Genomic DNA, 55,335 nt, shown 5'->3' with positions numbered 1-55,335 from the left:
GTCAGCAGCGGGAACAGGCTGAAGATCAGTGCCGCCTGGCCGGCACCGATGTGCTGCAGGCCGAAATTGAGCAGCGCGATCAACACCGCGAACTGGCCGGTGCCGAGCGCGGCCATGGCCAGCCAGTCAGCGGTTGCTATATTTTTAAGAGCTGCTCGCGCTTGTCCCTCAAGGGCTGGAGCCATGAAAGACTTCAAGAAGAAGGGCAGCAGGCAGGCAAAACCAATCGCGTAGCGCAGCAGGGCCAGGGTCAGCGGCGGCACCTCGGCCACGACAAACCGCGAGGCCACGATGGCGGCACCGACCTGCACGCCGGTGGCGGCCGCGGCCAGCAGGGCCAGGTTGAGCTTCACCGGGGCGGCGGGCGGTTCACAGCCGCAGTTCCCAGGTCTCGCCGACCAGGTTTTTGCCGAAGCCGGTGTAGGGCTCGCTGTTGACCAGCTGGAAGCCGCGCCTGGCGTACAGGGCGCGCGCGCTGTCCAGGCAGCTGTTGGTCCAGAGCACCATTTTTTTGTAACCCTTGCTGCGCGCAAAGGCCAGGCATTCATCGGTCAGGCGTGCGCCCAGCCCCAGCCCGCGGGCCTGCGGCGCCAGGATCAGCAGGCGCAGTTGCGCCACGGTTTTGGACTTGCGCACGACAAAGGCCGAACCGACACGTTCGCCATCAACCTCGGCGATCCAGCAGCGCTCCCAGTCAGGCTGGTGCTGGCGCACATAGCCGGCGACGATCTCCGCCACCAGCGCCTCGAAAGTGTTGTCCCAGCCGTACTCGCGCGCATAGACCTCGCCATGCTGCTGCACCACCCAGCCCATGTCGCCGGCTTGCGGGTCGCGCAGCACCACGTTCTGCGCGGCGGGGCGCGCGTCCGGCGCCAGCAGACGCTCCACGGTGGCGAGCGCCTGGGTCAGTTGCTGCTGCGCCGGCCTGCCCAGCGGCGCCAGCAGCGCGGCAGCCTCGTCGCGCGAACGTTGTTGCAGCGGGGCAAACACCTGGTGGCCGGCCTCGGTGAGCTGCAGCAGGCTTTGGCGGGCATCGGCGGGCGAGGGCGTGCGGGCCATCCAGCCCTCGCGTTCAAAGCGGCGCAGGATGCGGCTGAGGTAACCGGCATCAAGGGACAGCTCACGGCCCAGTTCGGTGGCCGTGGGCTGGTCGCGATGCGCCAGTTCGTACAACACGCGCACCTCGGTCAGTGAAAACTCGCTGCCCAGGTAGGGGGCGAGCACGCCGATGCGCTGGGTGTAGAAACGATTGAAGCGGCGAACCGCCTTGACGTGGGCGGCGGAAACGGAAGTGGAGGTGGAAGCGGTGCGCGGTGGCATGGTCGCCATGATTCCTGATTTACTTGACTGAGTCAAGTAAAAATGGCGGGCGGATCGCCGGGGACGGCCGCTCAGCCCGCGTCGCTGCGGCTGATCAGGGTGCGCAGGATTTTCTTCAGGGTCGTGACGTCTCGTTCGCTGAAGTCCTGCAGCAGCGAGGTTTCATGCGCCTTGGCCTGGGCCAGCAGCGCGGCCACGGTGGCGCGGCCCTGTTCGGTCTCGAACACCAGCGTGCGGCGTGCGTCGGCCGGGTCTTCGCCGCGCCGCACCCAGCCGGCTTTCTCCATGCGCTGCACGAGTTTGGTCAGCGTCGGTTGCTGGGTCAGGATCTCGCGCGCGAGCTCGCCGATCGTCAGGCCGTCACCGTCCGACAAGGTGGCCAGCAGCCGCCATTCCAGCTGGCTCAAGCCGGCAGCCTGGACCTGGGCGTGGAATTCGCTGTACACGGTGTGGCTGGCCCGCGCGAGCAGGTAGGACAGGTAACCGTCAATGAAACGGCCCTCAGCCGCTGGCGCACCGGCCGGTTGGCGGGAGCGGCTCATGGGGGGCCTCGCGAATCAGGAGGCCGGGTGGGTGCGCTTGCGTATTGCATGAATATTCATATATTATGCGCAGATGAATGTCGCCTTGCAAGCTTCCCTGAATCCCGAAGGCCTTGTTCCCGCCGCGGCGCCGGACAGCCGGGTCCTGCGCAGTGCGCTGGGCCAGTTCGCCACCGGCGTCACGGTGGTCACGACGCGCGCCCCGGGCGGGGCGTTTGTCGGGCTCACGGTCAATTCGTTTTCGGCGCTGTCGCTGGAGCCGCCGCTGATCCTCTGGTCGCTGCGCTGCAGTTCGCCCAGCCTGCCGGTCTTCGAGGCGGTTGATCGTTTTGTGGTCAACGTGCTGGCCGAAGCCCAGGTGGAGGTGTCGCGCCGTTTTGCCTCGCCCCAGGCCGACAAGTTCGAGGGGGTGGCGCATGCGGAAAACGCCTGGGGCCTGCCGCTGCTGCATGGCGCCAGTGCCTGGTTTGAATGCCGCACGGTCTCGCGGCAAATCGCCGGCGACCATTGTCTGTTCATTGCCGAGGTCGAGCGCTTCACGCTGTCCGAGGCCGCGCCGTTGCTGTTTCATGCCGGCGGTTATTTCGCGCTCGGTTCACGCCTTTAGCCTTTAAGAAAGAGTTTTTCATGCTGCAGGAACGAATTGAAGCCAAATGGATTGACTGCTTCGCCGAGACCTTTGCGCTGTGTGGCGTGAAGGCCGGCGACACGGCGGCCATCCTGTCCGAGACGCAGTCGCGGCCGGTCAATGTGCAGCTCGCCGAACTTGCGCTGGCGCGCCTCGGTGCGCGGGCCTTTCACCTGGTGCTGGCCACGCCCCGGCTGGCCGCACCGGTGCCGGTGCGCTCCACCGGCGCCTCGGACGCCATCGGCCAGCTCGCACCGGTGGTGCAGGCCCTGGCCGCCTGTACCTTCGTAGCCGACCTGACGGTGGAAGGCCTGCTGCATGCGGCCGAGCTGCCCGATATTCTGAAGGGCGGCGCGCGTGTGCTGATGGTGTCCAACGAACACCCCGAAATCCTCGAGCGCTGCCTTCCCGATCCCGCGCTGGAGCCCAGGGTCAAGGCCGGCATCAAGCGGCTGCGCAGTGCCAGGGCCATGCATGTGACTTCGCAGGCGGGCACCGACCTGGCCATTTCGCTGGTCGGCGCGCAGGCCGGTGGCGGCTGGGGTTACACGGCCCGGCCCGGCACCATCTCGCACTGGCCGGGCGGCTTGTGCCTGGCCTTTCCGGCCCGGGGCAGCGTTAACGGGCGGCTGGTGCTGGCCCCCGGTGATGTCAACCTGACCTTCAAGCGGTATCTCGAACAAGCCGTGGTGCTGACGATTGAAAACGACTTCGTGACCGACATCGCCGGCCAGCATGTCGACGCCGACCTGATGCGCAGCTACTGGGCGGCCTGGGGCGACCGCGAAGCCTACGCCGTCTCGCATGTGGGCTGGGGCATGAACCCGAAGGCGCGCTGGGATGCGATGGCCCTGTACGACAAGAAGGACTTCAACGGCACCGAGCTGCGGGCCTTCGCCGGCAACTTCCTGTATTCGACAGGCGCCAACGAGGTCGCGGGGCGCCACACGCTGGGGCACTTCGATCTGCCGCTGCGGGGCTGCACCGTGGCGCTGGACGGTCAGGTGATCGTCGACGCCGGGCAACTGACCGGCGAGCTGGCCTGAGCCATGGTGATGCCGGCCTATCTTGAGCAGGGTGAGGGCGACACCGCCGTGTTCCTGCTGCACGGCGTGGGTGGCGGCAAGGAGGCCTGGGCCCGCAACCAGCCGGTATTGGCCGGCCAGGGCTTCCGGACGGTGGCCTGGGACATGCCGGGTTATGGCGCATCAGCGCCCCTGTCGCCATGCACCAACGCGCGGCTGGCTGATGCCTTGAAAACCCTGATAGCCCATGTGGGCGCCAGGCGCAACGTGCTGCTGGGCCACAGCATGGGCGGCATGGTTGCGCAGGAACTGGTGGCCCTGCATCCCGCGCTGGTGCATGGCTTGGTTCTCTACAGCACCTCGCCGGCTTTCGGCAAGGCCGATGGTGCCTGGCAGCAGCAGTTTTTACAGAGCCGCTTTGCGCCGCTGGACCGGGGGCTGGGCATGGCAGGCCTCGCCCACCAACTGGTGCCGACCATGTTCGCGCCCGACGCCGAGCCGGCGCGTATCGCCGAAGCCGCCGTGCTGATGGCCGGCGTTCCCGCGGAAAGTTACCGCGCCGCGCTGTCGGCCATCGTGTCTTTCAACCGGCTGGCCGCATTGGGCAACATTGCCGTGCCCACCCTGTGCCTGGCCGGTGAGCTGGACCTCAATGCGCCGCCCGCCGTGGTGGAAAAAATGGCCGGCCGCATCCCCGGCGCCGCCTATGTCTGCCTGCCGCAGGTGGGCCACATCGCCAACCTCGAGCAGCCCGCGCTGTTCAACCACGCTGTCCTGACATTCCTGAAACAACATTTTCTGCCCTGACCTGACCCGAGGAACCGCCCATGTCTGCACTGCCTGTCTCCCCACCGCCTGCCGCCCGCTACCTGCCGCCGTCGATTGCCGGCGACTACACCGAACTCACGCCCAAGCAGACCGAGCTGCTGGCGATTGCTGCCCGCCTCGGGCGCGAAAAATTCGCGCCGCGTGCGCAGCAGATTGACCGCGATGCGGTGTTCCCCTTCGAGAACTACGCCGACCTGCGCGAAGCCGGCCTGCTCGGCATCTGCGTGCCTGAAGAATACGGTGGCTGGGGCGCCGACTTCGCCACCTATGTGATGACCGCGGCAGAAATCGGCCGGCATTGCGGCGCCACCGCGCTGACACTGAACATGCATGTGAGCTCCACCATGTGGACCGGCTTCATTGCCGATGACCTCGACATGACGCCCGAGCAGCGCGCCAACCACGAAGCCCACCGCAAGATCCATTACGAACGTGTGGTGAAGCAGGGCAAGGTCTACTCACAGCCGTTTTCCGAAGGCGGTGCCGCCGCCGCCGGCAAGGCGCCTTTCGGCACGCTGGCCCGAAAGGTCGAGGGCGGCTACATCGTCAATGGCAAGAAAATTTTTGCCTCGCTGGCCGGCGCGGCCGACTACTACGGCATTTTGTGCACGCTGGACAAGCCCGGTGCCACCCAGCGTGATTCGCTGTACCTGGCGGTTGACAAAAATTCGGACGGCGTCAGCGTCACCGGCGACTGGGACCCGCTGGGCATGCGCGGCACAGTGTCGCGCACGCTGGTGTTCCAGGACGTGTTTGTGCCCGAGGTTGAGCGCCTGATTCCCGAAGGCCTGTATGCCCAGGCCGCGCTGCGCTGGCCGCACATGTTTGCGACCCTGTCGCCGACCTACATGGGCATTTGCCAGGCGGCCTACGACTTCACGGTGCAGTATTTGCGCGGTGAGGTGCCCGGCACACCACCGGTCAAGCGCCGCATGTACCCGACCAAACAGATCGCGGTCGCGGAAATGAAAGTCCGGCTGGAGCAGACGCGCGCCATCTTTCTGCAGAATGCGCGCGCGGCCCGCGTCGATCCGTCCAAGGAAATCCGGCTCGGGCTGTACGCGGCGCACTACACCATCATGGAAAACGCCAACGAGATCTGTCGCCTGGCGGTGCGTACCTGCGGCGGCCAGTCCATGCTCAAGAGCCTGCCGCTCGAGCGCATGTACCGCGACTCGCGTTGCGGCTCGCTGATGCTGCCGTGGACCGCTGAACTCTGTATCGACCGGCTTGGGCGCGAGTGCCTGTACGAGGCCGGTGAACAGGACGAACAGGCTGTGCTGTAAGCCGGGATCGGAATGAATCTCGCGCAGATCATCGAGCGCCACGCGCAGTTCTCGCCGCAGCAGGTGGCCATCCACGCGGCCGGGGAAGACATCAGTTATCCCGCCTTGTGGCAGCGCATCGAGTCTGCAACGCGCGTGCTGCTGGCGGCCGGCGTGCAGCCGGGCGACCGGGTGGCCTGGCTGGGCTTCAATGATCCGGCCGTGCTGGTGCTGCTGTTTGCGCTGGCGCGCGTGGGTGCGATTCTGCTGCCGCTCAACCACCGGCTGGCCGCGCCCGAACACGCGGCGATTCTTGGTCACGCTGGGGTCAGCCTGCTGGTCTGCGACAGCGCCCACGCCGGCGCGGCTGCCGCGTTGGCGGCGGCCCAGGGCTGCCGCTTGCTGCCTGCCGCCAGCCTGGCCGCGGATGCTGTCGGCGGTGCCGGCACCGGCGTCCTCGCAGGGGCGTACGCCTCGCCGGTGCTGCTGGTCTACACCTCGGGCACCACCGGCCGGCCCAAGGGCGCCTTGCACACGCAGTCCGGCCTGATCTGGAACTGCGTGATTTCCGCCCATGCCCACGAACTCAGCCAGGCTGACCATGTGCTGAGTGTGCTGCCCCTATTTCACGTCGGTGGCCTGTGCATCCAGACCCTGCCGGCCCTGCATGCCGGTGCAACGGTGACCCTGCATGCGCGTTTTGACGCGGCAGCCTGGCTGGCCGACGTCGCCAGGCGGCGGCCCACGCTGTCGCTGATGGTGCCGGCCACCTTGCGCGCGGTGCTGGACCACGCCGATTTTTCCGCTGCCGATTTGTCGTCCCTGCGTTTTCTGGCCGCGGGTTCTTCCACGATTCCCGCGTCGATGATCACGGCCATCCATGCACGCGGTGTGCCGCTTGGCCAGGTGTATGGCGCGACCGAAACCGGCCCGGTCTCCATCTACCTGCGCCGTGCCGATGCGATGCAGCACGTCGGGGCAGCGGGCAAGGCCGGTCTGCACGTGGAGGTGAAACTCGTCAACACATTGGGTGAAACCGTGGCCCCGGGCGAGGTCGGTGAAATCTGGGTGCGCGCGCCCAATGTGATGGCTGCCTACTGGGCCGACGCCGACAACCCGGCCTTTGCCGAGGGCTGGTTTCATACCGGTGACCTGGCGCGCTGTGATGAAGCCGGATTTTACGAAGTGGTCGGACGCTCGAAAGACATGATCATCTCGGGCGGCGAAAACGTCTACCCGGCCGAGATTGAAAACCTGCTGGCCGACTGCCCGGACATCCTGGAAGCAGCGGTGGTCGGCCAGCCCGATGCGCGCTGGGGCGAGGTGGTGGTTGCCGTGGTTGTACGCAAGTCCGGTAGCGGGCTTGATGCGGCCGGGGTCCAGCAATTGTTCGAGGGCCGGCTCGCACGGTTCAAACACCCCAAGCGCATCGTGTTCTGCGAGGCCTTGCCCAAAACTGCGCTGGGCAAGGTGCAGAAAGCCGGCCTGCTGGCCGGCTTCCCGGCGCCATAAACCTTCAATAAACCGGCTGGTGCTTTTTGATCGTGGCTTTGACCTCATCGCTCAGCGCAAAGCCCGCACCGTACTGGGCCGCCAGTTCGCCGGCGCGCTGCACAAAGGCGTCCACGCCCATGCTGTAGATGAACTGCATCGCGCCGCCTGTCCAGGCGGGAAAGCCGATGCCGAAGATGGAGCCGATGTTGGCGTCATGCACGCTGGTCAGCACGTTTTCACTGAGGCAGCGCGCGGTCTCCACGGCCTGGCGGTACAGCAGCCGGTCCTTGAGGTCGGTGATGGCCCAGGCCACGCCGGGCTTTTCGAACAGGGGCTTGAGTTCGGGCCACAGGGTTTTCTTCGCGCCTTTTTCCTCGGGGTAGTCGTAAAAGCCGGCGCCCGCGGCGCGGCCGTTGCGGTCGAACTCCTTGACCATGCGCTCGACGATCAACTCGCCCGGCGTGGCGATGTAGGTCTTGCCCTCGGCCACATAGTCGGCGCGCGTCTGGTCCAGCACGTGCACGCTCAGTGACAGTGCGGTTTCGTCGAGCACGGCGAGCGGGCCCACCGGCATGCCGCACTGGATGCCGGCGTTTTCAATCGCCGCCGCAGGAATGCCTTCGCCGAGCATGGCTGCGCCTTCCATCACAAAGGTGCCGAAGGTCCGGCTGGTGTAAAAGCCGCGCGAGTCGTTGACCACAATCGGGATCTTGCCGAGGGCCTGGACGTAGTCAAAGGCACGCGCCACGGTGTCATCGTTGGTCTGCTTGCCGCGGATGATCTCGACCAGCTTCATCTTGTCGACCGGGCTGAAAAAGTGGATGCCAATGAACTTGTCCGGATGTGCGCTGGCCGTGGCCAGCCCGCTGATCGGCAGGGTCGAGGTGTTGGACGCAAAAAAGCCGCCGGGCGCCAGCAAAGGCTCGGCTTCCTGCGTGACCTGGGCTTTGAGGTCGCGGCGTTCGAACACCGCTTCAATGATCAGGTCGCAGCCGGCGAGGTCGGCCACCTTGTCGGTGGCCTCAATGCGTGCAAGCAGGGCGGCCTGCTCGGCCGCACTCATGCGGCCCTTGTCCACGCGTGACTGCGTGAGTTTGGCGCTGTAGGCCTTGCCCGCATCGGCCTTGTCCTGGCTCACATCCCTGAGCACGGTGCTGATGCCGCGGCTGGCCTGGACGTAGGCAATGCCCGCGCCCATCATGCCTGCGCCGAGCAGGCCGACTTTCTGCGGCTTGTAACGCGGGGCATCTTTCGGACGCGAGCGACCCGACTTGATCGCGTTCATGTTGAAGAAGAAGGTGTTGATCATGTTCTTGGCCACCGGGCTGACGATCAGCCTGGCCAAGTAACGCGATTCGATGCGCAGCGCGGTGTCGAAATCGACCTGTGCGCCCTCGACCATGGCGGCCAGCGCGTATTCGGGGGCCGGGTACAGGCCGCGTGTTTTCTGCTTGAGCACGGCCGGCGCCACGGCCAGCATGCCGGCGATCTTGGGGTTGGCCGGTGTGCCGCCAGGCATCTTGTAGTTCTTGTCGTCCCAGGGGTGGTGCGCCGGGGCGGCGGCGCCATCATGCGTCGCGATCCAGGCCAGGGCCGCAGGGCGCAGCGCGGCGGCATCCGGCACCAGCTCGTGCACCAGGCCGAGTTCCAGCGCTTCATGCGGGTTGAACAGCTTGCTTTCCAGAATATAGGGCTGCGCGCCCATCAGGCCCAGCAGCCGCGTCATCTTGGTGATGCCGCTGGCGCCGGGGATCAGTCCCAGCGTGATTTCGGGCAGGCCGAACTGGATCTTCTTGTCGTCCACCGCGATGCGGTAATGGCCGACCAGAGCGACTTCCCAGCCACCGCCGAGTGCCGTGCCATTGAGGCAGCTGACCACCGGTTTGCCCAGGGTTTCCAGCGTGCGGAAGTTCTTCTTGGTCTGCTCGATCTCCTTGAAGACCTGGGGCGCGTCCGCGGCCTGCAGCCGCATCGTGGCCTTGAGGTCGGCGCCGGCAAAAAAAGTGCTTTTGTTCGATGCCAGCACGATGCCGCGAATCACTTCCTTGTCTTTCACGACCTGTGCGGTGGCTTCGGTCAGGTCTTTTTGCCACTGGGCGCACATGGTGTTGACCGGTGAGCCTTCCTCGTCGAAGGTGAGGGTGGCAATGCCGTCGGCCAGTTCGTATTGGATGGTTTTCATCAGATTCTTTCCACAATCGTTGCAATGCCCATGCCGCCGCCGACACACAGGGTGGCCAGGCCGTAACGCAGCTTGCGCCGGTGCAGCTCGTCGATCAGGGTGCCGAGGATCATGGCGCCGGTGGCGCCCAGCGGGTGGCCCATGGCAATCGCGCCGCCATTGACGTTGACCTTGTCGTGCGGCACCTTCATCTCTTTCATGAAACGCATCACCACCGCGGCAAAGGCTTCGTTGACCTCGAACAGGTCGATCTGGTCTACGCCCAAGCCGGCCTTGGCCAGCGCCTTGCGCGCCGCCGGCATGGGGCCGGTCAGCATGATGGTCGGGTCGGCGCCGCTGAGCGCTGCCGCAACAATGCGGGCGCGCGGCGTGAGGCCATGGATTTTTCCGGCAGCTTCCGAGCCGACCAGCACCGCCGCCGCACCATCCACGATGCCCGACGAATTGCCGGCGTGGTGCACATGGTGGATGCGCTCGACCTGCGGGTAACGGGTCAGCGCCACCTGGTCGAAACCCATGCTGCCCATCTGTTCAAACGCCGGCCGCAGCGAGGCCAGGCCTTCCAGCGTGGTGTGCGGCTTGATGAACTCGTCCTGCGCCAGGATGGTTTGGTCAAGGAAGTCTTTCACCGGCACGACCGAGCGGTCGAAGTAACCGGCCGCGCGGGCCTGGGTGGCGCGCTTCTGGCTTTCCAGCGCAAAGGCGTCGACATCGGCGCGGCTGAAACCTTCAATCGTGGCAATCAGGTCGGCGCCTATGCCTTGCGGCACGAAGGCGGTGGCGCTGTTGGTTTCCGGGTCCTGGGCCCAGGCACCACCGTCCGAACCGATGGGTACGCGGCTCATGCTTTCGACGCCGCCGGCCACCACCAGGTCTTCCCAGCCCGAACGCACCTTCTGCGCGGCCAGGTTCACGGCTTCCAGGCCGGAGGCGCAAAAACGGTTGATCTGCACACCCGAGGCGCGGAAGTCCCAGCCGGCTTTCAGTGCGGCGACCTTGGCGATGACGGAGCCCTGCTCGCCGATGGGCGAGACCACGCCCATCACCACATCATCGACATGCGCCGTGTCGAAGCCATTGCGGCGCTGCAGCTCGGTCAGCACGCCGGCCAGCAGGTTGACCGGCTTGACCTCGTACAGGCTGCCGTCCTTTTTGCCTTTGCCGCGCGGTGTGCGGATGGCGTCGTAAATGAATGCTTCGGTCATGGGGTGCTCCTGCTGGATGGGGGGAGGGCAGTGCCGGCAATAGGAGGTGCCGGTTTCTGCGCCGAAAAGCCGCAGGAACGAGTATATTCATTTCACCAAGCAAACGCTTTGCATAAATCAGCATCCCGCTGCCTTTTCTTTTATTTCCTCCAACAGGTGACCCGATGATCGAACGCACACTTTTCAGCAGTGACCACGAGGCCTTTCGCGACAGCTTTCGCCGCTTCATGGACAAGGAAATTGCCCCTTTCCACGCGCAGTGGGAGGACCAGGGTTATGTGGATCGCGCGGTCTGGAACAAGGCCGGGGAAAACGGCTTCCTGTGCATGACCATGCCCGAGGAATACGGCGGTGCCGGCGCCGACAAGCTGTATTCCGTGGTGCAGATGGAAGAGCTCAGCACCGCGGGCTTCTCCGGCATCGGTTACGGACTGCATAGCGAGATCGTGGCGCCTTACCTGCTGCATTACGGCACCGAGGCGCAGAAGAAAAAATACCTGCCCAAACTCGCCAGCGGCGAGATGGTGGGCGCGATTGCCATGAGCGAGCCGGCGGCCGGCTCCGATTTGCAGGGCGTCAAGTCCACGGCGATTCAGCAGGCCGACGGCAGCTACCTGCTCAATGGCAGCAAGACCTTCATCACCAACGGCTGGCATGCCGACCTGGTGATTGTGGTGGCCAAGACCAACCCGGCAGCCGGCGCCAAGGGCACCAGCTTGCTGCTGGTCGAACGCGGCATGCCCGGCTTTGCGGTCGGCAAACGCCTGAAGAAGCTGGGCCTGAAGGCGCAGGACACCTCGGAGTTGTTTTTTGACAATGTGCGTGTTCCCGCGGAGAACCTGCTGGGTGGTGCGGTCCAGGAAAACCGCGGCTTTGTCTGCCTGATGGAACAACTGCCCTGGGAACGGCTGCAGATCGCGATCGGGGCGGTCGCTGCGGCCCAGGCGGCGATCGGCTGGACGGTCGACTACGTGAAGGAACGCAAGGTTTTCGGCCAGCCGGTGGCCAGCTACCAGAACACACGTTACACCCTGGCCGAACTGCAGACCGAAGTGCAGGTGGCACGCGTGTTTGTCGACAAATGCACCGAATTGCTTGCCGATGACAAGCTCGACACCGCGACGGCCAGCATGGCCAAGTACTGGTGCTCGGACCTGCAGTGCAAGGTGATGGACGAGTGTGTGCAGCTTTTCGGCGGCTACGGCTACATGTGGGAGTACCCGATCACCCGGGCCTATGCCGACGCACGTGTGCAGCGCATCTACGGCGGCACCAACGAGATCATGAAGGAAGTGATCACCCGGGCCATGGGCCTGGGTGCCAAGCCGTCCTGACGACACCGCCCGGACAAAAAAAAGGTTCCGGGACAATCCCGGAACCTTTTTTTTGGAGTCAAGCCCGCTTGGTTGACGCGGCGCTCGATGACGATTTCCTCGACTTCGATGCAGTCACCCTGGGCGCCCGTGAGGGCGGTGTGGCGAAAGGATTGCCAGCATGCCAGCGCGGTCCACCACATGCTTTTTCCTTTATGAGGGATCCTTGCTGCGGGTACGGCCCACGGCACTGAAGATGCCTATACCCAGAATCACGAGCGCGCCAATGCCGATGTAGACATGGGGAATGCCGGCTTCGAACGCACCCCAGACCAGGCCACCCAGAAAAATTGCGAAACCGACCATATAAAGTGCAAAAGACATGGCTTCCTCCAGAAGTTGATGGGCAAGTATCTGCAACGAAGTTCGCCGCACCTATCGGGCGCAGGCTTCTTGACGTGTCGGATAAGACCGACGGATGTAACAAATCCGTCCGCCATCGACAATTTCTGTGCAGGGGGCGGTTTGGATGCCTTTTGACCTGTTTTCTGACATTTGTCACAACCGTCTGCGATCAGATTGCCATGTATCAGAAGATGACATACTGTAACTAAAAGCATACGATGGCTAAGTTGTCGAAGGCGGGCTTCCCCGGAACACCGTCTTTCTCAACACCATAACAAGAAGGAAGTTGGCCGCAGGGTAGGCACACGTCATCTAATAGTCAGCACGTCATGTCCTTTTTCCACAACTTATTCTCTTCCTCGCAAGGCCAGAAGGACAGCGGTTCGGGCCCGGAGACCGGCCCCGTCAAAATGAATCTCGACGAACGCATGGCGTTTCGCCGCGAGATGCTTTTTGATTCGGTCAAGGCCACCATGGAAAGCCGGGGCATCCTGAGTGCAAGCTACCGGTTCAAGGTCGTACGCGCTGACAAGCGCAGTCACAGCTTCGTCGTGATGGTGGACTTGTCCACCGATTTCATGGAGAGCGAGCAGGGGCAGCAAAAGTCCCTGGCCGCGCTGGGCGCCCTCATCAGGAAAAATGCGCTGGCCCGTTATGGGTTGGGCGTGCCGGCGGTGTACTGGCGGGTCAACGAGGAACTCAAGGGCCTCGATCCCCAGCGCGCCGAAGCCACCGCCACGTCGGACAACATCAGCGCCGAGGCGATGCGGGCCTCGAATCTGCGTCGCTACGAACGGGCAACGGCACAGGAGCTCGCGGCATTTGAGTCTGCCTGGCAAAACAGCAGCGAGATGACCATCGGCGACCGGACCTACTCGTCCGACCTCGCGCCGCTGACCGCCGGCGACGGCAAGGACCGCCGCTAGGGACGTGGTTGTTGCACGGCGCGGATAATGGCGCTCTGTTCACCGACCGGGTTTGTCCGATGCCTTTTTTCTTTCTGCATTTGCCCGCCCAGGCAATTGCCCTGACCTTCGTCCCTGCATTGAAAGCCCTGGCATGAGCGAGCCGGCCCGCATCCATTGGGTCGAGGAGGGGCAAGCCCGTTCTGCCCGCTGGCGTTCCGAAAGCGGGGCGCCGCCGCCCAAACGGGTGCAGGTGGCCGACGACACCCTGACGGCCGACGCGGCATTTCGGCTGGCCAGCGAAGGCACGGCCATGCTGTGGCGCGGGGACTTCCAGAATGCGCGGCAGTTGCTGCAGGCCCTGGCCAGGCGCATCGACAAGCCCAAGAAGATCAAGAAAGCCAAGGCCAGGGCGGACGCGGCCGCGGTGTCGCCGCTTGATGCCTTCAACCAGCACCGCCAGGCCCAGTCGCAGCGTGCACGCACGCTGGCCATGCTGGTGCTCGAGTTCGATGGGGCGCATCACATCAGCCTGCGGCGCGCGCCGGATGTCGCACAGGCCTGCAGCGAAGCGTATGGCCCGGGCGACGCGGCGCAGGGCAGCTACGTCAGCTCGCTGCGCGAGCTGCTGGGCCTGATCGGCGCGCACGAATGGCGCAAGAAAGGGGTGGAGATCGCCGCGCTGGGCGGCGCGCGCATTCACCCGCACTACGGCGTGTTTGCGCCGGTACGCGGCGAGTACCTGGGTTTGGTGGCCGAGACGCCCTTGCCGGCGGCCGCACTTGCCAACAGCCTGGCCTTTGACGTCGGGACCGGCACCGGCGTGCTGGCGGCGATCCTGGCGCGCCGCGGTGTGCAGCAGGTGATCGCGACCGATCAGGACCCGCGCGCGCTGATATGCGCCCGGGAAAACCTGGCACGGCTCGACCTGGCCGGGCATATCACGCTGCAGGAAGCCAACCTGTTTCCCGACGGCCGCGCGCCGCTGATCGTCTGCAACCCGCCCTGGGTGCCGGCGCGTCCCAGCTCGCCGGTCGAACACGCGGTATACGACCCCGAGAGCCGCATGCTGCGCGGTTTCCTGCAAGGGCTGGCCGCGCACCTGGCGCCGGGCGGGGAAGGCTGGCTGATCCTGTCGGATCTGGCCGAACACCTGGGTCTGCGCTCGCGCAGCGAGCTGCTGGACTGGATCGCCGCGGCGGGGCTGCAGCTCCTGTCCCGGGTGGACGTGAAGCCGCAGCATCCGAAGGCCGTCGATGCCAGCGATGCCCTGCATGCCGCCAGGGCAGCGGAGGTCACCTCGCTCTGGCGGCTGGCTGCCAGGGCGGAGGAAACGTCAGTTGCTATGAATTGAATAGCTGCCTGCTACCGTGAATAAAGGGCTACAGCCATTTTTCATGATGTTCGGGTTGCGCAAGGAGAGATCCATGCCTTATGAGTTGCACTACTGGCCCACCATCCAGGGCCGCGGCGAGTTTGTCCGGCTGGCGCTGGAGGCGGCCGGCGCTGACTATGTGGACGTGGCACGCGGTCCCGCCAGCCGGGGGCAGGGCGTCGCTGCCATGATGCATTACCTCGACAGCCCGAAGGTGCTGCACCCGCCGTTTGCACCGCCCTTCCTGGTGGACGGCAAGGCCGTCATCGGCCAGACCGCGGCGATCCTGCTTTACCTTGGCCCGCGCCTGGGTCTGGTGGCCAAAAACGAATTGCAGCGCCTGTGGACGCACCAGCTGCAGCTGACCATTGCCGACGTGGTGATGGAAGCCCACGACACCCATCACCCGATTGCCACCGGCCTGTATTACGAAGACCAGAAAAAAGAGGCCGTGCGGCGGGCCATGGCCTTTCGTGAAGAGCGCATTCCGAAATTTCTGGACTGGTTCGACAGCGTGCTGGCGCGCAACCCCAGGGGCAGTGCCTGCCTGGTGGGCGCACGCCTGAGTTATGCCGATCTGTCGCTGTTCCAGCTCGTGGCAGGGCTGCTGTACGCTTTTCCGCGAGCCACCGGGCGCGCATTGCAGCAGGCCCCGCGGGTGGCCGGCCTGCACGACCGGGTGGCGCAGCACCGGCGCGTGGCCGCCTACCTCGCCAGCGAGCGACGCATCCCCTTCAACGAAGAAGGCATTTTCCGGCGCTACCCCGAGCTCGACGGCTGAGCCTGGTGCCTGAGCCTGGCGCCGGCGCATGCGGCCCGGCCTGTTGTGCAGGGCCGCCCTGCACGGCGTCCTCTCCTACAGGCCGGGTTGTCCTCGCCTGACCGCGAACCCCCGGAGCGCGTACCACGATGGCCTCCTGAACTGAAAAGCTGCAATCGCAAGACACCCGGCATCACCGGCGCAGTTGTCCAGTCCTCAACCTGACCATCCCATTACCCCCTGGAAGGAGCTTCACCATGTCACTTGACGAACACGACAAGAACCTGAATCTGGACCCCATCACGGACGCCCCGGGCGCTCACCCGGTCGGTACCGGCGTTGGTGCGGCTCTGGGCGGCGCTGCGGCCGGAGCGGCCGCCGGCGCATTGGGTGGACCGCTGGGCGCCGCGGCCGGCGCGGTGGTTGGCGCGGTTGCCGGCGGCTTGGGCGGCAAGGCGGTGGCCGAAGCCATCAATCCCACCGCGGAAGAAGCCTACTGGCGCGAACAGTACACCCGAGAGCCTTACTACGATGCGAACCGCAGCTACGACGACTATGCACCGGCCTACCGGCTCGGCCTGTACGGACGCAGCACCTACACCGGCACGTTTGACGATGCGCAAAGCGACCTCGCCGTCCATTGGGACAGCCGCAAGGAACGCTCGACCCTGAGCTGGCCCGAAGCCGAAGCGGCCAGCCGCGCGGCTTGGGCGCGCGTGGACGAGCAGCTCTCGCCGCGCACCCTGTCCCGCGAAATTGCCGACAACGACGACGTGATCGACACGCTCAACGAGTTGCTGGAGTCCTGCCGCGACGGTGAGTACGGCTTCACCGAATGCGCCGAACACGTCAAGGCGCAGGACCTCAAGACCCTGCTGCTGCGCCATGCCGACGAATGCCGCGGTGCGGCTGCCGAGCTGTCCGCGCAGATCCGCCAGCTGGGTGGCAAGCCCGAAGAAGGCGGCACGGCCAGCGGTGCCATGCATCGTGGCTGGGTGTCGGTGCGCGGCACGCTCAGCGGCTATACCGACCTGGCCATGCTGGACGAGTGCGAGCGTGGCGAGGATGCCGCGAAAGCCCGCTATCGCAACGCCCTCAAGGAAAATCTGCCGCCGGCGATCAGGACCTTGGTGGAGCGCCAGGCCCAGGGGGTGCAGCGCAACCACGACCAGGTCAAGGCCCTGCGCGATGCGCTGAAGACGGCCCCCTGAACGGGCGTTTCGTTTCACCCATGAAAAAAGCTGGCACTTGTGCCAGCTTTTTTCATGCCTGTGACAGCCGGGTCAGAGCTCAGTCACGATCGCCGTGGCCTTTGCCATGCCCGTTGCCGTGCCGTTTGTCGTTGTGCTTGTCGTGTTTCTCGTACTTGTCTTTTTTATCTTTTTTATCCTTGACGTACACATAGTTGGCATCACGCACCCAGGCGCCCGGCTGGCGGTAATAAGCGTTGCCCCGTTGCTCCCAGCGGTCCGGCGCCCAGCGGTAGCCTTCGCGCTTCTGGATGGCGTGGCCGCGCACCCAGACATGGCGCTCGCCGGTCCAGGCCCAGTAGCCCGGCGCCCAGACTTGGGCGGGTGCGAGCACGGGGACGGCCTCGTACTGCGGCTGGGGTGGTGCCAGGTTGATGTTGATGCTGACCTGTGCGACGGCAGGTGCTGCAGCAGCGCCGGCCAGCAACAGGGCCAGCATGATTTTTTTGAGCGGAGGGGTGATGATCATGAAGATCTCCTTGGTGTTGTTGATGCGAGTGTGGCGGGGAGCTTGCAAGGTCATACGGCACGACGCGTAAAGTTGCGTCTGCTGCGGATGCGAAGGTGTAAAACTATGTGTGCGGCCTGGGTTGCTATTGATTCAATAGCTGTTTACGTAGGCGGCATCAGGGCCGGAGCGTGATTTGTCTAGTTCTTCAGCCTGCTGGCGCAGTCCACCTGGGCGTTGAATGCGGCGCCCTGGGCACCGTAGCTGCTGTCGGTCACCTTGCAGTTCGATGCCTTTTCAATGGCCCGGACCAAGCTGGCCGTTTTCTGTGGACCGTCCGGCAGGTGGCGCGGCGCCTGCGCTGACCAGGTGCCGGCCGTGATCTGCTCGACCCGGTAGGCGTCGCCGTCGAGCAGCACGGTTTGCGGCGGCGACTCCAGCTGGGACGCCGGCGTCACACATGCGGACAACAAGGCGGCCAGGCAGGCCAGGGCCAGACCGGCTGCAGGCCGGCGCCAGGGATCAAAGGAAGATTCAGATTTCAAAGGAGTAGCTCTGGTGGTTGTTCAGGATGTTGAGGGCCGCTTTCGGCTCGGGTACCAACAAAGGTTTGTCGGGCACCTTCGACTGCGGGCAACCGGTGAGCAGGGTCAGTGCAAAAAATACCGGCAGTGCCGTCAAAAAATGCTTCATGGCGTGTTCCCGAAAGAATCATCAAGTGTCCCAACTCCCGGCCGTGCAGGGCGCACGGCTGCAAGCCGCTGGTACCTGGCATGAAGATACGCCGGTACTGGCCTCGCGCGAAGCCGGCGGCCACCCGAGCGTCTGTCAGGAAGGCGCGCGTGAATCTGTCAAGGCGGTCCTACACCGCGGCCTTGATCTTGCCGGCCTTGGCCGTTGACCGGGGCCGGGACGGCTTCGCTGCTGCGACAGGTTGTTCCGCCTTGAAGCCGAGCGCTTTCATGGCGGCGGGGAGGGTGCAGCGGGCCTGCTCGTAGCCATCCCAGGGCGAGTTGCCGATGGCGATGCGATCGGCGATGTTGGCCACCGTCCAGTGCGCCGGACCGCTCAGGCCGTTCAGCTCGTCCCAACTGACCGGCACCGACACGCCCAGCCCGGGCCGGGCCCGCAGGGACCAGGCACAGACCGTCGTGGCACCAAAACCGTTGCGCAGGTAGTCGGGGAAAATTTTTCCAACCCGGTTGCGCGGCCCGCTTTTGGCCACGAAGCGGTCGGGGATCACGGCGGACAAATGCTGCACGATGGCCTGCGAGAAATCCTTCACCGTGTCCCAGCCGAAGGCCGGTTTCAGTGGCACCACCACATGCAGGCCCTTGCCGCCACTGGTCTTGAGAAACGCCGGCAGGCCAAGTTCCTTCAGCAGCGCCTGGACCAGTTGGGCGGCTTCCAGGATCTGCGCCCACGACACGCCTTCACCCGGGTCCAGGTCAAAGGTCATGCGGTCGGGTTTGGCGATGGACCGGGTCGTGGCGTTCCAGGTGTGGAACTCCATGACATTGAGCTGGGTGGCGGCCAGTAGCACCTCCGCCGTGGTGATTTCCAGCAAGGGCGCATGGCCGGGGTCCAGCGCCGGGTCCAGCAGCTTGAGGCCGGGGATGGCCGTCGCCTCGGCGTGTTTCTGGAAAAACAGCTCACCCTGGACACCGTCCGGCGCCCGTACCAGCGCCACCGGCCTGGCGCGCAGATGCGGCAGCATCAGCGGTGCCACCAGCGCGTAGTAATGCACCAGGTCGAGTTTGGTCAGGCCGGTGTCCGGGTCCACCACGCGTTCGGGATGCGTGACGCGCAGCGTGCCGCTGTCCGGGGCAGGGCGGCGGGTGCCGCGTTTGTCGGCGGCCGGGGTGCGCGGCGAGGCTGCGGATTTTTTGGTCGCTGGCATGAGGTCCTCGATGGGCTGCGCCGATTCGCGGGTGACCTTGCGCGCGTCCTTGTCAGTGCGCAGGCCCCGGAACACGGCGTGGCGGATACGCCCGGTGTGGGTCCATTGTGCAAAACTGACCTCGGCCAGCAGCACCGGTTTAACCCAGTGGCCCTTGACCGAGGCGGGCAGGCCGGCAAAAGCAGGGCGGGGTGTTGCCAGCGCGGCCAGCTTGCCCTGCAGCTGTTGCAAGGTGTTGTCGTCAAACCCGGTGCCCACGTTGCCTGCATAACGCAGGGCGCCCCGGTCGTCATACACCCCCAGCAGCAAGGCGCCCAGGCCGGCACGGGAGCCCTTGGGCTCGGTGTAGCCGCCAATCACAAACTCCTGGCGCAGCTGCGTCTTGAGCTTGATCCAGCTCGGCGAGCGGCGCGACACATAGGGTGACGACACACGTTTGCCGATCACGCCCTCCAGCCCCAGGCGGCGTGCGGCAGCCAGCAGGTCCTGCGTGCCGGCCTCCAGGGTTTCGCTGAAACGGACCGGGCCCGGCGGCGCCGCCTGCACCAGCGCCCGCAGCAGGTTGCGCCGCTCCACCAGCGGCAGCGGGCGCAGGTCGTAGCCGTCATAAAACGGCAGGTCGAACACGTAATAGACGATCTGCGCGGTGCTGCCACTGTCGAAAGCGTTTTGCAGCGCGCCGAAGTCAGGCAGGCCCTTGCTGTCATGCACCACGATTTCACCGTCCAGCCAGCCGGAGCGCAGGCCCAGCCGCGACAAGGCTTGCACCAGCACCGGCAGCCTGTCGCTCCAGTCGTGGCCGTTGCGCGTGAGGCAGCGGATCGACGTGCCCTCCACGCGTGTCAGCAGGCGGTAACCGTCGAACTTGATCTCGTACTCCCAGTCCTGGCTGTCGGCCGGCATGTGCGTGACCAGCGTCGCCAGTTCAGGGGCGAGCGTTTGCGGCAGGTCGTCCTTGAGGGCACCCGGTGGCTGGCGGCGTGTGGCGGCGGGTTTTTTGCCCGCGGCGGCGTTGCTGGTGGACGCGGCTTTGGCTGGCGCCTTTTTGGCCGCGGTGGTTTTGCGGGGTGTCAAGGGCACGCCGGTGATCACGCTGTCGGGCAGGGCCTGCAGCACGTCGTAGTCGGCGGCGGGCCGGGCCGCGTCATCCCTGTCCTTGATCAGCAGCCAGGGCGGCTGGCGCTCCCCGCCTTTGCCATGCATGCGCACCAGCGACCAGTGGCCTTTGAGTTTTTCGCCCTGCAACTCGAACTTCAGTTTGCCATTCTGCAGTCCCGCCACCGGGTCGCCAACTGGCAGCCAGGTGCCGCGGTCCCAGACGATGACATTGCCAGCGCCGTACTGGTTGGCGGGAATGGTGCCTTCGAAGCTGGCGTAGGAGATCGGATGGTCTTCCACCTGCACCGCCATGCGTTTGACGCCGGGGTCCAGGCTGGGCCCTTTGGGGACGGCCCAGCTTTTCAGCGTGCCTTCGAGCTCAAGCCGGAAGTCGTAATGCAGGTGGCTGGCGTCATGTTTCTGGATAACGAAGCTGCGCGCCTGGGAGCGCTTGCCCCCGGCGGCCGGCTCCGGCGTGTGTTGGAAGTCGCGCTTGGCGCGGTAGGCCTGGAGCGGGTCGTCGGCTGCCATGGGTGGGTGTGGCCGGCTTTGTTCAGGCGGCGCGGCGCCGGCTCGCGGCGCCGGTTTTGGCGGCCGGCTTGCGGGCCGGCGTGGTGCTTGCGGCTTTGGCCGGCGTTTTGGGCGCGGTCTTGCCGGCCGTGCCACCCTGGTGGCGCAGGCTGCGCTGCAGCAGCTCGGTCAGGTCGATGATTTTTGCGCCCGCACCGCCGGAGGATTCATCAGGCACTTCCGGCTGCTCGACGGTTTCGACCTTGCCTTGCTTCACCTTCTGCTGAACCAGGGCCATGATGGCATCCGTGAACGAATCCTTGAACTGCTCCGGCTTCCAGGTGTCGGTCATGTCGTTGACCAGTTGTCGGGCCATGGACAACTCCTTCTCGGACAGGCCGGCCGCCTTGGCGCCTTCGGGCGGCAGGTCCAGGTCGTCCCAGTTGCGGATCTCGGTGCCCCAGCGCAGCAGGTCCAAAATCAGCCCGGGGCCGGACGGCACCAGCACGGCCAGGTGCTGCTTGGTCTGTATCACCACGCGGGCAATGCCGACCCGTCCGGTCTTGAGCAGGGTGTCGCGCAGCAGCGCGTAGACCTTTTTGCCCTGGTTGATGGGCGCAATGTAGTAAGGGCGTTCGAGGTAGACAAAAGGAATGTCGGTGTTGGCGACAAAACTCTCGATCTCTATCGTCTGGGTGGTCCGGGGAAAGGCCGCCGCGATTTCTTCGTCGCTCAGCACCACGTACTGGCCGTCCTCGTACTGCACGCCCCGGACGATGTTTTCCTTCGTGATTTCCTTGCCGGTCTTCTTGTTGATGCGTTTGTACCCCACCGGGTCCATGCTGCGTTTGTCCAGCCAGTCGAAGTCGACCCCGCTGTCGGTGGTCGCTGAATGCAACGACACCGGGATGTGCACCAGCCCAAAACTGATGGCTCCTTTCCACAAGGCGCGCGAGGCCATGCCTATCGCCTCCGGTGGCTGCGGGCTGTTGTCTGCAAATTGCCAGCCCTGCCTCCGCCTGGCTGGCCCAGAAGGTGTTGATGCCTGTTTGCCATGTTTGAACGCTCCAGTACGTAGGTAACCCCGTGTGTGACCTTAATCCGGGGCGGCGGCAGGGTGCTGTCGGCAGCCGTCCGTTGCTGCCGTAGGACGACGGCGCAGGCCCCCTGCGGTCGGTCGGCGTGCCTGATTTGCTATGAAATAAATAGCTAGCTGCGCGCGTACCTGTTGAGCGGGTGGTCTTTTTTGTTCATCGTTACGGAAAACGAATGAACAAGGACGACATCCGGCCTGCCGGTGGGGGTCAAGCCGGCGTCCTACAGCGCCCTCTGCCGCGCAGTCCTAAGATTGGAATTTCGTCCTTCCACTGGAGACAAGCATGATGATTTCCCGCCGCCACGCGTTTCGTTCGACCCTCGCCGCCGCCGCGGTGATTCTGGTTTCCGGTTGCAGCATGCTGCCGTCGCAGTCCAACCTGCTGGCATTCACGACGCAACTGCGCGGCGCCAACGAGGTGCCGGCAGTGGCCTCCAGCGGCAGCGGCAAGGTGGATGCCGTGTTGAACAAGGACACCAACCTGTTGCGCTGGCAACTGAGCTACGAAGGCTTGAGCGGCCCGGCGACCGCAGGCCACTTTCACGGCCCGGCCCCGGTGGGCGCCAACGCGGGTGTGGCCCTGCCTTTCACCGGCCCCATCACCAGTCCGATGAGCGGCCAGGCCACGCTGACACCGGCTCAGGCGGCCGACCTGATGGCTGGCAAGTGGTATGCCAACATTCACACCGCCAAATTTCCGGGTGGTGAAATTCGCGGGCAAATGACCGCCCGCCCCTGATTTCTGGGCGGCACCTCACCTTGACCCCGGCGGGCAAGGTGGCCAGTATTTTCTTCATGCCGTCCAGCCCGGCAGAGGGTTCCATCTGTCCTACAGGCAGGGGACCATCGCGCTGACGGGCGCGCGTGTCGCCCGGCGGTAGGCTGGTCAGGAAACGTCAACGCCGCTGCCAGCCAGCGGGCAACCCAGGAGAGCAGCCATGACCCATCATCCCGTCCTGTCCGGTCACAAACCGGCGCAAAACACGCCCAAGGGGCCCCAGCCCGCCAGTGGCAGTCAGCAGGCCCTGGCCGAAAAAGCGGCCAACAGCCCCGCCAGCGTGAAAGCCCGCATTGACTCGACCAACATGCCCGACAAGCCGCCGCTGGATCACCAGCACACGCCCAACAGTTCGGGCCGGAAATAAAACGCCAGCCCTGCCATTCCCCATGACCCCTGTCACCACTTGATTCAAGGACGCACCATGACCAGAAAACTCTCCACTTTTGTTGTTTCAGCCCTGCTGCTTGCCAGCGGCTCCGCCGTCCTGGCCCAGCCTGCGGCGATGGAGGAAAAACTGCTCGAACGCGGCGCCGTCGCCGACAGCACGCCGCAGCAGAAATACCGCACCGCCATCAATGAAGCTGGCGGTGGCTACAAGCTGTACCTCGAGGAATGCGCGAAGATGGCTGCCGCCGAACGCACCGCCTGCCGGCGCGAGGCCAAGGCGGTTTACGACCGCGACATGGCTGCTGCGCGCCAGCTGCTGCGCAAGTAAGAAGCAAGGGAAGGGTGGGGCGCCGTAACGGTGTGCCGACTCACGGGCTGGCGCATCCGCATCGACCAGCCACCTGCGCTGCAGCGGCCTGGCCCGAAGCCTGCGCCTCGAAAGGCGGCCGGCGGGACCGGACTTATTCGGCCGCCTGCTGGCGCCGGTGTTCGCTGCGTTTCATGGTGAGGTAAGCCGTACGCTCGATTTCATGCAGCTGGCGCGGATACCGTTCGGTCGCGTCAAACCATTGCTGCAGGCGTTTTTCCAGCTGCTCGGCAGGCGGCGCCGCCAGCGAGGCCATGTAGGCATCGATCGCCAGGTAATAGCGCATGGTGTTGCGCTCGACCGCACCGCGCATGCCGTCCACGTAGGTTTTTTCGCCACCGGCCGGGGTGTCCACCAGCGTGAACCCGGTTTTGCCGCTGCCGACCGTCGACAGATAGCCCTGCATGGCCACGCGTCCGGCCATGCCATAGCCGTAGGAGTACTGCAGGTGCATGAAGGTCTTGCCGCCGGCAAGCGGCACCACCCGCAGGTTGATGCGGTAGTTGTTGGTCCCCAGCGGGCCTTTGTCCGCATTGAGCTGCACCGCCATGTGGTCCGGCGTGGCACTGGCCAGCTTGAAGTCAAAGGCCAGGGTGTAGGCGTCCTTGACTTCCTGCGGCCCCTTTTTGCCAATGCTGACTTCCAGTCCCGTGGGGCTGCCGGTGCCGCCGGTGGTGCGGCAGAACTTGGTATTGAGGTGCAACATCAGCACATCGCACCAGTTGTCAGGGGTCTTGAAAGCCGTGGTCACGGCTGAAAACGGGTAATTGATGACCGCGTAGGCGTTGCCGCTCACGGCATTGGCGGCTTCGGAGGACTCAATGACCAGCGGCCTTTGAAACTCGTTGCGCGCCAGCTGGGGGGCGAGGGCGGTGTATTTGGCCTGCAGCGCCGTTGCGCCCGCGTCATTCGGCGCAGCCAGGGCGCTTCCGACACAGAACGTGGCGGCCATCAGGCCGGCGGCGGCTTGTCGGGAAATGGATTTTCTGCTTGCTTGGGTCATCGTGACAGTTTGCCTTCCCGAAAGCCGGTGTTTGGCGGCTTGCTCTTCTGTCCTACATGGTTTGGGCGCCAAGGAGAAAGTTAAAGAGGCAAGTCAGGGGAAAAACATGTCAAGGCCTCGAAAAATGCAACCGGGGGTAATTTTCAGGACCTGTCAGGGACGTCAGGCGCATCAGCCGCCTGGCGCAGCGCTGCGCAGGCACTCCATCAATTGCTGGCTGACGGGTGTCAGCAACCTGCCGCGCAGGGTCATGATGCCGATGGGCGGCAAGTCGATGGGTACCGTCATCTTCAGGACCTTCACCAGTCCTTCGCGCTCGTACTGTGCGGCGACAGAGCGTGCCATGAAGCCGGCAGCGCCCCGCTCGCGCAGAAAAGTGGACAGTGCGAGAAAGGACGAGGTTTCGATGATGTCCCCGGGCGGCTGCAGGCCATGGCGAAAAAACATCTGCTCCAGCTTCACCCGCAGCGATGCCCAGGGTGGCGGCATCACGCAGGGGACGCTGGCCAGGTCGCTCCAGGCGGGCTTTCTCTTGCTGGTCAGCGTGTGGCCGGGCTTGACCACCACGACCATCGGCTCGTTGTAGAGCGCTTCGGCAATCAGGTCCGGAGAGGCATAACCGGGCTCGAGCCGGCCGACAAACAGGTCCAGCTCCCCCAGCCGCAGCTTGGGCAAGAGGTGGGTCAGATCGCCTTCCTCCACCAGCACGGTGGCCTGGCGGGACCGGTCTTTCAGGGCCTTGACGGCTTGGGCCAGCAGCAGGGGCATGGCCACCACCATGGCACCGACGCGGGTGCGTCCGGCGGCGCCGCTGGCCTGGGCCGTGATCTCGTCGCGGGTGCGTTCGTACTCGGCCAGGACCGAGCGGGCAAAGCGGATGACCAACTGGCCTCCGGGGGTGGGGTCGGTGCCGCGCGAAGAGCGGTCGAACAGCGTCACGCCAAGCAGGTTTTCCACTTCGGCGAGCATTTTGGACACCGCAGGTTGACTGACGGCCAGGAATTCGGCCGTACGCCCGATGTGGCGGAACTGGTCGAGCGCCACAATCAGCTGCAGATGCCGGAGTTTGATGTTGGAGCGAAGAACGCGATCGATCTGGGCCATGGTTCATGTTAACCCAGAGGCTATGAAGAGATTACGAAAAATGATTGGATTGTTATGTTCTTCACCTGAACAATCTGGGCTTCCCCCACATGCCTACAACGACCGAGACAAACCCATGAATTCATCGCTCCCCCCGTCCCTTCGTCGCCGTACCCTGCTGGCAGGCGCTGCCGCCAGCGGTGTTGCCGGCCTTCTGTCGCCCCTGCGCGCGCTGGCGTCCTCCTCCTACCCCGAACGTCCCATCACCTTCATCTGCCCCTGGCCGGCGGGCGGGACCGCCGACCAATCGATGCGCGCCCTGTGCCAGGTGGCGTCGCGTGTGTTGGGCCAGGCCATCGCCGTGGAAAACCGGGCAGGCGCCTCCGGCATGATCGGCACCAAGGCCATGGCCGGTGCCAAGCCCGACGGCTACACCATTGGACAGATTCCCATTTCCGTCGCACGTTTTTCCCAACTCGGCACGGTGCAACTGGACCCCCTGAAGGACTTCACCTACCTCGCGCGCACTTCGGGCCAGACCTTTGGTGTCGCGGCACCCGCCGCCTCCCGCTTCAAGTCGCTGCAGGAGGTGGTGGCTTTTGCCAAAGCCAATCCGGGCGTGGTCACCTATGCCCACGCCGGGGTCGGTGGTGCCACGCATGTGGGAATGGAACAGTTCGCGCTGGCTGCCGGAATCCGCTTCAACCATGTCCCGTACAAGGGCGGGGCAGACGCATTGCAGGCCGTGCTTGGCGGCCATGTTGACCTGTTGGCCGACTCCAGCTCATGGGCGCCGCACGTCGAAGCCGGCAAGCTCAAGCTGTTTGCCACCTGGGGTGAGCGCCGCACGCCGCGTTTCAAGGACACGCCGACACTCAAGGAGCTGGGCTACAACGTGGTGGTCGATGCCCCCAATGGCATTGGCGCCCCGAAAGGTCTGGACCCGGTTGTCACGCAGAAGCTGCGCGATGCCTTCCGCCAGGCTGTCAACAGCCCGGAGTTCAAGCAGGTCGCCGACAAGATCGACGCACCCGTGCTCTACCTCGACGGCCCGGACTACGAAAAATATGTGGGCACGGTCTACCAGCAGGAGACCTTGTTGATCGACAAACTCAAGCTCAGGGAACTGATGAAGAGCTGATGCGATCACGCGCCGCCTGAACCACGATGACCAAGCACCCCAGCCCCCTGATTCGCCTGCATGCCAACGACAACGTGTTGGTCGCCAAGACGGCCCTGTCGCTGGGCCAGGACCTGCCCGAGATCGGAACGCGGGCACGTGCGCAAGTGCCTCCCGGCCACAAGATCGCGTCGCGCCGCATCGTCGCGGGCGAGCGCATCCTGAAGTACGACACGGTCATCGGGGTGGCGGCGCGCGACATCGAGGCTGGCGACTATGTGCATTCGCACAACCTCGAGCTCGTGGACTTCGAACGGGACCCGGGTTTTGGCCTGGATGTGCGGCCGGTGGATTACCTGCCGGAAGCGCAGCGGGCGACTTTCATGGGTTTTGTGCGGCCGGACGGCCGTGTGGGGACGCGCAACTTCATTGGCATCCTGTCCTCGGTCAACTGTTCGGCCACCGTCATCAGAAACATCGCGGCCTGGTTCACGCCCGAGCGCATGGCCGCGTTTCCGAACGTGGACGGTGTGGTCGCGTTTGCCCAGACCAGCGGCTGCGGCATGTCTTCGCCCAGCGAACACTTCGACGTGCTCAGGCGCACACTGGCCGGTTATGCGCGCCATCCCAACCTGGCTGGCGTGTTGATCGTCGGTCTGGGTTGTGAGCGCAACCAGGTGTCGTCGCTGGTGGAGTCGCAGGGGCTGCAGGAAAGCAAGCTGATGCGCACCCTGGTCATGCAGGATGTCGGCGGCACCCGCGTGACCATCGCTGCCGGTGTTGCCGCCATCGAGGAGATGCTTCCCGAGGCCAATGCGGCCAGGCGGCAGCCGGTGTCTGCCAGCCACCTGAAGATTGGCCTGGAGTGTGGCGGCTCCGACGGTTTTTCGGGCATCACGGCCAACCCGGCGCTGGGCGCTGCGATGGACATCCTGGTGCGCCATGGCGGCACGGCCATCCTGTCGGAAACGCCCGAGATCCATGGCGTGGAATACATGCTGACACGGCGCGCGGTCACGCCCGAAGTCGGCCAGAAGCTGCTGGACCGGCTGGCCTGGTGGGAGCGCTACACGCAGGGGCACAACGCCCAGTTCAACGGCGTGGTCGGCCACGGCAACCAGGCCGGCGGCCTGGCCAATATCTTCGAGAAGTCGCTGGGTTCGGCCATGAAGGGCGGCACCACCCCGTTGCAGGCTGTTTACGAATACGCCGAAGAGATCGACAAGGCGGGTTTTGTGTTCATGGACTCGCCCGGCTACGACCCGGTGGCCTCGACCGGCCAGATTGCCAGCGGCGCCAACCTGATCTGCTTCACCACTGGCCGCGGCTCCATGTTCGGCTCCAAACCGGCGCCAACCATCAAGCTCGCCAGCAACACGCCGATGTTCAAACGCCTCGAAGAAGACATGGACATCAACTGCGGCTTGATCATCGACGGCGAACTGACGGTGGCGCAGATGGGCGAAAAGATCTTCGAGCACATCCTGCGGGCTGCCTCGGGGCACCCGACCAAGAGCGAAGCGCTGGGCCTGGGCGACAACGAGTTTGTGCCCTGGCACATGGGTATCGTGAGCTGAGTTTCTTCTTCCCATTCCTTCCTCTTCTTTTTTCCTTCCTCCTTCTTTCACCGGCGTTTTCATGCAATTGGCACTCATGCGCGGCGATCTGCTGCGCACCCGGAATTTCATCAGCCAGCAATGGTGCGGCAGCCAGGAGGGTGAGTGCTTTGATGTCCTCAACCCGGCCACGGGTGCCCTGCTTGCGCGCGTACCTGACAGCCGCCCTGCCGATGCGAGGGCAGCGGTCGACGCGGCACATGCGGCATTTCCCGACTGGTCCAGCCGTCCTGCCGCCGAGAGGGCGCAGGCGCTCAAGCGCTGGCACGCCCTGTTGCTGGTTCACCAGGAGGACCTGGCCCGCCTGATCTCGCTGGAGCAGGGCAAGCCGCTGAGCGAGAGCCGTGGCGAGGTCGCTTATGGCGCCGCCTATGTCGAATGGTTTGCCGAGGAGGCGCGAAGAAGTTATGGCGACGTGATCCCCGCAGCTCATGCGGGGCGCAAGATGACGGTCATCAAGGAAGCCGTTGGGGTGGTCGCCGCCATCACGCCGTGGAACTTTCCGCTGGCCATGATTGCGCGGAAAATCGCGCCCGCACTTGCGGCAGGGTGCACGGTGGTGGCCAAGCCCGCCGAGGACACGCCGCTCACGGCTCTGGCGCTGGCCCGCCTCGCCGAAGAGGCCGGGTTTCCGGCAGGCGTCATCAACATCGTGACAGCCTCGCGCGAACACACGCCTGCTGTCGTGGACGAGTGGCTGGCAGACAGCCGCGTACGCAAGGTCACCTTCACGGGCTCCACGCCGGTCGGCAAGAGCCTGGCGCGCGGGTCTGCCGCCACCCTGAAGAAACTCTCTCTGGAACTGGGCGGCAACGCACCCTTCATCGTCTTTGACGATGCGGACATCGCAGCGGCCATCGAAGGGCTGATGGTGTCCAAGTTTCGCAATGGCGGGCAGACCTGTGTCTGCCCCAACCGGGTGTATGTGCAGGACAGCGTTCATGATGTGTTTGTGGCCGCGCTGGCCGGACGTGTTGGCGCCTTGCGGGTGGCACCGGCGACGGAAGAGGGTGCCGAGGTGGGCCCCATGATCAATGCGCGTGCCGTCGAAAAAATTGCGCGCCACGTCGATGACGCCGTGGCCCAGGGCGCCCGGGCGGTGTGCGGCGGGCACCGCGTGCGCACGGGTGACTCCGGCGCCCACTACTACGCACCCACCGTGCTGAGCGGGGCCACGCCCGCCATGGCGCTGGCGCATGAGGAAACCTTCGGGCCGGTGGCTGCCGTCTTCCGCTTCACCACCGAAGAGGAGGTGGTTGCCCACGCCAATGACACACCGTTCGGCCTGGCCGCCTACTTTTACACCCGCGATGTGCGGCGCATTCACCGCCTCTCCAGTGCGCTGGAGTGCGGGATGATCGGCATCAACGAAGGCGCACTGGCCGCCGAGGCCGCGCCTTTTGGTGGCGTCAAGGAGTCGGGTTATGGACGCGAAGGTTCGCGTTATGGCCTGGACGACTACATGCACACCAAATATCTGTGCCAGGGCAACCTGGGCTGACCTTTCCTGTTTTTTTTATGGAGACCCGAATGACCACTGGTAACCCTTTCAAGGTCGCGCTCGCCGCGCGCCGGCCGCAGATCGGCCTGTGGCTGTCCATGGCCGATGCCTACCTCGCCGAAGTCAGTGCGACGACGGGTTTTGACTGGCTGCTGATCGACGGCGAGCACGCGCCCAACGATGTGCGCAGCACGCTGGCGCAATTGCAGGCGGTGGCGGCCCATCCTGCGCACCCGGTTGTCAGGGCCGTGCAGGGCGATGTGGCCCTGATCAAGCAGCTGCTGGACATCGGCGCGAAGACGCTGCTGGTGCCCATGGTGGATACGGCGGAACAGGCCCGCGCCATGGTCTCTGCCGTCCGCTATCCGCCGCATGGCATCCGTGGCGTTGGCAGTGCGGTGGGCCGGGCTTCCCTGTGGAGTTCGCGCAGCGATTACCTGGATGTGGCCGATGCCGAAGTCTGCCTGCTGGTCCAGGCGGAAACCGTCACGGCGCTGGCCAATCTGGCGGAGATCTGCGCGGTGGACGGCATCGATGGCGTTTTCATCGGTCCGGCCGATCTGGCTGCCTCCATGGGCCATCGCGGACGGCCCGGGCACCCTGACGTCCAGGCCGCGATCGAGCATGCCATGCGCACCATCGTGGCGTCCGGAAAAGCGGCGGGCACCCTGACCTCGGACCCGAAACTGGCGCGCCGCTATCTGGAGCTCGGGTGCACATTCGTCGCGGTGGGGGTCGACATCCTGATGTTTGCCAACGCCGCGCATCGCCTGTCGGCGGAATTCAGGGGGCCAGCCACGCCGCCGGATGCCGCTGCCGGGCCCGCCAGTGCGGCCTATTGAAAACGGCAGCGCTCAGTCCAGGTATTTGCCGCCATTGATCGACAGCGTGATGCCGGTGATGAAGCCGGCGTCATCCGCAGCGAGGAAAACGACGGCGCGGGCGATCTCCGCCGGTGTGGCCAGTCGGCCGACCGGCACGGTTTTCAGGATCTGCTCCATCACCTCGGGCCGCACCGCGCTGACCATGGCGGTGTCGGTGTAACCCGGTGCGATGACATTGGCCGTGATGTTGCGGGAAGCGCCTTCGAGCGCCAGCGACTTCGTGAAGCCGATCAGGCCGGCCTTGCTCGCCGCATAGTTGGTCTGGCCTGCCTGGCCTGAGAGTCCGTTGACCGAACTCATGTTGATCACCCGGCCAAAACGGCGTTCGCGCATGCCTTCGATCACGGCGCGGCACATGTTGAAGCTGCCGCCCAGGTTGACGTCGATCACCTCGCGCCATTGCTGGGCGCTCATCTTGTGCAGCATCACGTCGCGCGTGATGCCGGCGTTGTTGACGAGAACCTCGATCGGCCCGAGGGCGGCCTCGACCTCCGCGACACCCGCCGTGCAGGCCGCCGCGTCGGCCACGTTCCAGGCAAAAGCCGCGATGCCGGTGCGTGCCGTGAAGGCTTCGGCGGCGGTCCGGTTACCTCCGTAATTGACGGCCACGCGGTAACCCGCCGCAAGCAGGGCTTCCGCCGTGGCAGCCCCGATGCCGGCGGTGCCGCCAGTAACCAGTGCGGCCCGCATGTCAGGTCTTCCCGGCGAGGTGTTTCAGGACTGCCATGTTGACCGCGGCGGTGACATTGTTCGGGGTGGTTTTGCTGCTTGTCATGGTTTTCTCTGTGTCGTTTGCAGGGAAGGGCTCGCGCCCCTTCATCTCACTGTAGGAAAGGCCGGGTTGGCCAGCGTTGAGATGGATCAAGTCAGGAGGCCGGCGCGGCCGATTTTTGCGCCGTGCAGGTACGGCGGTCAGGGCCAATCCGGCAGCCCGCAGGCATCGCTTGCGCTGCATCAAGGCGAGTGCGGTTGCGTGGTGCCATGCTCTTTCTCCTCAACCAATTCGGGAGTGACCGTCATGACCTTCAAACGCATCCTGATCCTCATCACGCTGGCCGCGGCAAGTGCAGCAGGTTTAGCCGCGAGTGACGGCCCGCTGGAGCGCGCCAATGCCGTGGCCAGAAAAGCTGCCCAGGAGGCTGCCGAGGCGGGCCGCAAGGCTGCCTCCAGCGCCAAGACCGCACTGGAAAAGGCCGAGACAGCGGTGAGCAATGCAACCCAGCGCGCCGTAGAGGCGACGCGGCACGCGGCCCAACAAGCCGAAGTCGCCGCCCGAAAGGCGGAACAGCTGGCCACGGTGGCCGTGGAAAAGGCCAGCGCTGAGGGCAAGGAACTGGCCCGCAACGCCGAAAGCAAGGCCAAGTCGGCTTCAGAGGTTACCCGGGACGCCGTGCAAAAAGCGGAAGAAGCCGCCCGGCAGGTGGGCCGCGCCAGCAAGGAAGATGCGCTCAAGGCCGCCCAAGCCGCCCGGGACGCCCTGCACAAAGCCGAAGAAGCCAGCCGCGACGCAGCACGCGCGACCAAAGAGGCCGCTGACAAAGCCGTGGAAGCCGCCCGCAAGAAAGCAGAGAAGGACGCTGCGCCGTCCAAATAATCAGAATCAGCGACCAGGCGGCATGGCGTCTTCGGCTGCGGCCCCCAAGGAGCGCGGAGGTGGAGGTCCGGGGCAGGCCTTGCCCGCAAGGCAATGCCGCTACAGGTCGAACAGCCTTTGCACCAGCCACCAGGCGGCCAGCATGGCCACCAGCACCGAGCCAGCCTTGAGCACACCCACGCGGTAGAACAGCGTGCCGCGCAGCGCGAACGCCAGCGGCAGGAACACGGCGACGATGGCCAGCTGCCCGAGTTCCACCCCGGCATTGAAGCCCACCAGCGCCAGCACCAGCGCGCCCTGCGGCAAACCCAGGTCGGCCAGCACGGAGGCGAAGCCGAAGCCGTGGATCAGCCCGAAGACAAAAGCCATGACCCAGCGTTTCGACTCGATGGTGCCGCGCAGGTTGTTCAGGGCGGCAAACACGACCGATGCGGCAATGGCGGACTCGACCAGGCGCGAGGGCAGGCTGATGATTTCCAGCGCGGCCAGGCTCAAGGTGATCGAATGGGCCAGCGTGAAGGCGGTGACCACCTTGAGGACCTCCCTGCTTGCGCCACCGAAGCGGGGCGCGCCGACCCACCGGCCCTCCTGGCGCACCAGCACCGCCGGCAGCAGCAGCGACAGCAGGAACAGGATGTGGTCGTAGCCGATCCAGATGTGCCAGACGCCGTCGACCAGGTACTGGCGCAGCGTGTCCCAGGCGCCCGCGGGCTGCAGGGCCAGCGGCTGTTCGGCCGACTCGGTGCCGAAGATCAGCGCCTGTGCGGCGGTGCCGCCCGGCGCAATCCACTGCACCAGGCCGCGGTGCGAGGGATCAACGTCAAAGAACAGGGAATAGCGGGCCCTCAGCCCGGCGTCCAGGCTCGGGCAATGTGCAGCGAGGCTCAACACCGCATAGGTGCCGTCGCTGTGCTGGTCCAGTTGCAGCGGCGCCGTGGTGTCCCAGGCGCAGCCCTGGCCCGCGACCGAGAGGGCCAGGTGGCTGGTGGCCAGGCGCGTGATCTCGGCCTCCCGCTGGCGCACCTCGCCCCAGGTCAGCTCGCCGTTGTTGTCGCGGTCCAGCTGCAGCACGTAGTCCAGGTCGCGCAGGGCCACATCCCAGCGCACCGCGATGTCGCTGCTGCCGCCCGTGCCGCGCAGCGTCAGGTAACTGTCGCTGGGTTTGTGGGCGAGGGCGCCGGTGGCGGCCAGCAGCAGGGCCAGTCCGGCCAGGCCGGTGCGCAGCACGCGCATCATCGGGTCGCGCCCTGTGCAGCGAGCTGGCTGGCCAGCGCGGACAGGCGGGCGTCTTCGTAGCGGCTGGTCCGCAGCCAGTCGAGCGCGGGCTGGGCGGCCTTTGCGTCTTTGGCAGCCAGTGCCGCGCGCATCAGGATTTCGGCGTCGCGCGGCTCTTTTTGCACTTGGTAGTTCAGGCTGGCAAAGGCCAGCGCCTTGCGCGGCTGGCCTTCGATGTCCAGCTCGAAGCGCGCGGCTTCCTGTTCATGCAGGCGGTCGCCGCGCTGCGCGGCGGCGTCAAAGCGGTCGCGCAATTGCGCGGCCCAGCCACCGGCGCGCGTGTCTTTCAGCGCCTGACCGGCCAGTGCCAGCCGCAGCAGCAACACATCGGAGCGTTCCCAGCCTGCCAGCAGCGTCAGCACCTCGGCTGGTCGCCCGCGTTCGAGCAGAAAGTCGCCCCAGGCCGCCAGCAGGAACTGGTCGGTGATGCCCAGCGCCAGCGCCCGTTTGAAATAGTCCTCGGCCTTGTCAAACCGCTGCAGCCGCACGGCCATCTCGGCGAGCCGGGTATAGGTCCACAACAGCAGCTCCGGTGGGGCACCGGTGCTAGCGGCTGCGGCCGACGCCAATTCCTCATAGGCTGTGGGCAATTGCCCGGTGGCGGCCCGCACGTAGGCGGTGCAGCCCGCGCCGAAGAGCGGCAGGCTCAGGGGCGTCAGCCTGGCGCATTCGGCCAGCGCCTCGGCATAACGCGCCTGCACCATGAAAATTGCGGCACGCCAGGCCAGCGGTTCCACCGCCGTGGCGTCCGCCCTGGCCGCGTACTCCAGGCTGGCCAGGGCCGGCCCGAAGCTGTGGCTGTACTGCTCGAGCTGGCCGCGCACCAGCCAGTAGCCGGCGCTGTTCTTGCCGCTGGCAGTAAGCGGCGCGATGGTGGCCGACGCGTAGCCGATGTAGCGCGGGTCGCCCTGCGCCATGGCCATTTCAAAGTAGCGGCGGGCGATTTCCACCCTGAGCCGGGCGTCATCGGGACGAGCGGCCAGTTGCCTGCGCAGGGACTCGACGCGGCGCAGTTCGGGGTCGCTGGCGCGCGCCGGCAGGCGCTCGACAACGGCGCTGTCCTGCGTCGGCGTGAATGGCGCAGCGGCTGCGCCAACAGCCATGCCGGCCCACAAGGCCGCGAACACGCCGCAGGCTAAAAAGTGGCGGGCCAAATGGTTACTTGGTGCCGAAGATGCGGTCACCCGCATCACCCAGGCCGGGCAGGATGTAGCCGTGTTCATCAAGCTGGCGGTCAATGGGCGCGGTGTAGATATCCACGTCGGGGTGGGCCTGCTGCATCGCCGCAATACCTTGGCGGCAGGTCAGCAGGCAGCCGGCCCCAAAACTTCTGGCCAGGCTGACCAGCAGCTTGGTTTAGTCGGGCACCGTGCCCTCCTGGAGCACGGCCTGGTGCCGCGCCATGAAGGCCCACACGATGTTGGGCCGCCGCACCATGGTCATGATGCTGCTCGGCGTGAAACCGCGGGTTTTCCTGCAATGCTCTAAGCGCTCGCGGATGTCGCCTTCCTTGATGTCGGCGAGGGCAATGGGGGGAGAGGTGAGGCATGGGAATCCGGTGTGGCTTGAAGTTGATAGCGCTGCCGCCGAGTTTATCGGCTCCGCAGTGTGATCGACCCAAGTCAGCACATGTGTTTCTTCAGCCAGCTGGCCATGGTGTCGAGCCGTTCCTTGCGCACCTGAGCACCGTTGCATAAACGGCGGCTTGTCGAGACTTCCATAAATCATGACAGGCTTCGACAGGCTCAGCCCGAACGGTGTGGTGTCAGGAATGACAAAACACCAGGAGCGAGGGCAAAGGGTTGAGCCTCGTGGGGCGATCGCCCAATACAACAGCGCCCCGGCGCTCAACCGGCGCGCTGTTTTGACGCTGGCTGCTTCAGTTCGGGCGGCAGGCGTTTGAGCAGGGCGCGGATTGCCAGGGGCACCAGCACCAGGTCGTCCATCACGCCAATAAAAGGCAGCACATCGGGAATGAGATCGATCGGTGAAACCAGGTAGAGCGCAATGGCGGCCGTGCCCCATTTCAGCCAAGCCGGCGCCTGGGGGTGGCGCAACGCAAACCACAGTTGCCGCGCGTCGCCGCGCAGCAGAACCCACAGCAGGGTCAGGCGTTTGAACATGGAAGCTCCTTGGGTGAGGTGGTGAGGCGCAAGCCCAGCGGACCGCTCTCACGCAGATGGCGCTGCCAGCCCTTGGTGCAAGGGGCTTTCACAAGGCTTTACATTCGCCCGCCAAGGCCCGCCAAGGCCCGCCAAGGCCCGCCAAGGCCCGCCAAGGCCCGCCAAGTGGGGAGCCTCTCAGGCGCGCTCAAAGTCGATGAAGCTTTTTTCAGCATCCACCGCCAGCAGCCGCACGCGGGCCGAGTCGCCCACGTCCAGCCCTTCAAACCCGCGCACCACCCGGCCTTCCAGCAAAGGGCTGCAGATGCGCACAAACGTGCCCTTGGCCGCCGCGCCCGTCACGAGGGCGTCGAACACATCGCCGATACGGTCGTGCAGCAAATACGCGCCTGCAGCCTTGAGCACCTGGCGCTCGACCTTGCTGGCGTTGTCTTCCTGCAGCGTACAGTGCCGGGCAATTTCCGCCAACTGATCGGCGGAATAAGGCGGCGCCTCGCCGGTCAGCGCCGCTTTCAGCAGCCGCTGCGTGACCAGGTCGGGAAAGCGGCGGTTGGGTGCGGTCGAGTGGGCATAGTCGTTGATGGCGAGCCCGAAGTGTCCCTGTCCATTGCCTCCTGCTGTCGCTTCGCCGCCAGCAACCGCCTCTGCCGCCACGTATTCACCCGAGCCCAGCATCTTCACGACCGCCAGCGACAGGTCGGCAAAACCGGCCGGGTCTGCCGCGCGCTGCGCGCTCAAGAAACGGTCCAGCGCCAGCGCATCGGGCTGTTCGGGCAACTGAACGTCATGGCTTGCCGCTAGAGCGACGATGCGGTCCCAGCGGCGCGGTGCCTGCAAAAACCGGCGTATCGACGGGAAGCCCTTGTCCATCAGAAAACGCGCCGTCGCGCCGTTGGTGGCGATCATCAGATCGGCAATCAGGTCCTTGGCCCGGTTTTTCTCGTCAGGCTGCAGGTCCACCAACTGGCCGTCCTTGAACACCGGGCGCGCAGAGATGGTGTTGACATTGAGCGCACCGCGCGACTGGCGCCACTGCCGCAGTTTGCCGGCCAATGTGTCATGCAGGCGTACCTGCGCTTCCAGACCTGGCACGCTGGCCATCTGCAGCGGCGCCGGTGCCGCGCCGTCCAGCCAGGCCGAAACAGCGTCGTAAGTCAGCTTCGCGTGGTTAAACACCAAAGCGCGGTAGATGACTGAGCCGGACACCGTGCCGTCCGCGGCCACCTGCATGTCTACCACCACGGCCAGCCGCTCCTGGCGCTCGTGCAGCGAGGTGAGGTCGGTGGACAGCATCTCAGGCAGCATGGGGAAAATGCCTGCCGCCGTGTACACCGAGGTCGTGTTGGCACCCGCATGGCCATCGACCGCGCCGCCGGGCCGCACCAGGCAATCGACATCGGCCACCGCCACCAGCAGGCGCGCCGCGCCATCGGCCAGCGGCTCGGCCACGCTCAGCTGGTCCAGGTCGCGCGTGTCGTCGTTGTCGATCGAGAACCAGGTCAGGTGCCGCAGGTCGCGGATGTCGCCGTTGCGTTCCGGACCGGCATGGCGCGCGGCTTCGGCTTCCTGCAGAGCTTGGGAAGAAAAGACAGGCAAGAGACCGCGGGAGCGCATGGCTTCGACGGCGATTTGGTGGAGGTGGGTGGGGTCCATGGGGGTTGGTATGTGAGGTTTCCTCACTGTACCCGCTGGTGGTGTCCTGTTTCGCGCAAGGTCGCGATCCCACATTCCCGCTTCTCATCTCCTCTAATTGGATGAGGGAGTTTTACAACAAGCAACTTACCATGAACGTTGTCGTGCTCTTATTAGATTTTTGGGAACAAGAAATCGCACACCAAAAGTTGAAAACAAAAAAGGGGATATCAAATGAATCTACTTGCGGAAATATTGAAATGGAGTGAAGAGTCTTTGACACTATGGCAGAGAGACGCTGCTCGCCGCTTATTCCAGCAGCAATGCCTTGAAGAGCTGGACTATGACCAGTTGATGGCAATGATGAAGGCGGCAAACGATGTGCCTAATTCGCCAGCTATTCCGCCAGTACCGCTCGCGGCCTTGCATTTGCCTGCAAAAACAGAAGGCGAAACCGTTCTGATAACTGCCTTGCGAGACATGAAAAATGTCAATCGTCTCGCTCCCGGTCAAACTCTTTCATTCTCTCGGAAAGGAATCTCGGTTGTATACGGAGGAAATGGATCCGGTAAATCAGGTTATTCAAGAGTGTTAAAGAAGGCTTGTCGCGCTAGGGATTTGTCCGATCAAGTATTAGTTGACGCAACCGACGTGACAGTTCAGAAGGCAATACCTGAAGCAACGTTTGATATCGAATCCGACGGCGTCAAATCGACGATCAATTGGAAGAGAGGCTCTCCGCCGTCCGACAAGCTTTCTAACATTGCCGTCTTTGATGCAAAGTGTGCACGGGTGTATTTAACGGCTGAGCAGGCCGTCGCGTATCTGCCATACGGGCTTGATGTTGTTGAAAGCCTTGCAAACAAGTGTTTACCGAAGATGGCTGAACGACTTGCCGCGGAAATTGGTGCTGTTAACACCGACGTAAAACCATTTGCTCATCTACTCGGCGACACCGCTGTTGGGAGAGCAATAGCAGCGCTAGGTCCAAAAACGCTTCCCATCGAAATTGAAAAACTAGCGAGTTTGACCGAGCACGAGCTGACTAACCTTACAAAGGCGGTAGCTGCTCTAAACGAAACAGATCCAAAGACAAAGGCTAAAGAACAAAGACTTCAAGTGCAGCGATTGGACGGCCTCGTGAAGAGGATTGACGCGGCGGCAATGTGGGTTGCAACACCTTCAATTGAAAAATTGAAAACTCTTGACGAAAGCGCTGTAGTTGCTTTGAACGCAGAGAAGATGGCTGCAGAGGTTTTTAGGGCTGGCGAAACCTTGCTTCCAGGAACTGGGGACCCTATTTGGTCCGCGCTTCTTGACTCCGCTAGGCGTTATTCAACAGAGGTCGCATATCCCGACCACGCATTTCCCCATACAGATGGGGGAGTGTGCGTGCTTTGTCAGCAGGAACTGAAGGATGGTGCTGCAAGACTTGAAAGATTCGAAAATTTTGTCAAACAAGATGCAGCACGTACGGCTACAGAAAAGCGTCATGCTGTTTCCGAAGCGATCCGAAAGGTAACCGCTGCCGATGTATCTTTTCATATTGACGATGCACTGAATGCCGAGCTTTCGGGATTCGATCCTGCACTCGCTTTACGAATGGCAAACTTTGAAGCTTGTTTGGAATCTCGGCGGAAAGCGATGTTAGCAGCGGTTGCGGTTCACGACTGGACGTCAATTCCCGACCATAGCGAGGATCCTCGCGAGCAGTTAAAGAAAATTTCGGCGGAAAAACTAGCGGGTGCCGAAGCATTGGATAAGGCTGGCGATGCTGAAAATCGCAAGTCGCTTGAAGCGGAAAGAAACGAACTTCTTGCTCGGCAAGCTCTGGCGCTATCGGTCCCTTCGATTCTTGAATTGATTGAACGTTTTAAGCTCAAAGACGCCTTAGAGAATTGCAAGAAAGATTTGAAGACTAAGGCCATTTCCGACAAGTCGAAGGAGCTGGCAAGCAATGCCGTGACCAAAGCCTTAAAAGTTGCACTTGACGAGGAGTTCTTGGCACTAGGGATAGGGCACATCAAAACAAAGCTATTAGAGAGAAACGACAAGGGAGTGATGAAATATCGCTTGCTTCTTGATCTGCCGATCGCAAACAATATTGAAGAGATTCTGAGTGAGGGTGAGCAACGGGCAATCGCCATAGGCTCTTTCCTTGCTGAACTTCGGATTGCTGGTCACAAGGGCGGGGCTATATTTGATGATCCAGTTTCGTCGCTTGATCATTGGCGCCGGATATATGTCGCCGAGCGCTTAGTTAAAGAAGCTGCCAACCGGCAAGTCGTGGTTCTTACGCACGACACATCATTCCTAGGTGAATTGCGAGATGCAATCGAACAAGCAAGCGCAGCTCACTCGATCCAGTTTCTTCAATGGCAGGGCGGTAGGTCAGGTCATGTGTCCAATGGTCTCCCTTGGGAGCATCAAGGGTATAAGGAGCGTATTGATTTTCTCGAGAAGGGGCATAAGAAGTTAGAAAAACTTCCATGGCCTCCTTATCCGAGTCAAGACGAAATCGGACAAATGCGAACTCAATATTCGCTGATGCGTTCCACCATAGAACGAGTGGTCCAGGATTTGGTTTTCGGCGGTGTGATCCAAAGATACCGTGACTGGATTCGAATGGACGGAATTGAAAAAGCTGTAGGATTTACAAATGTCGAACAGGCAGAAATATCCCGCCTTCACAAACGTTGCTGCAATGTCACGGAGGCACACGATCCTGCATCCGCGAAAGCTGCGGCGGTGCCATCCGCCGTTGATCTTGAGGCAGACATTCTTGCTCTTAAGCAAGTTATCAAAACCATCGTTGACCGTCAGAAAAAATAGCTCTTCTACATCTAAGAGGTATGTCTTAAATGGCTTGAAATTTCGATCTTTCCGATGACCAACTGCGGAGATGGACTGCTTGGTAGGAGGCTCGATGCGAAACTAAATTTCGTTAGCTCTATTGATTGAGATTCTCCGTCAGTAATCATTTTGGTGGAGCCCTGTGAAAGCTACTGAGTTGGGCCTGTTCGGAATTTTTAGCATTGCCACGACGTCCGCCGTCGTCGCCACCTGCTTGCCCTTCTTCCAAACCCTCAGACGATTAGCCCGCAACCGGATCGCCTCCACCACATCCCGCGCCTGCAGCAACACAAAACTCGCATCACACCCCGGCGCGATGCCATAGCCTTGCAGGTGCATCACCGTCGCCGCATTGACCGTCACCGCATCAAAACAGGCGCGAATGCCTTTCTGGCTGGTCATCTGCGCCACGTGCAGGCCCATGTGCGCGACTTCGAGCATGTCGCCGCTGCCCAGGCCGTACCAGGGGTCCATCACGCAGTCGTGACCGAAGGCGACATTCACGCCGGCGGCCATCAGTTCGGGCACGCGGGTCATGCCGCGGCGTTTGGGGTAGCTGTCGTGGCGGCCCTGCAGCGTGATGTTGATCAGCGGGTTGGCGATGATGCTGACGCCTGACTCGGCAATCAGCGGCAGCAGCTTGCTCACGTAGTAGTTGTCCATGCTGTGCATGGAGGTGCAGTGGCTGCCGTTGACGCGGCCCTGCAGGCCCAGGCGCTGGGTTTCAAACGTCAGGGTCTCGATGTGGCGGCTCAGCGGGTCGTCGGATTCGTCGCAGTGCATGTCAACTGGCAGCCCGCGTTCGGCGGCGATCTCGCAAAGCAGCTTCACGCTGGCCGCGCCCTCGGCCATGGTGCGTTCAAAGTGCGGAATGCCGCCAACCACGGCCACACCCCTGTCGAGTGCGCGTTTGAGATTCTCGACGCCGCCTTTGCTGCGCAGCACGCCGTCTTGCGGGAAGGCGACGAGTTGAAGGTCGATGTACGGGGCGACCTGTTTCTTCACTTGCAGCAGCGCGTCCACCGCCAACAGGCTGGCATCGCTGGTGTCCACATGGCTGCGGATGGCGAGCAGGCCCTTGGCCACGGCCCAGTCGCAGTAGGTGAGGGCGCGTTCGATGATGGCCTCTAGCTTGAGCAGGGGTTTCAGTTCGCCCCACAGCGCGATGCCTTCGAGCAGTGTGCCGCTTTCATTGACACGCGGCAGGCCGTAACTCAGCGTCGCGTCCATGTGGAAATGCGGGTCCACAAAAGGCGGGCTCAGCAGGTAGCCGCCGGCGTCCACGGTTTCATGGGCCGGCACGTCCAGGCCGGGTTCTACCGCCGTGATACGACCGTTCTGCACGGCGACCGACATCTGCGTCCGGCCGTCGGGCAGGCTGGCGTTCTTGATCAGCAGGTCGAGCATGGGCGATTTATGCTACTAAAGTGATAGCTGCTTGCGCCCGTGTTTATTGGGCTAGCGGCCTATTTTGTTCCGAAGATGCGGTCACCCGCATCACCCAGGCCGGGCAGGATGTAGCCATGCTCGTCGAGCTGGCGGTCTATGGCCGCGGTGTAGATGTCCACGTCGGGGTGGGCCTTCTGCATGGCGGCAATACCTTCGGGGCAGGTCAGCAGGCAGACGAACTTGATGGACTTGGGCTTGAGTTTCTTGAGCCGGGTCACGGCGGCAATGGCCGAGTTGCCAGTGGCCAGCATGGGGTCGACGATCACGATGTCGCGCTCTTCCATTTCCTGCGGCATCTTGAAGTAGTACTCCACCGGCTCCAGGGTTTTCGGGTCGCGGTACAGCCCGACGTGGCCGACGCGGGCGCCCGGCACCACGTTGAGCATGCCCTCCAGGATGCCGTTGCCGGCACGCAGGATGGAGACAAACACCAGCTTCTTGCCGTCGATCATGGTGCCGGTGGTGGTTTCCAGCGGCGTCTCGATTTCGACCTCCTGCACCGGCATGTCGCGGGTGACTTCATAGGCCATCAGGCTGCTGAGCTCGTTGAGCAGGGTGCGAAAGGTGTTGGTGGAAGCGTCCTTGCGGCGCATCAGGGTCAGCTTGTGCTGCACCAGCGGGTGGTCGATCAGGTGGACTTGGCTCATGAATGAATTTCCGGTTTTTTTGTGTTTTTCAGCGTTTGCGGCCGCCAAACAGGCCGCCCAGCACACCGCGGATGATCTCACGGCCGACCGTGGAGCCCATGGTGCGCACTGCCGACTTGGCCATGCTTTCGGCCAGCCCCTCGCGCCGGCCGCCGCGCGGGCCGGTGCTGCCGAACAGCACGTCGTTGATGCCGCCCAGGATGCCGCCGGAAGCCGCTTGACCGGCCGCGCCGCCGCCGGCGGCTTTGGCGGCCTCGGCCGTGGCGACTTCGGCACGTTCCTTGAGTTTCTCGTAGGCCGATTCGCGGTCCACATGTTTTTCATACACCCCGGCCACCAGCGAGCCCTGCATCAGAGCCTGGCGCTGCTGCGGCGTGATCGGGCCGATCTGGCTGCCCGGCGGCAGCACGAAGGCGCGCTCGGTGACGCTGGGGCGGCCCTTGCTGTCGAGAAAACTCACCAGGGCCTCGCCCACGGCCAGCTCGGTGATGGCAGTTTCAATGTCCAGGCCGGGCTTTTGGCGCATGGTCTGCGCCGTGGCCTTGACGGCTTTCTGGTCGCGCGGGGTGTAGGCGCGCAGCGCGTGCTGCACGCGGTTGCCGAGCTGGGCCAGCACCGAGTCAGGAATGTCCAGCGGGTTCTGCGTGACGAAATAGACGCCGACGCCCTTGGAGCGTACCAGGCGCACGACCAGTTCGATGCGCTCGATCAGCGCCTTGGGCGCTTCGTCGAACAGCAGATGCGCCTCGTCGAAGAAAAACACCAGCTTGGGCTTGTCGGGGTCGCCGATCTCGGGCAGTTGCTCGAACAGTTCGGACAGCATCCACAGCAGAAAGGTGGCGTACAGGCGCGGCGAGTTCATCAGCCTGTCGGCCGCCAGGATGTTGACCACGCCTTTTCCATCGACCGTCTGCATGAAGTCGCTGATATCGAGCATGGGCTCGCCGAAGAACTGGTCGCCGCCCTGGGTCTCGATCTGCATCAGGCCGCGCTGGATGGCGCCCACGCTGGCGGCGCTGATGTTGCCGTACTGGGTGGTGAACTGGCTGCCGTTGTCGCCCACGTACTGCAGCATGGCGCGCAAATCTTTCAGGTCCAGCAGCAGCATGCCGTTGTCGTCGGCGATCTTGAAGACCAGGTTGATCACGCCGGCCTGGGTTTCGTTCAGGCCCAGCATGCGGCCCAGCAGCAGCGGCCCCATGTCGGACACCGTGGCGCGCACCGGGTGGCCCTGTTCGCCGAACACATCCCACAGCGTGGTGGGACAGGCAAGGGGCACAGGCTTGTCGATGCCGCGCTCTTTGAGCACGGCCGCCATTTTTTCGCCCATGTTGCCAGCCTGGCTGATGCCGGCCAGGTCGCCCTTGACGTCGGCCATGAAGACCGGCACGCCGATTTTGGAGAAGTTTTCGGCCAGCGCCTGCAGCGTCACCGTCTTGCCGGTGCCGGTGGCGCCGGTGATCAGGCCGTGGCGGTTGGCCAGCCCGGGAAGCAGCTCACAGTGGGTGGAAGCATTCCTGGCAATCAAAAAGGGCTCGGCCATGGGGTGTCCTCTAGGTGAAAAAGTAAAATGCGGTTTGTAGATTAAATCAATTCCAAAGGATTTCCGTGGCTGGTCACAGTAAATGGGCGAATATTCAGCACCGCAAGGGTCGCCAGGACGAGAAGCGCCAGCGGGTCTGGACCCGTGTCATGCGCGAGATCATGGTTGCGGCCCGCATGGGCGGCGGCGATCTGAGCACCAACCCGCGCCTGCGCCTGGCCGTGGAAAAGGCCAAGGCGGCCAACATGCCCAACGAAAACGTCAAGTACGGCATTGCCAAGGCGACCGGCAGCCTGGAAGGCGTGCATTACGAGGAAGTCCGGTATGAGGGCTACGGCATAGGCGGCGCGGCCATCATCGTGGACTGCATGACCGACAACAAGGTGCGCACCGTGGCGGAGGTGCGCCACGCCTTTTCCAAATACGGCGGCAACATGGGCGCCGAGGGATCGGTGGCGTTCCAGTTCAAGCACTGCGGCCAGCTGATTTTTGCCCCGGGCAGCGACGAAGACAGGATCATGGAGGTGGCGCTGGAAGCCGGCGCCGACGACGTGATCACCGACGAGGACGGCGCGATCGAGGTACTCACGCCTTACACGGCGTTCGAGGCCGTCAAGAACGCGCTCGAAGCGGCCGGCCTGGTGCCGGAAGTGGCCGAAGTGACCATGCGCGCGGACAACACCATCGAGCTCACGGGTGCCGAGGGCCAGAAAATGCAGAAGCTGCTGGACGTGCTGGAAGACCTGGACGACACGCAGGACGTTTTCCACAATGCCGCCATTTCAGAATAAACACCCAACCATGAAAGTTTCCGCATGAAAGTTCTAGTGGTCGGCGGCGGTGGCCGTGAACACGCGCTGGCCTGGAAGCTGGCACAGTCCCCCAAGGTGCAGGCGGTCTACGTCGCGCCGGGCAACGGGGGCACCGCGCTGGACCCTCGCCTTGAGAACATCAATATCACGGATGTCCAGGCGCTGCGGGCGTGGGCAGCTACAGAAAAGATAGCGCTGACGGTGGTTGGCCCGGAGCAGCCGCTGGCGGCCGGCATCGTCGACGAGTTCCGCACGCACGGCCTGCGGGTCTTCGGCCCGACCAAGGCCGCCGCGCAGCTGGAAAGCTCGAAAGCCTTTTCCAAGGCCTTCATGAAGCGCCACGGCATCCCGACGGCCGAGTACGAGACCTTCACCGACGCCACCGCGGCCCATGCCTATGTGGACGAAAAGGGCGCGCCGATTGTGGTCAAGGCCGATGGCCTGGCCGCTGGCAAGGGCGTGGTGGTGGCCATGAGCCTGCACGAGGCGCACGAAGCCATCGAGTTCATGCTGGCGCCCGACCCAAGCTTCAACCCGCTGGGCGTCACGCACAACGCCGGTGGCGCGCGTGTCGTGATCGAGGAGTTTTTGCAGGGCGAGGAGGCCAGCTTCATCGTGATGTGCGACGGCAAAAATGTGGCGGTCATGGCCACCAGCCAGGACCACAAACGCCTGCTGGACGCCGACCAGGGGCCGAACACCGGCGGCATGGGGGCCTATTCGCCAGCGCCGGTGGTCACACCCACGGTCCATGCCCGCGCCATGCGCGAGATCATCCTGCCGACCATCAAGGGCATGGAAAAAGACGGCATTCCCTTCACCGGCTTTCTGTACGCCGGCCTGATGATTTCCGCCGACGGCAAGGTCAAGACGCTGGAATTCAACTGCCGCATGGGCGACCCGGAGACCCAGCCCATCATGATGCGGCTCAAGTCCGATCTGTTCGATGTCATGATGGCCGCCACCTCGGGCAAGCTCGGCGAGGTGGAACTGGAATGGGACCGCCGCGTGGCACTTGGCGTGGTCATGGCCGCGCATGGCTACCCGCTGAACCCGCGCAAGGGCGATCCGATCACCGGCCTGCCGGTGGTGCATCCGTCCGAGGCGCCTGAAGACGTGGTGGTGTTCCATGCCGGAACCGCCACGGCTGCCGGTGGCATCAAGGCCGGCGTGGTGACCTCCGGCGGCCGCGTGTTGTGCGTCACGGCGCTCGCCAGTTCCGTGCGTGAGGCCCAGCATCGGGCCTACGAGGTGGCGCAAGCGATTCATTTCGACGGCGCCCAGTACCGCAAGGACATCGGATTCCGGGCCATCAAGTCCTGATGGGCATGGATTTCCAGCCGCCGTACCCCGTGCAGTTCCAGGGGAGCGGGCTGGCCCGGGCGCTGGTGCGGGCCCTCGGCTGGCGCGTGGATTTTGCAGGCCTGCCGACGCTGCAAGGCGTGATTCTGGTCTACCCGCACACCTCGAACTGGGATTTCCCCATCGCCGTGTTGCTGAAGTGGGCGGTCGGCCTTCCGGTGCAGTTCTGGGGCAAGGACACGCTGTTTCGCATTCCGCTGTTCGGGGCGTGGCTGCGCTGGCTGGGCGGCGTGCCCGTCAGTCGCTCCGCGCCCCAGGGCGTGGTCGGGCAGATGACGGCGATGATGAAACAGAAAAAGGCCGACGGGCAGTACTTCTGGCTGGCGCTGTCGCCGGAAGGAACACGCCGGCTCACCGACGGCTGGCGCAGCGGTTTTTACCGGCTGGCGCTGGAGGCCGATGTGCCGGTGGGCCTGGCCGGCCTTGACTATTCACGCAAACGCCTGGTCTTTCGCGATTTTGTGCGGCTGACCGGCGATGAAGACCGGGACCTGGAATACATGGCCAAGTCCCTGCAGGACTTCCACGGTTTCCGGGCCGGCGCCGCGGCCCCCGTGCGTTTGATCAATTCAGGCCTGACGCAGGCCGATACCATCGTGAAATGACCACCATGACCGATTCTTCCCATGTCCGCAGCTACTTGCTGGCGTTGCAGGAGCGCATCACCAGCACCGTCGCCGCACTCGACGGTCAGCCCTTTGTGGCCGACCACTGGCACAAGGAGCCCGGCGAGACGCTGCAGGGCAACGGCATCACCCGCATCCTGGAGCAGGGCCGGGTGTTTGAGCGCGCCGGCTGCGGGTTTTCGCATGTGCGCGGCCCCAAACTGCCGCCCTCGGCCACGCAGCACCGGCCCGAGCTGTCCGGCGCGCCCTTCGAGGCCATGGGTGTGTCGCTGGTGTTTCACCCGCGCAACCCCTATGTGCCCACCGTGCACATGAATGTGCGCATGCTGGCGGCGACGCCGGTCTCCGGCCCGACGGCCTACTGGTTCGGCGGCGGCATGGATCTGACACCCTATTACGGGTTTGACGAGGATGCCGTGCATTTCCACCAGACCTGCAAGGACGCCCTGGCCCCGTTTGGCGAGGACAAGTACCCCCGCTTCAAGACCTGGTGCGACGAGTATTTCTACCTCAAGCACCGCGATGAGCAGCGCGGCATCGGCGGCGTGTTTTTCGACGACTTCCAGGAACTGGGCTTCGAGGGCAGCCTGGCGATGATGCAGTCGGTCGGCGACGCCTTCCTGGCCGCCTACCTGCCCATCGTCGAGCGCCGCAAGGACATGGCTTACGGCGAGCGCGAGCGCGATTTCCAGCTGTATCGCCGCGGCCGTTATGTGGAGTTCAACCTGGTTTGGGACCGCGGCACCCACTTTGGCCTGCAGTCGGGCGGGCGCACCGAGTCCATCCTGATGTCGATGCCGCCGCTGGCCGCCTGGTCTTACCAGCGCCCCGTCGAGGCCGGCTCGGCCGAGGCGCGGCTGTCCACCGAGTTTCTGGTCAGGCGGGACTGGCTTTGAGTGCTGTGCCATCACCGGGCGCAAAAAGCATTGGCGAGACCCTGAAAAGGCGCGTGGGCGTTTTTGGCGGCGCGTTCGATCCACCGCATCGGGCCCACGTGGCGCTGGCAGAGGCCGCGCTGGCGCAACTCGCGCTGGACGCCCTGTACGTCATTCCGACCGGCCAGGCCTGGCACAAGACCCGGACGCTCAGCGCCCCCGAGCACCGGCTGGCCATGGCCCGGCTTGCGTTTGCCGGCCTGGAACGGGTGGTGGTCGACGACCGGGAGATCCGGCGCACCGGACCCAGCTTCACCATCGACACGCTGGAGGCCCTACAGGCCGAAAATCCCGGTGCCCAGCTTTACCTGGTCATTGGTAACGACCAGTTCGCCGCCCTGAAGACATGGCACCGCTGGCAGGCGGTTCTGGAAATAGCTATAATTTGTATAGCAAACCGCGCCGGTTCGACAAGCACTGGTGCCGGTTTTGACCCTGAAAATCAGGCTGGGCACGCGGTTTTGACCCTGAAAATGCCCCTGATGCCCGTCAGTGCCACCGACATCCGGCGGCAAATCAGTTCAGGCAGCGCCGGCCCGCAGGGCTGGACCCACTTGGTTCCGGAGCCGGTTGCGCGTTATATTGAGCGCCATCAGCTCTACATTTCCCCGTAATTTCCCGTCAACTCACTCATTGAAGCAAACCACTGCATGACTTCCACCTCTGCCAACACCGCCAGCACCGCTGCGAAAAAAGACGTCCAGAAACTGCAGCGAGCCATCATTGATGGGCTGGAAGATGTGAAGGCGGCGGACATCCAGGTGTTCGACACGGAGCACATCACCTCGCTGTTCGAGCGCGTGATCATCGCCTCGGGCAGTTCCAACCGGCAAACCAAGGCACTGGCCGCCAGTGTCCGTGATGCCGTGCGCGACGCCGGTTTTGCCAAGCCGCGTATCGAAGGCGAGGAAAACGGCGAGTGGATCATCGTGGATTGCGGCGCCGCCGTGGCGCACATCATGCAGCCGACGATCCGCCAGTACTACCACCTCGAAGAGTTGTGGGGCGACAAACCCGTCAAGCTCAAGCTGGGCGCACCTGCACCGCTGGTCAAGGCGTCCAAGCCCGACGTCGAGGAAGCGCCCAAGCCGGCCAGGTCGCGCGCTGGTGCGAAATCGTCGGCCAAGCCAGGCAAGGCTGCGGTCAAACCTGCCGCCCGAAAAGTGGTCGCCCGGACCGATGACGGCACTTACGTGGGCCGGGTCGGCAAGATGACCGACTGGACCGCCAAGCGCAATGCCGCCGCACCGGCTGCGGAGCCCGCTGCCAAACCCGTCAAGGCGGCCGCCAAAACGGCAGTGAAGAAGGCGCCTGCGAAAACACCGATCGTCAAGATTCCTGTCGCCAAAAAAGTGGCGGCGAAGAAAACGGTTGCAAAAGCAGCAGCCAAGACGGCTGCCAGGAAACCCGCTGCGAAGAAAACCACGACCCGGAGCAAATGAGGCTGACGATTGTCGCCGTCGGGCAGAAGGTGCCCGATTGGGCGCAAACCGCCTACGACGACTACGCCAAGCGTTTTCCGCCGGAGCTGCGTGTCGAACTCAAGGCCGTCAAGACCGAGCCGCGCGTCTCCAAGACCCTGGACACCCTGCTGGCGGCTGAACGCCAGCGCATCGAAGGCGTGATTCCCAAGGGGACCCGCATCGTCGCCCTGGATGAACGCGGCACCGCCATGACCACGGTGGCCCTGGCCGAGAAGCTCAAAAGCTGGCAGCGCGAAGGCGACGATGTGGCCATCGTCATCGGTGGCCCGGACGGGCTGGACCCCGCCTTCAAACAGGCCGCCCACGAACGCCTGCGCCTGTCGGACCTGACCCTGCCGCATGCCATGGTGCGTGTGCTGCTGATCGAGCAGCTTTATCGCGCCTGGAGCATCACGGTCAACCACCCGTACCACAGGGAATAAGTGGCCCCCACGCTTGTCGCTTCGCGTACTGCGCTGCCCCCCGAGGGGGCCGCTGCGCCTGCGGACTGGCAAAGCCAGATCCGCGGCCCCTGCTGGGCTGAATCGGGGATGTGGCTTGCCTCAGGACTTCAAACATGACCAACTTCATTTACCTTGCGTCCCAAAGCCCGCGCCGCAGACAGTTGCTGGAGCAACTTGGCGTGTCCTGCGAACTGCTGCTGCCCGACGCCGGCGAAGACAGCGAAGCGCTCGAGGTGGTGCTGCCTGGCGAGGCGCCGACCGCATATGTGCAGCGCGTCACCCAGCTCAAGCTCGACGCTGCCGTGGCGCGTCTGAAACAACGCGGTTTGCCGCCGGCACCGATTTTGTGTTCGGACACGACGGTGGCGATGGGACGCCGCATCTATGGCAAACCCGACAATGCCGGCCATGCCGAAAGCATGCTGGCCGAACTGGCCGGGCACACCCACCGGGTGCTGACGGCCGTCGCCGTGCAGCGTGGCCGCAAGCGGCTGCAGGCGCTGAGCGTGTCGCGCGTGACTTTTGCGCCCATGAGCCGGGCTCAGATTCGCGCCTATGTCGCCACGGGCGAGCCGCTGGGCAAAGCCGGCGCCTACGCCATCCAGGGCCGGGTGGCGATGTTCATCTCGCACATGAGCGGCAGTTATTCCGGCATCATGGGCCTGCCGCTGCATGAAACCGCGTTGTTGCTGCAAGCGGCCGGTCTGAAAATATAAAAAGCGCCCACAAGAAGACACCATGCAACAAGACATCCTGATCAACTGGTCGCCCCAGGAAACCCGTGTGGCCGTGGTCGAGTACGGAGCGGTGCAGGAGCTGCATGTCGAGCGCACGCTGGAGCGCGGCCTGGTCGGCAATGTCTACCTCGGCAAGGTGGTCCGGGTGCTGCCGGGTATGCAGTCGGCTTTCATCGACATCGGTTTGGAACGCGCCGCGTTTCTGCATGTGGCGGACCTGATGAGCAGCATCAACAGCCGCCATGCCGATGCCGACAACGCAGCGACGCCCGCGGCAGCGCTGCAGCCGATTGAAAAACAGCTGTTTGTCGGCCAGTCGCTGATGGTGCAGGTGCTTAAGGACCCGATTGGCACCAAAGGCGCCCGGTTGACTGCCCAGGTCAGCATTGCCGGCCGGCTGCTGGTGTTTCTGCCGCAGGACAACCACATCGGCGTGTCGCAAAAAATTTCCGCCGCACAGCGCGAGGACTTGCGCCAGCGCCTGCAGGTCCTGACCGGCGACATGGGCGGCGGCTTCATCCTGCGCACCAATGGCGAAGACGCCACCGATGCGGAGCTCGGCGAGGACATCGCCTATCTGCGCAAGACCTGGGCCCGCATCAAGGACGCCGCGCTGCGCTTGCCGCCGACCTCGGTGCTGCACCAGGACCTGAACCTGCTGCAGCGCGTGCTGCGCGACATGGTGGTGGAAACCACGCAGAGCATACGCATCGACTCACGCGAACAGTTCGACCAACTCAGGCTGTTCGCCACGGAGTTCATGCCGGCGACCCTGCAGCGGCTGCAGCTGCACAGCGGCGAGCGCCCGATTTTTGACCTCTTCAACATCGACGAGGAAATTGCCAAGGCGCTGGGCCGGCGGGTGGACCTGAAGTCGGGCGGCTACCTGATCATCGACCAGACCGAGGCGCTGACCACGGTGGACGTCAACACCGGCGGTTTTGTAGGTGCGCGCAACTTCGACGACACGATTTTCAAGACCAACCTGGAAGCCTCGCAGGCGATTGCGCGGCAGTTGCGTCTGCGCAACCTGGGCGGCATCGTGATCGTCGATTTCATCGACATGCTGCGTGACAACCACCGCGACGCCGTGCTGGCGGAGTTCCAGAAGCAGCTCGCGCGCGACCGCATCAAGACCAGCGTCAATGGCTTTTCGGCGCTGGGCCTGCTCGAGATGACGCGCAAGCGCACACGCGAGTCGCTGGCGCACCAGCTGTGCGAACCGTGCAGCGCCTGCCAGGGCAAGGGCGTGGTCAAGACCGCGCGCAGCGTCGGCTACGACATCCTGCGCGAGATCCTGCGCGAGGCCCGCCAGTTCAATCCCCGGGAGTTCAGGGTGATTGCCTCGCCCAAGGTGATCGAGCTGTTTCTCGACGAGGAAAGCCAGCACCTGGCCGGCCTGAGCGACTTCATCGGCAAGCCGATTTCGTTGCAGTCCGAAGCCGCCATGGCGCAGGAACAGTACGATATTGTCCTGCTCTGAAGCTCCGACCTCTGTCCTGCATGCCTGCCACCCCCGTCACCCCCGCGAGCACTCAGCGCCCGATACCGATTCTGGTCTATCACCAGATCAGCGAAGCGCCGCCCAAAGGTGCGCCTTTCCGCAGCCTCTACGTCTCGCCTTCCTCCTTTTCGCGCCAGATGGCCATGCTGAAATTGCTGGGCTACCAGGGGCTGTCGATGAGCGCGCTGTTGCCCTATCTGCGCGGTGAAAAAAACGGCAAGGTGGTGGGCATCACCTTTGACGATGGGTACCGCAACAACCTGACCCATGCGCTGCCGGTGCTGCAGCGCCACGGGTTTTCATCCACCTGTTATGCCGTCAGCGGGCTGCTGGGCAAGACCAACGAATGGGACCAGGGCATTGGCATCGCGCAGGTGCCGCTGATGACCGCTGACGAGTTGCGCCTGTGGGTGGCCGGCGGCCAGGAGGTTGGATCCCACACGCAGAGCCACGTGCGCCTGCTGCAAAGCGATGACCCCACCGCGCTCGCTGAAATGACAGGTGACCGGGCGGCGCTCGAAGGGCTGTTGGCCACCCCCGTGCGGCATTTCTGTTATCCCTTCGGTGAGTACGCGTCGCAGCACCTGGCCATGGCTCGCCAGGCCGGCTTCCAGACCGTGACCACGACACAGCGCGGCCGCAGTTCCGCCAAGAACGACCTGATGGAGTTGCCGCGGGTGCCTGTCGTGCGTTCCACCAGCCTGCCGGTGTTCTGGCTCAAGATTGCGACGGCCTACGAAGACCGGGACCGCACATGAGTGGCTCGCCCGTCCAGCCCGAGGCCCCGCGCAGGCTGCGCATTGCGGTGCTGAACCGCATTTTTGACCCGGCCGGGGGTGGGGCAGAGCGTTATTCGATTGCGCTGGTTGAGCAACTTGCGCAGCGCCACGAGATCCATGTGTTTGCGCAGCAGATCAGGCACAGCGCACCGGGCGTGACTTACCACCTCGTTTCCACGCTTCTGCGCAAGCCGCGCTGGCTGAATCAGCTCTGGTACGCCACCGCCACCTGGTGGGTCACGCGCCGGGGTTTTGACCTTGTCCACTCCCATGAAAACACCTGGCAGGGCCAGGTGCAGACCGTGCATGTGCTGCCGGTGAAATACAACCTGTTTCACGGCCGAACCGGCTGGCGGCGCGTGCTGGCCTGGGCCAAGGTCTGGACCAGCCCGCGCCTGTTGACCTACCTGGGGCTGGAGCGCCTGCGTGTCGCGGCCCGGGGCGGGCGCTGTGTGGTGGTGACGTCGGCCAGCCTGGGTGACACCCTGGCCGCGACCTACCCGGGCACGGTGGCGGTCACCACCGTCATCACGCCGGGGGTGGTGTTGCCCGCGGCCCCCACCGGCGCGGCCGAACAAGGGGCTGCCCGTATGCAGCTGGGCCTGCCGCCCGGGGGCCGCTGTCTGCTGCTGGTGGGAAATGACTACCGCAAGAAGGGCCTGGGGACGCTGCTGCGGGTGCTGCGTGACCTGCCGGCGGACGTGGTGCTGGCGGTGGTGGGCAACCCGGGGCAAATCCCGGTGTTTGAACGTCAGGCGCAAGCGGAGGGTGTGGCCGGGCGCGTGTTTTTCCTCGGCTCGCTGCAGGACGTGGCGCCTGCCTACCGCGCAGCGGACTGCCTGGTGCACCCGACGCTGGAGGATACGTTTGCCATGGTGGTCCTGGAGGCCATGGCGCACGGTTTGCCGGTGGTGGTCAGCAGTGCGGCGTACTGCGGTATTTCCAGCCTGCTCAGCCATGGCGCCGATGCGCTGCTTCTGGACGATCCGCAGGATGCCGCGAAACTGGCCAGCACCCTCCAGCAGGTACTTGCTGACGAGGCGCTGCGGCAGCAGTTGGGTAGCCAGGCGAGGGCGTTTGCCAGCCGCTACCAGTGGCCGGAGATCGCACGCCAGCAGGAAGCGGTGTACTTCGCAGCGCTGGCCGCGGAGCAGCGCTGACAAGCTGCGTTCAGGCCTTCAGGCCACCAGCTTGAAGTGTTTTCGGCTGAAGTCCAGCCCGGTGAGCAGTTCGATTCTGCGCATCAGGTGATATTTGTTTTCCTTGCGGGTGGGCTGGTAGGCCGGGTCGATCTGCAGGTCCTGCTCGGCTCCTGTGAGCAGCCATGCCTGCACGGCTTTCGGGTGGGTTCCCTTGAAAGCCTCCAGCGCGCGCGCATCGAACTGGCTGTACTTGATCTGCATGGTCGTTGAATCGGCCCAGTACTTGCTGACCTGGTCGAGCTTTTTCTGCATGTCCTCGTTGCGGCGAATCCAGCCATAGTGGTAGATATGGGCGTTGGCCAGCGCCGCCTGTGGATTGCGCGGGCGCTTGTGCTCGGTGGTCACCAGCCAGTACTGCCCGTCGGGCGCGTAGGAGCGAATGGTGTTCCTGATCAGCCGGCACTCGCGGCGGTACCAGCCGGGGCTGACCGAAACCCACTGCGCCGAGCCGTAGAAGTGGTGGTAGTCGAAGACCAGCGCTTCCACCGCAGGGTTGTTGTGGTGCTGCTCGACACTGGCGCGGATCGCGGCGAGGTCCTCCTCGTGGACCACCTCGTCACCCTCGAGGTAGAAGGCCCAGTCGCCGGTGCAGGAATACTGGGCAATCATTTTCTGCTGCGCGTAGACAAAGCCGCGGTCCGCCATGCGTTCGTTCCAGATGGTTTCGATCACGCGGATTTTCGGATCGCCAATCGCCAGCACGCGTGCCAGCGTCGCGTCGTTGCCGCGGCCCACGGCCACGACGAATTCGTCGACCAGCGGCAGCAGGGAGCGAATCGAGGCTTCAAAGGGAAAGCCCAGCTCGACACCGTTGCGGATGAAGGTAAAACCACTGATGGAAATTGTCATGAAAGTTGCGCCACGGGGGGACTTTGCGAGAGATCGGCGTCGTACAGCCCGAGTTTGTAGAGGCGGGAATAGGGGCCGTCGCGTTCAATCAGTTCGGCATGCGTGCCGCTTTCGATGATGCGGCCGGCATCCATCACGACGATGCGGCTGGCGTGCTGGACCGTGGAGAGGCGGTGTGCAATAACCAGCGTGGTGCGGTTGCGCATCAGCCGCTGCAGCGCTTCCTGCACCGCCCGTTCGGATTCCGTGTCCAGCGCCGAGGTGGCCTCGTCCAGAATGAGTACCGGCGCATCTTTGTACAGGGCGCGCGCAATCGCCAGGCGCTGGCGCTGGCCGCCCGAAAGTTGCGTGGCGTTGTGGCCCACCAGCGTGTCCATGCCCCGGGGCAGCTCATCCACAAAACGCTCCAGGTTGGCAGCCTTCAGGCAGGCCAGCACCTTGTCCCTGTCCACCGTCATGCCGAGCGCCACATTGGCGGCCACGGTGTCGTTGAGCATCACCACGTGCTGGCTGACCAGCGCGAACTGGCCGCGCAGCGCGTCGATCTGCCATTCACGCAGTTCATGGCCGTCGAGCTCGATGCGTCCAGAGGTGGGCTCGACAAAACGCGGCAGCAAATTGACCAGTGTGGTCTTGCCGGCCCCCGAAGCACCGACCAGCGCCACGGTTTCACCGGGGGAGATGGTCAGGTTCAGCGCGTCGACCGCGGGTGCGCCATCGTCGCTGTAGGCCACACGCGCATTGATGAAACTGATTTTCCCCTCGGCCCTCGGCTTCGAAAAATCGCCGCCCGGTTCATCGGGCGTTTTCTCCATCAGGTCCAGCCCGCGCTCCAGCGCCGCCAGGCCGCGCGTGATCGGGCTGGCGACCTCCGACAGGTGCTTGATCGGTGCCACCAGCATCAGCATGGCGGTCACAAAAGCCACAAACGAACCGACAGACGTGGTGTCGGTGGAACTTTGCAGCAGGGCAACCGAAATGACGGCCGACAGGGCGGCCGCCGCCAGCATCTGCGTGGCCGGGGTCATGGCCGCGGAGGCCACCACGGATTTCATGGAGAGGCGCCGCAAAGCCTCGCTGAGCTGCGCAAAACGGGTCGCCTGGCTCTGCTGCGCCGCATGCAGGCGGACATCGCGGTGCGCCAGCACGTTTTCTTCCACCACATAGGCCAGCGAGTCGGTGGCCGCCTGGCTGG

General features: G+C 64.2%; 55 protein-coding genes and 1 pseudogene (2 of these 56 only partly in view). 30 read left to right on the top strand and 26 right to left on the bottom strand.

Translation table 11 applies throughout. The annotated features are described in order from the left end of the window. The 3 genes from B7G53_RS01535 to B7G53_RS01525 all read right to left on the bottom strand — a co-directional run. Positions 1-353, bottom strand: the 5' portion of a protein-coding gene (locus tag B7G53_RS01535; RefSeq protein ID WP_217992573.1) for a DMT family transporter. It extends 565 nt beyond the left edge of the window; 353 of the gene's 918 nt are visible here — the first part of the coding sequence; it begins with the start codon at positions 351-353; the stop codon falls past the left edge of the window. A gap of 16 nt (positions 354-369) precedes the next feature. Further along, positions 370-1,329, bottom strand: a complete 960-nt coding sequence (locus B7G53_RS01530; protein ID WP_096662511.1) for a bifunctional helix-turn-helix transcriptional regulator/GNAT family N-acetyltransferase — start codon at positions 1,327-1,329, stop codon at positions 370-372. A 62-nt stretch (positions 1,330-1,391) separates the two neighbouring features. Next, entirely contained in the window at positions 1,392-1,862 is a 471-nt protein-coding gene (locus B7G53_RS01525; protein WP_096662509.1) for a MarR family winged helix-turn-helix transcriptional regulator, read from the bottom strand. Between the two features lie 85 nt (positions 1,863-1,947). On the opposite strand from B7G53_RS01525, the gene B7G53_RS01520 reads away from it, so the two are divergent. Genes B7G53_RS01520 through B7G53_RS01500 form a run of 5 tightly spaced genes read left to right on the top strand, consistent with a single transcriptional unit; the run spans position 1,948 to position 7,120 of the window. After that, positions 1,948-2,469, top strand: a complete 522-nt coding sequence (locus tag B7G53_RS01520) for a flavin reductase family protein (protein ID WP_255249875.1) — start codon at positions 1,948-1,950, stop codon at positions 2,467-2,469. 20 nt (positions 2,470-2,489) lie between these two features. Further along, a complete protein-coding gene (locus B7G53_RS01515) occupies positions 2,490-3,536 on the top strand; it encodes a peptidase M29 (protein WP_096662505.1) in 1,047 nt (348 codons plus the stop codon). Positions 3,537-3,545: 9 nt separating this feature from the next. After that, entirely contained in the window at positions 3,546-4,322 is a 777-nt protein-coding gene (locus B7G53_RS01510; protein ID WP_369680263.1) for an alpha/beta fold hydrolase, read from the top strand. 20 nt (positions 4,323-4,342) lie between these two features. Continuing rightward, the gene (locus B7G53_RS01505) at positions 4,343-5,629 is read left to right on the top strand and encodes an acyl-CoA dehydrogenase family protein (RefSeq protein WP_096662501.1); all 1,287 of its coding nucleotides are present in this window, start codon (positions 4,343-4,345) and stop codon (positions 5,627-5,629) included. A gap of 12 nt (positions 5,630-5,641) precedes the next feature. Then, the gene (locus tag B7G53_RS01500; RefSeq protein ID WP_096662498.1) at positions 5,642-7,120 is read left to right on the top strand and encodes a class I adenylate-forming enzyme family protein; all 1,479 of its coding nucleotides are present in this window, start codon (positions 5,642-5,644) and stop codon (positions 7,118-7,120) included. Between the two features lie 4 nt (positions 7,121-7,124). Here B7G53_RS01500 and B7G53_RS01495 read toward each other — a convergent pair whose 3' ends face one another. After that, the gene (locus tag B7G53_RS01495; protein ID WP_096662496.1) at positions 7,125-9,284 is read right to left on the bottom strand and encodes a 3-hydroxyacyl-CoA dehydrogenase NAD-binding domain-containing protein; all 2,160 of its coding nucleotides are present in this window, start codon (positions 9,282-9,284) and stop codon (positions 7,125-7,127) included. Continuing rightward, positions 9,284-10,489, bottom strand: coding sequence for an acetyl-CoA C-acetyltransferase (locus B7G53_RS01490; RefSeq protein ID WP_096662494.1), 1,206 nt, complete (start codon positions 10,487-10,489; stop codon positions 9,284-9,286). Before B7G53_RS01490 ends, B7G53_RS01495 begins: the two co-directional genes overlap by 1 nt. Before the next feature lie 164 nt (positions 10,490-10,653). Between B7G53_RS01490 and B7G53_RS01485 the strand changes: the two genes are divergently transcribed. Then, on the top strand, positions 10,654-11,823 hold the full coding sequence (locus tag B7G53_RS01485; protein ID WP_096662492.1) for an acyl-CoA dehydrogenase family protein: 1,170 nt from the start codon (positions 10,654-10,656) through the stop codon (positions 11,821-11,823). 192 nt (positions 11,824-12,015) lie between these two features. Here the strand turns inward: B7G53_RS01485 and B7G53_RS22740 are convergent, their stop codons facing one another. After that, positions 12,016-12,186, bottom strand: coding sequence for a hypothetical protein (locus tag B7G53_RS22740; RefSeq protein ID WP_170954708.1), 171 nt, complete (start codon positions 12,184-12,186; stop codon positions 12,016-12,018). Positions 12,187-12,617: 431 nt separating this feature from the next. On the opposite strand from B7G53_RS22740, the gene B7G53_RS01480 reads away from it, so the two are divergent. The 4 genes from B7G53_RS01480 (at position 12,618) to B7G53_RS01465 (ending at position 16,458) form a co-directional block, all read left to right on the top strand. Next, complete coding sequence (locus B7G53_RS01480; RefSeq protein ID WP_255249874.1) at positions 12,618-13,133, top strand: hypothetical protein; 516 nt, start codon at positions 12,618-12,620, stop codon at positions 13,131-13,133. Between the two features lie 133 nt (positions 13,134-13,266). Next, positions 13,267-14,466, top strand: coding sequence for a methyltransferase (locus tag B7G53_RS01475; protein WP_096662488.1), 1,200 nt, complete (start codon positions 13,267-13,269; stop codon positions 14,464-14,466). Positions 14,467-14,539: 73 nt separating this feature from the next. Then, positions 14,540-15,268, top strand: coding sequence for a glutathione S-transferase (locus B7G53_RS01470; protein ID WP_096662486.1), 729 nt, complete (start codon positions 14,540-14,542; stop codon positions 15,266-15,268). A 236-nt stretch (positions 15,269-15,504) separates the two neighbouring features. Then, entirely contained in the window at positions 15,505-16,458 is a 954-nt protein-coding gene (locus B7G53_RS01465; protein WP_096662484.1) for a ferritin-like domain-containing protein, read from the top strand. A 79-nt stretch (positions 16,459-16,537) separates the two neighbouring features. Here B7G53_RS01465 and B7G53_RS22735 read toward each other — a convergent pair whose 3' ends face one another. The 5 genes from B7G53_RS22735 to ku all read right to left on the bottom strand — a co-directional run bounded on the left by B7G53_RS22735 (position 16,538) and on the right by ku (position 21,414). Further along, entirely contained in the window at positions 16,538-16,966 is a 429-nt protein-coding gene (locus B7G53_RS22735) for a YXWGXW repeat-containing protein (RefSeq protein WP_096662858.1), read from the bottom strand. A gap of 179 nt (positions 16,967-17,145) precedes the next feature. Then, a complete protein-coding gene (locus B7G53_RS01455; RefSeq protein WP_096662482.1) occupies positions 17,146-17,490 on the bottom strand; it encodes a hypothetical protein in 345 nt (114 codons plus the stop codon). Next, entirely contained in the window at positions 17,480-17,638 is a 159-nt protein-coding gene (locus tag B7G53_RS22730; RefSeq protein WP_176491250.1) for a hypothetical protein, read from the bottom strand. Before B7G53_RS22730 ends, B7G53_RS01455 begins: the two co-directional genes overlap by 11 nt. Positions 17,639-17,807: 169 nt before the next feature. Continuing rightward, positions 17,808-20,474 (bottom strand): DNA ligase D, encoded by a 2,667-nt coding sequence (ligD, locus tag B7G53_RS01450; RefSeq protein ID WP_096662480.1) that lies wholly within the window; start codon positions 20,472-20,474, stop codon positions 17,808-17,810. Positions 20,475-20,496: 22 nt separating this feature from the next. Continuing rightward, a complete protein-coding gene (ku, locus tag B7G53_RS01445; protein ID WP_096662479.1) occupies positions 20,497-21,414 on the bottom strand; it encodes a non-homologous end joining protein Ku in 918 nt (305 codons plus the stop codon). A gap of 421 nt (positions 21,415-21,835) precedes the next feature. Between ku and B7G53_RS01440 the strand changes: the two genes are divergently transcribed. From B7G53_RS01440 to B7G53_RS01430, 3 genes are all read left to right on the top strand, one after another. Then, positions 21,836-22,288, top strand: a complete 453-nt coding sequence (locus B7G53_RS01440; protein ID WP_176491255.1) for a CHRD domain-containing protein — start codon at positions 21,836-21,838, stop codon at positions 22,286-22,288. A gap of 199 nt (positions 22,289-22,487) precedes the next feature. Then, positions 22,488-22,694, top strand: a complete 207-nt coding sequence (locus B7G53_RS01435; RefSeq protein ID WP_096662478.1) for a hypothetical protein — start codon at positions 22,488-22,490, stop codon at positions 22,692-22,694. Positions 22,695-22,751: 57 nt separating this feature from the next. Next, positions 22,752-23,045, top strand: coding sequence for a hypothetical protein (locus B7G53_RS01430; RefSeq protein ID WP_096662477.1), 294 nt, complete (start codon positions 22,752-22,754; stop codon positions 23,043-23,045). 133 nt (positions 23,046-23,178) lie between these two features. Here B7G53_RS01430 and B7G53_RS01425 read toward each other — a convergent pair whose 3' ends face one another. Together B7G53_RS01425 and B7G53_RS01420 are read right to left on the bottom strand one after the other, a co-directional pair. Then, positions 23,179-24,087, bottom strand: coding sequence for a hypothetical protein (locus B7G53_RS01425; RefSeq protein ID WP_096662476.1), 909 nt, complete (start codon positions 24,085-24,087; stop codon positions 23,179-23,181). Positions 24,088-24,258: 171 nt separating this feature from the next. Next, positions 24,259-25,191 carry a LysR substrate-binding domain-containing protein gene (locus B7G53_RS01420; RefSeq protein WP_096662475.1) on the bottom strand — a complete coding sequence of 311 codons (933 nt, stop codon included), beginning with the start codon at positions 25,189-25,191 and terminating at the stop codon, positions 24,259-24,261. Between the two features lie 115 nt (positions 25,192-25,306). On the opposite strand from B7G53_RS01420, the gene B7G53_RS01415 reads away from it, so the two are divergent. The 4 genes from B7G53_RS01415 to hpaI all read left to right on the top strand — a co-directional run bounded on the left by B7G53_RS01415 (position 25,307) and on the right by hpaI (position 30,249). Further along, positions 25,307-26,311, top strand: coding sequence for a tripartite tricarboxylate transporter substrate binding protein (locus B7G53_RS01415; RefSeq protein WP_096662474.1), 1,005 nt, complete (start codon positions 25,307-25,309; stop codon positions 26,309-26,311). Positions 26,312-26,337: 26 nt separating this feature from the next. Next, the gene (locus B7G53_RS01410; protein WP_096662473.1) at positions 26,338-27,867 is read left to right on the top strand and encodes a UxaA family hydrolase; all 1,530 of its coding nucleotides are present in this window, start codon (positions 26,338-26,340) and stop codon (positions 27,865-27,867) included. 61 nt (positions 27,868-27,928) lie between these two features. Next, positions 27,929-29,407, top strand: a complete 1,479-nt coding sequence (locus B7G53_RS01405) for an NAD-dependent succinate-semialdehyde dehydrogenase (RefSeq protein WP_096662472.1) — start codon at positions 27,929-27,931, stop codon at positions 29,405-29,407. 29 nt (positions 29,408-29,436) lie between these two features. Then, positions 29,437-30,249, top strand: coding sequence for a 4-hydroxy-2-oxoheptanedioate aldolase (hpaI, locus tag B7G53_RS01400; protein WP_096662471.1), 813 nt, complete (start codon positions 29,437-29,439; stop codon positions 30,247-30,249). Positions 30,250-30,261: 12 nt separating this feature from the next. Here hpaI and phbB read toward each other — a convergent pair whose 3' ends face one another. Further along, positions 30,262-30,981 (bottom strand): acetoacetyl-CoA reductase, encoded by a 720-nt coding sequence (phbB, locus tag B7G53_RS01395; protein WP_096662470.1) that lies wholly within the window; start codon positions 30,979-30,981, stop codon positions 30,262-30,264. A gap of 1 nt (position 30,982) precedes the next feature. Then, positions 30,983-31,249 carry a hypothetical protein gene (locus tag B7G53_RS22725; RefSeq protein ID WP_217992572.1) on the bottom strand — a complete coding sequence of 89 codons (267 nt, stop codon included), beginning with the start codon at positions 31,247-31,249 and terminating at the stop codon, positions 30,983-30,985. Between the two features lie 60 nt (positions 31,250-31,309). Between B7G53_RS22725 and B7G53_RS22720 the strand changes: the two genes are divergently transcribed. After that, positions 31,310-31,885, top strand: coding sequence for a hypothetical protein (locus B7G53_RS22720; protein WP_096662469.1), 576 nt, complete (start codon positions 31,310-31,312; stop codon positions 31,883-31,885). A 99-nt stretch (positions 31,886-31,984) separates the two neighbouring features. Here the strand turns inward: B7G53_RS22720 and B7G53_RS01385 are convergent, their stop codons facing one another. The 6 genes and pseudogenes from B7G53_RS01385 to B7G53_RS01365 form a co-directional block, all read right to left on the bottom strand. Continuing rightward, positions 31,985-33,121 carry a HupE/UreJ family protein gene (locus B7G53_RS01385; protein ID WP_096662468.1) on the bottom strand — a complete coding sequence of 379 codons (1,137 nt, stop codon included), beginning with the start codon at positions 33,119-33,121 and terminating at the stop codon, positions 31,985-31,987. Further along, a complete protein-coding gene (locus B7G53_RS01380) occupies positions 33,118-34,263 on the bottom strand; it encodes a hypothetical protein (protein WP_096662852.1) in 1,146 nt (381 codons plus the stop codon). Before B7G53_RS01380 ends, B7G53_RS01385 begins: the two co-directional genes overlap by 4 nt. Positions 34,264-34,318: 55 nt before the next feature. After that, positions 34,319-34,474 (bottom strand): annotated as a pseudogene (locus B7G53_RS01375) (uracil phosphoribosyltransferase); the annotation flags it as partial. Positions 34,475-34,516: 42 nt separating this feature from the next. Then, a complete protein-coding gene (locus B7G53_RS22395) occupies positions 34,517-34,888 on the bottom strand; it encodes a hypothetical protein (RefSeq protein WP_141396269.1) in 372 nt (123 codons plus the stop codon). A gap of 119 nt (positions 34,889-35,007) precedes the next feature. Then, positions 35,008-35,283, bottom strand: coding sequence for a YkvA family protein (locus tag B7G53_RS01370; RefSeq protein ID WP_096662467.1), 276 nt, complete (start codon positions 35,281-35,283; stop codon positions 35,008-35,010). Positions 35,284-35,460: 177 nt separating this feature from the next. After that, positions 35,461-36,936 carry an RNB domain-containing ribonuclease gene (locus tag B7G53_RS01365; protein WP_096662466.1) on the bottom strand — a complete coding sequence of 492 codons (1,476 nt, stop codon included), beginning with the start codon at positions 36,934-36,936 and terminating at the stop codon, positions 35,461-35,463. Between the two features lie 213 nt (positions 36,937-37,149). On the opposite strand from B7G53_RS01365, the gene B7G53_RS01360 reads away from it, so the two are divergent. Continuing rightward, positions 37,150-39,747, top strand: coding sequence for an AAA family ATPase (locus B7G53_RS01360; RefSeq protein ID WP_096662465.1), 2,598 nt, complete (start codon positions 37,150-37,152; stop codon positions 39,745-39,747). A 138-nt stretch (positions 39,748-39,885) separates the two neighbouring features. On the opposite strand, the gene B7G53_RS01355 is transcribed toward B7G53_RS01360, so the two are convergent. From B7G53_RS01355 to B7G53_RS01345, 3 genes are read right to left on the bottom strand one after another with little or no spacing between them, the layout of a single operon-like run. Further along, the gene (locus B7G53_RS01355) at positions 39,886-41,175 is read right to left on the bottom strand and encodes an amidohydrolase family protein (RefSeq protein WP_096662464.1); all 1,290 of its coding nucleotides are present in this window, start codon (positions 41,173-41,175) and stop codon (positions 39,886-39,888) included. A 59-nt stretch (positions 41,176-41,234) separates the two neighbouring features. After that, on the bottom strand, positions 41,235-41,864 hold the full coding sequence (gene upp, locus B7G53_RS01350; RefSeq protein WP_096662463.1) for a uracil phosphoribosyltransferase: 630 nt from the start codon (positions 41,862-41,864) through the stop codon (positions 41,235-41,237). Positions 41,865-41,892: 28 nt separating this feature from the next. After that, the gene (locus B7G53_RS01345) at positions 41,893-43,407 is read right to left on the bottom strand and encodes a helicase HerA-like C-terminal domain-containing protein (RefSeq protein ID WP_096662462.1); all 1,515 of its coding nucleotides are present in this window, start codon (positions 43,405-43,407) and stop codon (positions 41,893-41,895) included. Between the two features lie 65 nt (positions 43,408-43,472). On the opposite strand from B7G53_RS01345, the gene B7G53_RS01340 reads away from it, so the two are divergent. The 11 genes from B7G53_RS01340 (at position 43,473) to B7G53_RS01285 (ending at position 53,249) form a co-directional block, all read left to right on the top strand. Continuing rightward, complete coding sequence (locus B7G53_RS01340; RefSeq protein ID WP_096662461.1) at positions 43,473-44,198, top strand: YebC/PmpR family DNA-binding transcriptional regulator; 726 nt, start codon at positions 43,473-43,475, stop codon at positions 44,196-44,198. A 24-nt stretch (positions 44,199-44,222) separates the two neighbouring features. Next, positions 44,223-45,542 (top strand): phosphoribosylamine--glycine ligase, encoded by a 1,320-nt coding sequence (purD, locus tag B7G53_RS01335; RefSeq protein WP_096662460.1) that lies wholly within the window; start codon positions 44,223-44,225, stop codon positions 45,540-45,542. A gap of 5 nt (positions 45,543-45,547) precedes the next feature. Beyond that, positions 45,548-46,186, top strand: coding sequence for a 1-acyl-sn-glycerol-3-phosphate acyltransferase (locus B7G53_RS01330; protein WP_176491247.1), 639 nt, complete (start codon positions 45,548-45,550; stop codon positions 46,184-46,186). 5 nt (positions 46,187-46,191) lie between these two features. Further along, a complete protein-coding gene (hemF, locus tag B7G53_RS01325; RefSeq protein WP_096662850.1) occupies positions 46,192-47,103 on the top strand; it encodes an oxygen-dependent coproporphyrinogen oxidase in 912 nt (303 codons plus the stop codon). Between the two features lie 53 nt (positions 47,104-47,156). Next, positions 47,157-47,756, top strand: a complete 600-nt coding sequence (nadD, locus tag B7G53_RS01320) for a nicotinate (nicotinamide) nucleotide adenylyltransferase (protein WP_255249873.1) — start codon at positions 47,157-47,159, stop codon at positions 47,754-47,756. 36 nt (positions 47,757-47,792) lie between these two features. Continuing rightward, positions 47,793-48,584: a ribosome silencing factor gene (gene rsfS / locus B7G53_RS01315; RefSeq protein WP_096662458.1), complete on the top strand. Its 792-nt coding sequence runs from the start codon at positions 47,793-47,795 to the stop codon at positions 48,582-48,584. Beyond that, positions 48,581-49,048, top strand: a complete 468-nt coding sequence (gene rlmH, locus B7G53_RS01310; RefSeq protein ID WP_096662457.1) for a 23S rRNA (pseudouridine(1915)-N(3))-methyltransferase RlmH — start codon at positions 48,581-48,583, stop codon at positions 49,046-49,048. Before rsfS ends, rlmH begins: the two co-directional genes overlap by 4 nt. Before the next feature lie 134 nt (positions 49,049-49,182). Then, positions 49,183-49,785: a Maf family protein gene (locus B7G53_RS01300; RefSeq protein WP_096662456.1), complete on the top strand. Its 603-nt coding sequence runs from the start codon at positions 49,183-49,185 to the stop codon at positions 49,783-49,785. Positions 49,786-49,807: 22 nt separating this feature from the next. Next, positions 49,808-51,289 (top strand): ribonuclease G, encoded by a 1,482-nt coding sequence (gene rng / locus B7G53_RS01295; protein ID WP_096662455.1) that lies wholly within the window; start codon positions 49,808-49,810, stop codon positions 51,287-51,289. Between the two features lie 20 nt (positions 51,290-51,309). Continuing rightward, positions 51,310-52,068 (top strand): polysaccharide deacetylase family protein, encoded by a 759-nt coding sequence (locus B7G53_RS01290; protein WP_096662454.1) that lies wholly within the window; start codon positions 51,310-51,312, stop codon positions 52,066-52,068. Next, positions 52,065-53,249: a glycosyltransferase family 4 protein gene (locus B7G53_RS01285; RefSeq protein WP_096662453.1), complete on the top strand. Its 1,185-nt coding sequence runs from the start codon at positions 52,065-52,067 to the stop codon at positions 53,247-53,249. The genes B7G53_RS01290 and B7G53_RS01285 overlap by 4 nt, the downstream gene beginning before the upstream one ends. 18 nt (positions 53,250-53,267) lie before the next feature. Here B7G53_RS01285 and B7G53_RS01280 read toward each other — a convergent pair whose 3' ends face one another. Together B7G53_RS01280 and msbA are read right to left on the bottom strand one after the other, a co-directional pair. Beyond that, complete coding sequence (locus B7G53_RS01280) at positions 53,268-54,140, bottom strand: glycosyltransferase (RefSeq protein ID WP_096662452.1); 873 nt, start codon at positions 54,138-54,140, stop codon at positions 53,268-53,270. Further along, positions 54,137-55,335 carry the 3' portion of a lipid A export permease/ATP-binding protein MsbA gene (msbA, locus tag B7G53_RS01275; RefSeq protein ID WP_096662451.1) on the bottom strand. The gene runs 619 nt beyond the window's last position, so the window shows 1,199 of its 1,818 coding nt (coding positions 620-1,818); its start codon lies off the right edge, out of view — the gene reads right to left on this strand; the stop codon is at positions 54,137-54,139. Before msbA ends, B7G53_RS01280 begins: the two co-directional genes overlap by 4 nt.

Source organism: Polaromonas sp. AET17H-212, assembly GCF_002379085.1.
Classification (GTDB): Bacteria; Pseudomonadota; Gammaproteobacteria; order Burkholderiales; family Burkholderiaceae_C; genus Polaromonas.
Note: the sequence above shows the minus strand (reverse complement) of the source record. Positions and strands in the feature narration are given on the sequence as shown.

Coding starts and splice junctions, on each gene's coding strand:
- upp (WP_096662463.1), bottom strand. CDS start 41,864: ATGAGCCAAGTCCACCTGATCGACCACCCGCTGGTGCAGCACAAGCTG.
- B7G53_RS01515 (WP_096662505.1), top strand. CDS start 2,490: ATGCTGCAGGAACGAATTGAAGCCAAATGGATTGACTGCTTCGCCGAG.
- B7G53_RS01435 (WP_096662478.1), top strand. CDS start 22,488: ATGACCCATCATCCCGTCCTGTCCGGTCACAAACCGGCGCAAAACACG.
- B7G53_RS01410 (WP_096662473.1), top strand. CDS start 26,338: ATGACCAAGCACCCCAGCCCCCTGATTCGCCTGCATGCCAACGACAAC.
- B7G53_RS01365 (WP_096662466.1), bottom strand. CDS start 36,936: ATGGACCCCACCCACCTCCACCAAATCGCCGTCGAAGCCATGCGCTCC.
- B7G53_RS01485 (WP_096662492.1), top strand. CDS start 10,654: ATGATCGAACGCACACTTTTCAGCAGTGACCACGAGGCCTTTCGCGAC.
- B7G53_RS01525 (WP_096662509.1), bottom strand. CDS start 1,862: ATGAGCCGCTCCCGCCAACCGGCCGGTGCGCCAGCGGCTGAGGGCCGT.
- B7G53_RS01490 (WP_096662494.1), bottom strand. CDS start 10,489: ATGACCGAAGCATTCATTTACGACGCCATCCGCACACCGCGCGGCAAA.
- rlmH (WP_096662457.1), top strand. CDS start 48,581: ATGAGGCTGACGATTGTCGCCGTCGGGCAGAAGGTGCCCGATTGGGCG.
- B7G53_RS01475 (WP_096662488.1), top strand. CDS start 13,267: ATGAGCGAGCCGGCCCGCATCCATTGGGTCGAGGAGGGGCAAGCCCGT.
- B7G53_RS22720 (WP_096662469.1), top strand. CDS start 31,310: ATGACCTTCAAACGCATCCTGATCCTCATCACGCTGGCCGCGGCAAGT.
- B7G53_RS01510 (WP_369680263.1), top strand. CDS start 3,546: ATGCCGGCCTATCTTGAGCAGGGTGAGGGCGACACCGCCGTGTTCCTG.
- B7G53_RS22730 (WP_176491250.1), bottom strand. CDS start 17,638: ATGAAGCATTTTTTGACGGCACTGCCGGTATTTTTTGCACTGACCCTG.
- ku (WP_096662479.1), bottom strand. CDS start 21,414: ATGGCCTCGCGCGCCTTGTGGAAAGGAGCCATCAGTTTTGGGCTGGTG.
- B7G53_RS22740 (WP_170954708.1), bottom strand. CDS start 12,186: ATGTCTTTTGCACTTTATATGGTCGGTTTCGCAATTTTTCTGGGTGGC.
- B7G53_RS01280 (WP_096662452.1), bottom strand. CDS start 54,140: ATGACAATTTCCATCAGTGGTTTTACCTTCATCCGCAACGGTGTCGAG.
- B7G53_RS01285 (WP_096662453.1), top strand. CDS start 52,065: ATGAGTGGCTCGCCCGTCCAGCCCGAGGCCCCGCGCAGGCTGCGCATT.
- B7G53_RS01360 (WP_096662465.1), top strand. CDS start 37,150: ATGAATCTACTTGCGGAAATATTGAAATGGAGTGAAGAGTCTTTGACA.
- B7G53_RS22395 (WP_141396269.1), bottom strand. CDS start 34,888: ATGATTTATGGAAGTCTCGACAAGCCGCCGTTTATGCAACGGTGCTCA.
- ligD (WP_096662480.1), bottom strand. CDS start 20,474: ATGGCAGCCGACGACCCGCTCCAGGCCTACCGCGCCAAGCGCGACTTC.
- hpaI (WP_096662471.1), top strand. CDS start 29,437: ATGACCACTGGTAACCCTTTCAAGGTCGCGCTCGCCGCGCGCCGGCCG.
- B7G53_RS01430 (WP_096662477.1), top strand. CDS start 22,752: ATGACCAGAAAACTCTCCACTTTTGTTGTTTCAGCCCTGCTGCTTGCC.
- B7G53_RS01470 (WP_096662486.1), top strand. CDS start 14,540: ATGCCTTATGAGTTGCACTACTGGCCCACCATCCAGGGCCGCGGCGAG.
- B7G53_RS01355 (WP_096662464.1), bottom strand. CDS start 41,175: ATGCTCGACCTGCTGATCAAGAACGCCAGCCTGCCCGACGGCCGGACG.
- B7G53_RS01530 (WP_096662511.1), bottom strand. CDS start 1,329: ATGGCGACCATGCCACCGCGCACCGCTTCCACCTCCACTTCCGTTTCC.
- hemF (WP_096662850.1), top strand. CDS start 46,192: ATGACCGATTCTTCCCATGTCCGCAGCTACTTGCTGGCGTTGCAGGAG.
- B7G53_RS01495 (WP_096662496.1), bottom strand. CDS start 9,284: ATGAAAACCATCCAATACGAACTGGCCGACGGCATTGCCACCCTCACC.
- B7G53_RS01300 (WP_096662456.1), top strand. CDS start 49,183: ATGACCAACTTCATTTACCTTGCGTCCCAAAGCCCGCGCCGCAGACAG.
- B7G53_RS01420 (WP_096662475.1), bottom strand. CDS start 25,191: ATGGCCCAGATCGATCGCGTTCTTCGCTCCAACATCAAACTCCGGCAT.
- B7G53_RS01385 (WP_096662468.1), bottom strand. CDS start 33,121: ATGATGCGCGTGCTGCGCACCGGCCTGGCCGGACTGGCCCTGCTGCTG.
- B7G53_RS01465 (WP_096662484.1), top strand. CDS start 15,505: ATGTCACTTGACGAACACGACAAGAACCTGAATCTGGACCCCATCACG.
- B7G53_RS01415 (WP_096662474.1), top strand. CDS start 25,307: ATGAATTCATCGCTCCCCCCGTCCCTTCGTCGCCGTACCCTGCTGGCA.
- rng (WP_096662455.1), top strand. CDS start 49,808: ATGCAACAAGACATCCTGATCAACTGGTCGCCCCAGGAAACCCGTGTG.
- B7G53_RS01330 (WP_176491247.1), top strand. CDS start 45,548: ATGGATTTCCAGCCGCCGTACCCCGTGCAGTTCCAGGGGAGCGGGCTG.
- B7G53_RS01425 (WP_096662476.1), bottom strand. CDS start 24,087: ATGACCCAAGCAAGCAGAAAATCCATTTCCCGACAAGCCGCCGCCGGC.
- B7G53_RS01505 (WP_096662501.1), top strand. CDS start 4,343: ATGTCTGCACTGCCTGTCTCCCCACCGCCTGCCGCCCGCTACCTGCCG.
- B7G53_RS01345 (WP_096662462.1), bottom strand. CDS start 43,407: ATGGCCGAGCCCTTTTTGATTGCCAGGAATGCTTCCACCCACTGTGAG.
- purD (WP_096662460.1), top strand. CDS start 44,223: ATGAAAGTTCTAGTGGTCGGCGGCGGTGGCCGTGAACACGCGCTGGCC.
- B7G53_RS22735 (WP_096662858.1), bottom strand. CDS start 16,966: ATGATCATCACCCCTCCGCTCAAAAAAATCATGCTGGCCCTGTTGCTG.
- B7G53_RS01405 (WP_096662472.1), top strand. CDS start 27,929: ATGCAATTGGCACTCATGCGCGGCGATCTGCTGCGCACCCGGAATTTC.
- B7G53_RS01480 (WP_255249874.1), top strand. CDS start 12,618: ATGAATCTCGACGAACGCATGGCGTTTCGCCGCGAGATGCTTTTTGAT.
- B7G53_RS01500 (WP_096662498.1), top strand. CDS start 5,642: ATGAATCTCGCGCAGATCATCGAGCGCCACGCGCAGTTCTCGCCGCAG.
- rsfS (WP_096662458.1), top strand. CDS start 47,793: ATGACTTCCACCTCTGCCAACACCGCCAGCACCGCTGCGAAAAAAGAC.
- phbB (WP_096662470.1), bottom strand. CDS start 30,981: ATGCGGGCCGCACTGGTTACTGGCGGCACCGCCGGCATCGGGGCTGCC.
- B7G53_RS01290 (WP_096662454.1), top strand. CDS start 51,310: ATGCCTGCCACCCCCGTCACCCCCGCGAGCACTCAGCGCCCGATACCG.
- B7G53_RS01380 (WP_096662852.1), bottom strand. CDS start 34,263: ATGGCTGTTGGCGCAGCCGCTGCGCCATTCACGCCGACGCAGGACAGC.
- B7G53_RS01370 (WP_096662467.1), bottom strand. CDS start 35,283: ATGTTCAAACGCCTGACCCTGCTGTGGGTTCTGCTGCGCGGCGACGCG.
- B7G53_RS01440 (WP_176491255.1), top strand. CDS start 21,836: ATGATTTCCCGCCGCCACGCGTTTCGTTCGACCCTCGCCGCCGCCGCG.